The following is a 54,475-nucleotide window of genomic DNA, read 5'->3' on the forward strand; positions in this document are numbered from 1 at the left end:
ATTCCAACTGCGCGGAGATACAGTCTGTTTGCATCGGGGCTCCGTTACGAATCTGGTAAGCCTTTGTCGCAAAAGCAGTTTCTCAGATTCGCGGCCCCGATGCACCCCTTACTTTGAGAGATTCGGGTTAGGCTCATCGATCTCGATCTCAAGCGTGTCCACGCCTGGATGGTCCTGCCACGACATTCGTCGCGGGGGTGGGATTTGGCTTTCTGCCTCTCATGCAGACCCGAACGTTCTGCTACCCTGTGATAGCTGTGGGAAACGCAATGTATCGTTCCAATTGCAGAAGACTCGCCTAAAGTCCGCTTTCGAATCAACTCGAAAAGGAGAGACATCATGCAGTTTGCAATCGGCGATCGTGTGGAACTGAAGTCTGGTGGACCAGAGATGACCGTTCAGAGCATTGAAGGGGCCGCAAAATGTTACTGCGTCTGGTTCAACAAGGAAGGCGCGACTTACAAGCTTGAAGGGTCTCTGTTTATCCAACAGACCCTAAAGAAGATCGGGTAAATAGTCGGCGGCACTGATCAACGCACTATCGGCTTTCACTGGATTTCGCAGTCAGGTGGAACTCGCTACCAATCTCCAGGATTAGTCGGTTTGCCTCGGTCAGCATCTTCACGTTTTTCTTATGTTGCGCTTCCCAGTCACACCTATCGGGACAATGGTTCCAGCTTCGATTCGTGGGCATATCTTGTTCTGTGAAAAACCGATCGAGAAATGCCTGCATTTTTTCAGCAGTTTCTGGCGAAGCCAACGCCTGTGCTCGGCTGGCCTCCACTCGCCATTTTACAATAAGGTCAACGGACCTCTCGGTATAGCGATCGAAAGCTCTGGTTTGCATGTCGGCATTTTTTGCATCCGCTGTTCCGAACCAGCTCACATCGAGGATCAGAGTCTCAAGGGTAAGGATTGTATCAGAAATATCATCGAATAACTTTGCCTGGGCCGTCGCTACCGCCTGCCGAGCCTCACGCGATTGGTCAATCGACTTGATGATGAGGGGTACGAAAAACCCGGAAAGGATGGCAGTCAAAACAAGGAGGAGAAGTTTCTCAATAAACCCATCGCTTTTGATCGCCTGTATCAACGGATTGCCTTTGCGCTGCGGAGTTGGAACTTTGGTCATCGATTAACCCAGCCGTCGGAGTAGATGCGCTAGTGCGTTCCGAAGTTTCCGCCTTGTCAAGATGAAGCGCGAAAAAGGATGGGTAGCGCGTGTAAGCTGTGACAAAAGGGCCCCTTGAACCAGGTCAAGCTGTACCCTCACGCGCGACGGGAATCCGATCCACTACCAACCGATCGGTGTCCGCCTGAAATGATTGCAGACTGTGGGTCATAAAGAGCCCGTACCAGAAACCCGATCCAAATCTATTCGACTGATTGGACTCAAACTTTTTTCACATCGGGCAAAAAGGGGGCGGTTATTCTGCTCTCACTGCGAACGAAGGCCCCGGACGGTGGAAAATATTCTTTGATGGAAAATCACAGGTTGAAATCCGGCCTGCTTTCGGGCGTGTCGTCTGCGGACGCTTTGCGGAGCGCGCGCGGAATATCTGCGGAATAAGTGCGGAAAAGCGGCTTTGCTTTCCTTCCGCTTGCAAGACATTCAAGGGCTGTGGAAACCGGCCTTCGGAAAGATCGCGGAAACAGCGCGGAAAATCGCCGCCGCCTCGCGTGTGCGCGCGGATTTTTGTATTATTTATCTCTATAGGGGCGGCATACAGCCGCCCCTCTATGAGTGAGAAGCGATTCATACGGTCACGTTCGATGACTGGATTGCTGACCTGCTGGCGAACGATTGGGCAACCAACGTCCTGAAGAACGGCAACGTCGTGAAGACGCTGGCTTTCGAAAAGACCTTCGAGCTCGGCGCCACCGACGTCTATGCCCGCTACCGCGGCTGCCGGATGAACACGCTGGATCTGCAGCTGAATGCGAAGCAGAACGTCACGGCCAACTGGGGCGTGATGGGCATCGGCAGCCCGAATCCTGACACTGCGATAGTCACCGGGGCAACCTATACCGATCCGACCACCACACCGGTCCTGAACGCCGCCCTCGCCGTGATCGCCGCCGGCCGCGATCGCAGAGCCGATGCGCCTTTCGCCGCAATCTCCTAACTGAAGATCATGGGTTATCTCTTCGCCTATGCCGTGGATGCGGGTATCGTGAAGAACAATCCCGTCCGCGATGTGAAGATGCCAAAGGCAAAGACCGATGGCTTCAAGCCATGGGACGCGGCCGACGTCGAAAAGTTTTATGCGACCCACCCCGAAGGCTCGCAAGCGAGGTTGGCAATGGACATGCTGCTGTTCACCGGCCTGCGCCGCTCGGACATCTTCCGGATAGGTCCGCAGCACGTCAAAGGTGACGTGATCGAGAATCGCGCGGGCGAGAATGACGAGTGGGTCTATATCCCGATGCACCCTGATCTAAAGTCAGTTCTGGAGGCGACGGCGACGAAGCATCTCCCGTACTTGCTCACGCCGGTTCACGGCCGGCCGTTCAAGAGCGCGGCGGCGTTCGGGAATTGGTTTGGGGAAATGTGCACGGAAGCGGGAGTGGAAGGCCGCGCCCACGGCCTGAGAAAGACGCTTGCCCTGCTCCTGGCCGAAAGCCGAAATAGCAACAGCGAACTGAAGGCGCGCTTTGGCTGGAGAAGCGATTCCATGGCTAACCACTATACGCGGAAAGCCGACAAGAGGAAGCTCGCCATTTCGGGCGCTGCGAAACTGAACGAGAACAGCCTAACCCCTCAAACCAGATCCAATGAGGGTTTCAGGCTCGAAAATAAAATAAAAACAAATACTTGAAAAATTGGTGGCGACCCCTGCAGGAATCGAACCTGCGACAACCTGCTTAGAAGGCAGGTGCTCTATCCAGCTGAGCTAAGGGGCCGTCCGGCGGCCGCGTCTCGCGAGCGCGACCGGATGCGGCATATCTGGACGAGAAATCTCAATGCGTCCAGGGCTGCGTGCGTGTATAGCGGAAATTATCCGGATAGGCGACGACCTGGCGGACCGGATCCTTCGGTGCGATGACGCGGTATTCGATGCCGTTGCGCTGGGCGTAGGCTTCGGCGAGTTCCTGCGTTTCGAAGGTGAGCTTCACCTGCTGGCGCATATCGCCCGAGGAAGTGTAGCCCATGATCGGATCGATCTTGCGCGCCGACTCCTGATCGTATTCAAGCACCCAGAGATGGGTCTTGGCCTTGCCGGACTGCATGGCGGTCTTGGCTGGACGATAGATCTTGGCAGACATGACTGCAGCGTCTCCGACTATGCGGGCAGCGCCCGCCTTTCATGGTCTCAATCCCGTTGCTGGCCCGTTCTCGGGCCTTGGCATCATCGCAGAGAATAATGCCAAGAGATGAATTTTGCTTAGCCGCGAATCCCCGCTTTTTCAAGAAAAAAGGCGGTGTGCGACACGGCTGCCGACTCCGTTCGCATGACGGCCGACACCGCCTCCCCTTCAAATCCGGTGATTGCCGGCGGATTTCGCAATATTTCCGCTTGTCTCACCTTGTGATCATAACCTGATTGCCGCTGCCTTCCCTCGGCACTAGTTTACGGCTCAATCGATTTCAGTGGATTTGCAGCTCATGATGAGACGTTCGGCGGAGTTCAATGCCATTGTGATAGGCGCTAGCATCACGGCGTTCTTCTACGTTGCCATCAGCTACGCCCAATATATCGGCCTGATCGCCCACGGCTAAGGGAGCCTTGTGCTGACGTACAATTGCGCCAGACAGACCGAACTCGTGCGCCCGGCAAGCAGGCTGGGCGACCTATCAAGATTTTTCTGTCTTGCATCCACAGGTCCTGCGAGGAATCTTCGGCCAGAGCTGGATTTATGGGTTGCGACGGCGAAGTGAACCGTGTATCTCCCCTGCCATTCACGGCACGGAGTGTAGCGCAGCCTGGTAGCGCATCTGGTTTGGGACCAGAGGGTCGGGAGTTCGAATCTCTCCACTCCGACCATTCAATATCCCGATATTTTTGAATTCCTTGACAGGCGCACCCCTGCTCGTGGTCGCGCGCCGTTACTTCGCCTTCTTCGTCGTCGTGGCGCTGACGATCCTGTCGCCAGGCTTGATTCCCAATTTTGCAACGATGCCGGCGTTTAGTTCGACGACGTATTTCACCGCAACCATCGAATCGATGATGTCGCGCGAATAGGGCACTGCCTTTTCCTTGATGTGGCGGATCGTGCCGGTGTCGTCTGCAAAAAGCATATCGAGCGGCAGGATGGTGTTTTCCATCCACATGGTGACGCGCCGCGGCTGGTCGAAATCGAAGATCATGCCGGCATCATCGGCCATCGTCTTGCGAAACATCAGGCCGCGGGCGCGCTGATCCGGGGTCGAGGCGATTTCGACGGTGAAATGCAGCACCTTGCCCGCAGCGGTCTGGATGAGCAGCGGCTCCTTGTCGAAGCGCATCTCCTCTTGAGCCAAGGCCGGCAGCGCAACCATGAAAAAAAGCGCCAATAAGGCGCTTCTGATGGCATCAAATAGGATTAGGCCGCGCATGTTCAGTGCGACCGGCTTGCCGGGCTCGGAACGTCAGGATGGATCTCTGCGGCCATCAGGCCCTTTTCGCCGTCGCCGAAGCGGACGAGAACCACCTGGCCGGGGCGGAGCTCCGTCAGGCCGAAGCGGCGCAGCGTCTCCATGTGCACGAAGATATCTTCGGTGCCCTCGCCGCGCGTCAGGAAGCCGAAGCCCTTGGTGCGGTTGAACCATTTGACCAGCGCACGTTCGAGTCCGCTCGTCGCGGTGACCTGCACGTGGGTGCGCACCGGCGGCAGCTGCGAGGGATGAACCGCAGTCGACTGGTCCATCGAGAGGATCTTGAAGGCCTGATAGCCGCGCTCGCGGCGCTGGATGAGGGCGACGATGCGCGTTCCCTCGAGGATCGTCTGGTAACCGTCGCGGCGCAGGCAGGTTACGTGCAGGAGAACATCCTGCATGCCGTTGTCGGGCACGATGAAGCCGAAACCCTTGGCCACGTCGAACCACTTGACGACGCCGGTGATTTCAACAAGATCGACCGCCTCTCCTGATAGCTCGTCGAGGTCGGAGTATTCGTTCGATGAAATCCTGTCAGCCATTGTCGCCAGCCCCTCGAATACGCGTCACACTGTTACGGTTAACTGATTCTTGAAATCAAGATTAACATCTTGGTAACGGATAAGCGCAAGTCCTAGTTTTCGGTTATTCCCAGGTGCACATTTTATAAAGATGACTTGCCCGAAGCTGACCTCGGCTCGCCGAAAAAAGCTAGCCCCAATAAAGGAGTAAATAGAATGCGTTATCTTCATACAATGGTGCGCGTCAAAGACCTCGACGCCTCACTCACCTTTTACACTACGCTGTTCGGGCTGGAGGAGATTCGCCGCCACGAAAACGAGAAGGGCCGTTTTACCCTGGTTTTCCTGGCTGCTCGCGACGATCTCGACCGTGCGCGCAGCGAAAAAGCTCCCTGCCTCGAGCTTACCTACAATTGGGACACGGAAGATTATAGCGGAGGTCGCAATTTCGGCCACCTCGCTTATGAGGTCGACGATATTTACGCCACCTGCCAAAATCTGATGGACAATGGCATCACCATCAACCGGCCGCCGCGCGACGGGAACATGGCCTTCGTGCGCTCGCCCGACGGCATCTCGATCGAAATCCTGCAGAAGGGCAGCCCGCTTCCGGCCGCCGAACCCTGGGCCTCGATGGGCAATACCGGCGACTGGTAAGGGTTTTCGCCGCAAGGCTTTTGCGAGGCTTGCGGCTTTTTCGATTTCGGGTCTCGCCGGCGCCTCGGCGCTTGCCGCGAGCCGACGCCGCAGGCAATCTCCTGACGACTCGAAGCGGAATAGAAGCGTTTTCGTTTATTTTCCGCATTCAACTGGAGACTGTCGCTTGCGTAAGATGCAAATGCGGATGCCCATGACGGGCGCTTTGCTGATCGCCACCTCGGTGCTGGCGCTGTCCGGTTGCGCGTCGGACAAGAAGGCACTCGATTCGGCGGCGGTGGTTCCCGCGGCGCAAGCCGCAGTACCTGAGCTGACCACGGCAGCGCCTGCAAGCCCTGCCCCACGTTCGGTCTATACGGATCCCCGGCTCGTCAACATCTCCGGCGTCCAGGGTGCGCCTCAGGTCGTGGCACAAGACCCGAATGCAGCCGTCCCGCCCGCCGGCTCGGCAACGGCGGCGCCCGCCAATATTGGCGGACTCGTCCTGCAGTCGACCCGGATCAATGCGCAGGCGATGAGCATCTTTTCCGATCACCAGCCCGCGCCGCAGAACAACAGCACGTCCACCGTCATTCAGCCGCAGGCCTATGTGCCGGTGGAAGGTGCAGCACCTGCGCGAAGCAGCGTCTACAGCCAGCCGCCCGTGCCCACACAGCCGGTGGAGCCGGTGCTGCCGCAGCAATCCTCGCAGAATAGCAGCACGCAGCTTGCGCCCGTGCAAACGGCGTCGCTGGCGACGGCCAGCATTCCGGCCTCGACGATGAACGCGCTTTACAGCGCGCCAAAGCAGAACCTGCTCGGCAGCCTCTCCGGCCTGCTGCACAAGGCGGCGCTGCCCGGCATGACGCGCATCGCGCCGAACGGGCTGCATCTTCAGAACGACAAGGTCGAGGTCGGCTGCTTCAAGCCCGACCTGCTGAAAGTGATCAAGATGGTCGAAAGTCATTTCGGCAGGCCGGTCATCGTCACCTCCGGCTACCGTGACGAAGAGCATAACCGCCTCGTCGGCGGCGCCGACGAATCGATGCACAAGAGCTGCGAGGCGGCCGACATCCAGATCGACGGTGTGACGAAATGGGATATCGCCACCTATATCCGCTCGTTGCCGGACCGCGGCGGCGTCGGCACCTACTGCCACACCGATTCGGTTCACCTCGATACCGGCAAAACCCGTGACTGGGACTGGGGCTGCGGCGGCAAGCGCGCACCGATAACGACGGCAAGAGCGATCTGACGGCCGCGCGATTTTCGCATTACGTTACGGAAACACCGCCTCGTCTCGTTAAAGAAACAAGCGGCAGCCTATTGATTCAGCTTCAATAATCAGCTTCTCGAACACACTCGGATTTCCTGTCATTTTTTTGAAAGAAAACCGCAATTCCGCTTGCGGGATTCAAAACGCCTGACTATAAGGGCGCCACCACGAAGGAAGCGCCCTTCGTCTATCGGTTAGGACACCAGATTTTCATTCTGGGAAGAGGGGTTCGACTCCCCTAGGGCGTACCACTTTCTCTCCATATAGAAGCCAACACTTCCGCTTGCAGAAGCAGGTGCACGCTCCTATCTTAACGAGGCTGCCTGCGCCCTTCGTCTATCGGTTAGGACGACAGATTCTCATTCTGTAAAGAGGGGTTCGACTCCCCTAGGGCGTACCATCAGGTTTGCGCAATCGCCCCTAAACCAGCCCGCTGGCTTATCTTCCCGGCTCCGTCACCTCACGATACAATGTTTTTCAACAGCAGCAAATAAATCGGCGAAAACGATGATTTTTTCGCGCCTTGGCGCTTGCGGCCTTCGAAGGCGCTGACTATAAGGGCGCCACCACGAAGGACGCGCCCTTCGTCTATCGGTTAGGACACCAGATTTTCATTCTGGGAAGAGGGGTTCGACTCCCCTAGGGCGTACCACTTTCTCTCCCTCGACACTTCCATCGTCAGCGCTCTTGCGCGACTGCTCTATTTCGCCGGCGCTGCATCGCAGACGCGGAGCTGGATGCGGCGTGCGCCCTGGTAATGATCGGCACCGAGCGAACCGGCGACATGCAGGCTGGCGCCGCGCGAATTGATGAGAAGATTGCCGAGCGGCGTATCGGCGGCGCGGAAGGCGATGCCGTCGAGCCGCGATCCGTCCATCGCCTCCAGCGTCACCTTCACATGTTTCTCGCCGACCAAGCGGGCATCGCGCACCCTATGCGCCGGTATGGCAAAGAGCGGCTGTGCGTGGCCAGAGCCATAGGGGCCGGCAGCCTCCAGGCGGTCGATGAGTTCGAGGGTGGCGCCGCTTGCGCCGATCGCGCCGTCGATCTTCAGTGTTTCGTTGGCGACGAGATTGGCCACCGTCCTCTCGGCCTTCTCGGTGAAGAAGGTCCTCAGCCTGCCGAGATCGGCGCGCTCGACCGTTAGGCCTGCGGCCATGGCGTGGCCGCCGCCTTTGACGAGCAGACCCTCGTCGACCGCAGCCCGGACCATCCTGCCCATGTCGAAGCCGTTGATCGAGCGGCCCGAGCCGGTGCCGCGGCCGGAGGGATCGAAGGCGATCGCAAAGGCAGGCCGTTTGAACTTTTCCTTCAGCCGCGCCGCGATCAGCCCGACGATGCCGGGATGCCATTTCTCATGGGCGGTAACGATAACAGAGGCGCCCTCGCCGTCGCCATATTCGGCAAACGCCTCGGCTTCGGCCTCCTGCAGCATGATCGTCTCCATCGCCTGGCGTTCGCGATTGAGCTCGTCGAGGCGCTGCGCGATCACATCAGCCTCTCCGGCGTCATCAAGCGTCAGCAGCCGGCTTCCGAGTGCCGCGTCGCCGATCCGCCCGCCGGCATTGATGCGCGGGCCGATCAGGAAGCCGAAATGATAGGGTGTCACGGGGCCGGCGAGCCCAGCCTTGCGGAAGAGTGCTGCCAGTCCGGCATTGCTCTGGTGGCGGGCAGCGACCAGCCCCTTCACCACATAGGCGCGGTTGAGGCCCTTCAGCGGCACGACATCGCAGACCGTCGCAAGAGCCACGATATCCAGCCACTGCAAGAGGTCGATCGCCAGGATGTGCTTGTTGCCGGCCGCGCGCAGCAGCCGGAGCGTCGCGACCAGCACCATGAAGACGACGCCGGCGGCGCAAAGATGCCCCTGCCCCGAGAGGTCGTCCTCGCGGTTCGGGTTGACCAGCGCATGGCAGGGCGGCAGCTCATGTGTCACCTGGTGGTGATCGATGACGACGACATCGATATTGCGCGCGGCAGCGGCGGCCAGCGCCTCGTGGCTGGTGGAGCCGCAATCGACGGTGACGATCAGCTGAGCGCCGTTATCAATCAACTGATTGATCGCCGCCGGATTGGGGCCGTAACCTTCGAAGACTCGGTCGGGGATATAGATGGTCGCCCTGACGCCGAAATGGCTGAGAAAGCGGAACATCAGTGCCGAGGAGGCTGCGCCGTCGACGTCGTAGTCGCCGAAGATCGCGACGCTCTCGCCGCGCTCGATCGCGCGCAGGAGGCGGGTCGCGGCCTTTTCGCAATCGGTCAGCCTATGGGGATCGGGCATCAGGCTGCGGATCGTCGGATCGAGGAATTCGATCGCCTCGTCTACCGTCACGCCGCGCCCGGCAAGCACCCGGGCAATCAGATCCGGCAGTCCGTGGATTTGCGACATGGCCAGCGCGCGGTTCTGCCCGGCCTGGTCGAGCCGCGCGACCCAGCGATTGTCGAGCGCGGATTTCTCCACCCCGAGAAACGCGCGCTGTACCGGATCGACGAGATCTGCCATGCCATACTCCGCTGACTGCATCTGCACTTTCTACAGGAGCAGCGGAGATAACATAGCGATGGATTTGCAGACACGGATTTTTACCAAAGCATGTCGCGCAAAGCAAAAGTGTGCAGCGATTTTGCGACAACGACATGCGTAAAAATAAAGACCTAAAGCGCGAGAGCGAATCTGAAAGATCGCGACACGCTTTAGAATACCGCCCAGACGATCAGGGCCATGCCGGCCAGTTGCACCAGGATAACGGAGAAGAGAGTGAGAAGAATGGCCCAGTTACGGCCTTCCGGGCTTTCGTCGTCGTCGTAGGCCTCATTCGAGGCCTCGTCGGAGGGGTGGTAACGAGCCTCATCACGGTTCGTCTCGGGAACGTCCTCAAACACACCAGAATGATCGGGAGGCTCCTCTTCCGGGCGACCATACCCCTTCCCGGCATGGCTGTCCTTGTTCACGAAATTCTCCAAAGCCGGCGACTCCCTCTCCCGGCTTATTTATATCAATGTTTCGGTATCTGTTAATATAAGTTTTCGTGAGAGCGGCTAAACAGGCAATAAAAAAACCCGCCCTGCGTGCACAGAGCGGGTCAGCTATCCCGGATTGTGCCAAAAAAAGAGGTCAGCCTTCCTCTTTCGGCCGCTCGATGCGAATCACCTGCGGTTCGCCGAAGAGGTAACCTTCCGACTTGATCGAGGCGACTGCCTTGCGCACCGACTCTTCCATCGTCGCATGGGTGACGAGAATGATCGTCTGGTGGTGCGATGGCGCCAGGTGCTGTTTGGAGCGCTGGACGATCGATTCCAGCGAGATGTTGTTTTCGGCCATACGGGTTGCGACGCTGGCAAAGACGCCGGTGCGGTCGAGCACGGTCAGGCGGATGAAATAGCCGCCCTCGTGGCTCTGCATCTGCGCCTTGCGGTAGGGTTCCAGCGTCGCTGCGGGATGGCCGAGCACCGGCACGCGCTGGGCGCCCGGCTGGCTCTTGGCGATATCGGCGATATCGCCAAGCACCGACGAGGCCGTGGCATTGCCGCCGGCGCCAGGGCCGACCATCAGCAGTTCGCCGAGCACGTCGGATTCGATCGCCACTGCATTGGTGACGCCGTCGACCTGGGCGATGACCGAATCGACCGGCACCATTGTGGGATGGACGCGCTGCTCGATGCCGGTATCGGTGCGCTGGGCAACGCCCAAGAGCTTGATGCGATAACCGAGTTCGGCAGCAGCGTGGATATCCTCGATCGAGATGTTGGTGATGCCTTCGAGATAGATGTCGTCGGCCGCGATCTGATTGCCGAAGGCGAGCGTCGTCAGGATGGAAAGCTTGTGGGCCGTGTCGTTGCCCTCGATATCGAAGGCCGGATCGGCCTCGGCATAACCCAGCCGCTGCGCCTCCTTCAGGCATTCGGCGAAGGAAAGCCCCTCCTTCTCCATCTTGGTCAGGATGTAATTGCAGGTGCCGTTCATGATGCCATAGATGCGCGAGACGGAATTGCCCGTCAGCGATTCACGCAGCGCCTTGATGACTGGGATGCCGCCGGCGACTGCCGCCTCGAAGTTCAGCAGCGACCCCTTCTCCTCGGCGATCGTCGCAAGCTCGACGCCGTGATAGGCAAGCAGCGCCTTGTTGGCTGTCACCACATGGAGACCACGCTGGAGTGCCGTACGCACCGAGACGTTGGCCGCCCCTTCGGCGCCGCCCATCAGCTCGACGAAGACGTCGATATCGCCCTTTTCGGCAAGCTCCTCCGGCCGGTCGAACCAGGTAACGGCGGAAAGATCGATGCCGCGGTCCCTTGCCTTGTCACGGGCCGAGACGGCCGTGATGGTGATCGGACGCCCGCAGGTGACGGCAAGCTCGTTGCTTTTCTGCTGAATGATGCGGACAAGCGAGGCGCCAACGGTGCCCAAGCCCGCAATGCCGATTTTGAGGGCATCTGCCATGGATCGATCCTGAAATGTCTGTGTGGTGGCAGCCGCATGACGCGGCTGCCCAATGGTTGGATTAGCGGTGTGCGTTCAGCGAGATGACGTTGTGCATCGTCTCGTCTGCCGTCGACATGAACTTTTTGATGTTGCGCGCAGCCTGGCGGATGCGGTGTTCGTTTTCGACAAGGGCCAGACGGACGTAGTCGTCGCCCATCTCGCCGAAGCCGATGCCCGGGGCAACGGCGACGTCGGCCTTCTCGACCAGCAGCTTGGAGAATTCCAGCGAACCGAGATGACGGAACTTTTCCGGGATCTTCGCCCAGGCGAACATCGTCGCAGCCGGCGGCGGCACGTCGAACCCGGCCTTGCCGAAGCTTTCGACCATGACGTCGCGGCGGCGCTTATAGACGTTGCGGACTTCCGCAATGTCGGAGCCATCGCCGTTCAGCGCATGCGTCGCCGCCACCTGGATCGGCGTGAAGGCGCCGTAGTCGAGATAGGACTTGACGCGGGTGAGCGCCGCGATCAGCCGCTCGTTGCCGACGGCAAAGCCCATGCGCCAGCCGGGCATGGAAAAGGTCTTCGACATCGAGGTGAACTCGACGGTCACGTCCATTGCACCCGGCACTTCGAGAACCGACGGCGGCGGGGAGCCGTCGAAGTAGATTTCCGAATAGGCAAGGTCGGAGAGCACGATGATGTCGTGCTTCTTGGCGAAGGCGATGACGTCCTTGTAGAAATCGAGCGTCGCGACAAAAGCCGTCGGGTTCGACGGATAGTTGAGGATCAGCGCCAAGGGCTTCGGGATCGAATGCCGGACGGCACGTTCGAGCGGCTCGAAGAAGCTCGCATCCGGCTCCACCGACATGGAACGGATCACGCCGCCCGCCATCAGGAAGCCGAAGGCGTGGATCGGATAGGTGGGGTTCGGGCAGAGGATCACGTCGCCAGGCGCGGTGATTGCCTGCGCCATGTTGGCGAAGCCTTCCTTGGAGCCCAAGGTGGCGACCACCTGGGTATCCGGGTTGAGCTTGACGCCGAAACGGCGGGCATAATAGGCGGCCTGGGCGCGGCGCAGGCCCGGAATGCCCTTGGAAGAGGAATAGCGGTGCGTGCGCGGATCCTGCACGACCTCGCACAGCTTGTCGACGATCGACTGGGGAGTGGGAAGGTCGGGGTTTCCCATGCCGAGATCGATGATATCGGCGCCGCCCGCTCGCGCGCTTGCCTTCAAACGGTTGACCTGTTCGAAAACATAAGGCGGCAAACGCCGGACTTTGTGAAACTCTTCCATCTCATTCCCCATGGAAAGGCGGCATTTCGGGCCGCAGTCGAAGTTCGTTCCGTCTCCCGGCGGCTGCGACACGAACTTCAGAATCGCAACGCCGTATTCATCAGACCCAAGCGACGCGGCGAATCTTTGACGGAAAGGCCGCGTAACGCGCTTTATCGGGAAAATTGTATCTTCCGATCCTTGCCGAAGGCTTTGCGTCCAAATTGCCTGAAAGGCAAGGTCTATTTGGAGATTTCAGACAGCGTATCCGTGCCGTGCTCGGCGGCGAGACGCCGCATTTCCGCGACCTTGGCCTGATATTCGGCTTCCGAGATCGCGCCTGCCTTGCGCCGGGCGGCCAGAGCCGTCAGCTGATGCTGCAGTTCGGCCGCCTGCTCGTCGCTCATCTGCACATTGGCGGCGGTCAGCGGCGCGCCGAAATTCGGATAGCCGTCCGGGTATTTTGCAAGGCCGCCCTCGGCCGCCTCGCCCTTGGTGGCCGGCATGACGACGGCGGTCGGCGCCGCTCGCTTGGCGGCGGCTGCGGCTTTTTGTTCCGCCGTCAGATTGCATCCGGCAAGGGCCATCGCCGCCGCGGCGCAGATCAGTGCGGTGCGGTTGAAGGTTGCGATGCGCCGAATGCCGTTCTTCGTCATGCCTCAAAAATCCAGTTTTGACTGCTTCGACTGTTAAATTTGTCGCAGCCACAAAGCAATAGCATGAGCCGATGCGGGTGGAACTTGTTTTCTCGTTCGATCACGATGTACAACGAATGGATAAAAAGAGTGGTGCTGCCGCCGGAGGAAATGGTGACCGACAGCAAGCAGGAGAATGGCGGCCAAAAGAATGGCGAAAAGGCCGGCTTCGACGCGACCGATCTCGATCCCTATCTGCTGAAGGATCCTGAGGCCATGGCGATGAATTTCGCTCGGGCGCTCGAAAATCTCGGACAGGCAGCGTCTGCCTGGCTTGCGCCGCGCGAACGCGGCGAGATCACCGAAAGCGCCGCCGATCCGATGACCGACATGGTCAAGACGCTTTCCAAGGTCACCGAATACTGGATTTCAGATCCGCGCCGCACCTTCGAGGCACAGACGCAGCTGATGTCCTCGTTCTTCGGCATCTGGATGCGCTCGATGCAGCGCATGCAAGGCACGCACGGCATGCAGGGCGATCCCACGCCACCCGAGCCGGACACCCGCAAGGACAAGCGCTTTTCGGACGAGGACTGGGAGAAGAATCCGTTCTTCGATTTTCTCCGCCAGGTCTATTTCGTCACGACCGACTGGGTGGAAAAGATGGTGTCGGAGACCGAGGGCCTCGACGAGCACACCAAACACAAGGCCGGCTTCTACGTGAAGCAGATCACGGCAGCACTTTCGCCGACCAACTTCATCGCCACCAATCCGCAGCTCTACCGCGAGACGATCGCGACCAGCGGCGCCAATCTGGTGCGGGGGATGAAGATGCTGGCCGAGGATATCGCTGCCGGACATGGCGACCTTCGCCTTCGCCAGACCGACATGACGAAATTCGCCGTCGGCCGCGACATGGCGCTGACGCCAGGCAAGGTGATCGCCCAAAACGACATCTGCCAGATCATCCAGTACGAGGCTTCGACCGAAACGGTGCTGAAGCGGCCGCTTCTGATCTGCCCGCCCTGGATCAACAAGTTCTATATTCTCGACCTCAACCCGCAAAAATCCTTCATCAAATGGTGCGTCGACCAGGGGCAGACGGTCTTCGTCATTTCCTGGGTCAACCCGGATGCGCGCCACGCCGACAAGGACTGGGCGGCCTATGCCCGCGAGGGCATCGATTTCGCGCTGGCAACGGTCGAGAAGGCGACCGGCGAGAAGGACGTCAACGCCGTCGGCTACTGCGTCGGCGGCACGCTGCTTGCGGCAACACTGGCACTGCATGCCAAAGAGAAGAACAAGCGCATCAAGACCGCCACACTCTTCACCACCCAGGTCGACTTCACCCATGCCGGCGACCTCAAAATCTTCGTCGACGAGGAGCAGCTTGAAGCGCTCGAAGAGCATATGCAGGCGGCCGGCTATCTCGATGGCACGAAGATGTCGATGGCCTTCAACATGCTGCGCGCCTCCGAGCTGATCTGGCCTTATTTCGTCAACAACTACCTCAAGGGTCAGGATCCCCTGCCCTTCGACCTGTTGTTCTGGAACGCAGATTCGACCCGCATGGCGGCGGCAAACCATGCCTTCTACCTGCGCAATTGCTATCTCAAGAATGCGCTGACGCAGAACGAGATGATCCTCGACGGCAAGTCCGTGTCGCTGAAGGACGTCAAGATCCCGATCTATAATCTCGCCACCCGCGAGGATCACATCGCACCTGCCAAGTCCGTCTTCCTCGGCAGCCGGTTCTTCGGCGGCAAGGTGGAATTCGTCGTGACCGGCTCCGGGCACATCGCCGGAGTGGTCAATCCGCCCGACAGGAAGAAGTATCAATTCTGGACGGGCGGCCCCGCCAAGGGAGACTACGAGACCTGGCTCGAACAGGCGACGGAGACCCCAGGATCATGGTGGCCGCATTGGCAGGCCTGGATCGAGACGCATGACGGCAGGCGCGTGCCGGCCCGCAAACCCGGTGGCGATGCGTTGAACGCCATCGAGGAAGCGCCCGGAAGTTATGTGATGGAGCGCGCCTGAGAAGGCCCAAACACATCTCTTTTTGAGGCGTCGTAAGAAACTGCAACGCCGCGTAAACAAATTAGAAACCATAATTCGTCATCCTTGCGAGACAGTCGGAAGTCGCGGTTGGTCTAAATTCGGCCCATTTGCGCCTGTACCGGCCCCCGGCGAAGTGTATCAGTCAGTGCCGCCGGCCTGCGTAGCGAGTTTGAAAGACGAGTGTAGTATGGCGTGTGCGGTCGGGACGTTCGATGACGTCACCCCTCTTGGCGGATCTGCTTTCCGTTGGCGCAGATCTCGCGGTTTCCTTTACGGTGTTGTCGGCGCCGGATTTCTGACCTCCACATGGCTGATCGCGACCTTCGCGACGATGCACTCGATAGCCGCTCCCTATTCTCCGCCGGATCGCCTGGCACAGGTGGCGGCTGCGCCGAAGGTGGCGCCTTCACCGCACCATGAGCGGCTGATCCATGTCGGCAAGGCCGACCGGCTGACAGCCTTCGATGCGAAGCCGAAGGTCCCGCTGACGGCGAACCTCATTCAATCCCATGCCGAAAAGACCGCCGCCGCTGCAACGGCGCTTGCGGTTCTCGCCAAAAACAATCGGCTCGCCATGGCTGCCGAACAGCCGGTCGTGGCGGCGATCTCCGACAGCGCCAAATTCCGCAAGGATGATGTGATCGCGGCGGCGCCGGTCGAGCTCGCCTCGGCAGAGACGGAAGAAGACGACGGCGACCGGATCATCGTTCCCTCGAAAGAAGCCGTCGCCGCAGCCGAACTCCCGACCCTGCTGGCGCTTGCCGATGCCGGATCCCGGCAAATCGCGCCGGCTCCGGTCGAGCCAACCGCATCTCCCCTCAAAACGGCCTCCATTCCCGCATCGGAACCAGCACCTGACGTCGTCGCCGCCGCGGAAGACGCGCCACCCTTCGATCTCGTGCTGGCGCCGGACGAAGGTTCGGTGCCGCTGCCGATGGCACGTCCCGATGGACTCATCGGCAAACCGACACCGGCCTCCAAGGGTTCTGAGCGCTCTGCAGAGCCTGTGCTTGCCTACGCCCAGCCGAACTCGCCGATCGAGGATGACGAGGACGATGCAGTGCCGCGCTACGACAAGCCGGTCTTCTCGCCGAAGCAGCGCGCGGGCGTCGCGATCTACGATATCGAAAACAGCACCGTCTATCTGCCGAACGGCGAGCGGCTCGAGGCCCATTCCGGGCTCGGCAAGATGCGCGACAAGCCGCGTTTCGCCAACAAGAAGATGCACGGACCGACGCCGCCGCACACCTATGTTCTTACCATGCGCGAGAGCCTTTTCCACGGCGTCGAGGCGCTGCGGCTGACGCCGGTCGAGGGGTCGGACGCCATCTATGACCGTGTCGGCCTGCTCGCCCACACCTACATGCTCGGCAAGAACGGCGATTCGAACGGCTGCGTCTCCTTCAAGGACTACCGCCGTTTCCTCGCCGCCTACAAACGTGGCGACATCAAGCAGCTCGTGGTGGTGCCACGGCTGAACAACAAACCGTCTTCGACGCTTGCCTCGCTGTTTTCGCGGCGCAGCTGAGGATTGGAGAGCGCACCGCCGCTTGCCCGGCAGCGGACGCTACTTCAGCCAGGCTGCGATTCGCTCCACTGCCTCGGCGATCTCCGCTTGCGAGCCCGCATAGGACAGACGCAGCGTTCGATTTCCCTCCAGCGGATCGAAATCGAGACCGGGCGTGGCGGCGACGTCGATTTCCGCGAGCATGCGCTTGGCAAAGCCCATGCTGTCATTGGTGAAGCGGGTGACGTCGAGATAGGCGTAGAAGGCGCCGTCCATCGGCGAGGCGATCGAAAACCCGATCTGCGGCAGTCGCCGCATCAGCAAGTCGCGGTTGCCGGCGTAACTGGCCTTGTAACGATCGAGCTCGCCGCCGGCGCTCAGAGCGGCCGTGGCGGCGATCTGGGAAAGCTCGGGTGGGGAAATATAGAGGCTCTGCGCCACCCGCTCGATCGGCCGAACCAGGCGCTCGGGAAGCACCATCCAGCCGATTCGCCAGCCGGTCATGCAATAATATTTGGAGAAAGAGTTGATGACGATCGCCTCGTCGGCCAGCTCCAGCGCGCTCGCCTCCTCGCCTGCGAAGGTCAGCCCGTGGTAGATTTCATCGGAGATGAAGGCGATGGAATGGGCCGCGCAGTAATCCGAAAGCGCCTTCAGCCCCTCGCGGCCGGTCACCGTGCCGGTCGGATTGGCGGGGCTTGCGAGCAGCACGCCTTTCAGCGTGATGCCGCTTTCCTTCTGCGCCGCTTCGAGGCTTTGCGGCGTCAGGGTGAAGTGGGTCTCAGCCGTTACCGGCACTTCGAGAACCGTCAGACCCAGCGCGCCGAGGATATTGCGATAGGCGGGATAACCGGGTCTTGCGATCGCCACCGCATCGCCGGCATCGAAGAGCGACAGGAAGGCGAGATTGAAGCCGGCCGAGGAACCGGTGGTGATGGCGATGCGCTTGGGATCGATCTCCAGGCCGTGGCGATCCTTGTAGTGCCAGGCGAGCGCCGATTTCAGCCGTGCCGTCCCCAGCGCATCGGTATAACCGATCCGGCCTTCGGCAAGTGCTGTGCGCGCCGCTTCGAGGGCCGCTTGAGGTGCCGGATGCGAGGGCTGACCGACTGCCATCGAGATCACCGGATGGCCGGCAGCGCGCCGCTTCGTCGCCTCCGCCAGGACGTCCATGGCGTGAAAAGGCTCGACTTCGCTGCGTTTCGATATGGAAAACAAGATCTTTTCTCGCTTAGCTTCTGCGTCACGGCCCGACAATTGCCGCATTAATCGGCTCATCACAATCCCGCGAGGGCCGCGCTGGACGAAAAATTCTGGTTTGAGCAGAACCGAACGCACCGTACCTTGACGCGACGCATTCAAGTCCATAACCCGGCGACGGGTCTTCTCGATGAAGAGACGACCATATCGCCGATGACGAGGATATCATGGCATTCTTCCCGAAGACCTTTACCGCATTGGCGCTTGCCGCATCGATCGCCCTTCCGCTTCCGGCGGCAGCGCTCGACGACCAGCAGAAGAAGGAGTTCGGCGAATTCATCAAGCAATACCTGATCGAGAACCCCGAGATCATGCTCGAAGTCCAGGATGCGCTGCAGAAGAAGCAGGAAGCCCAGCGGTCGGTGAAGGCCAATATGGCGATCGAAGAGAACAGCACCGACATCTTCGAATCGAAGAACGACGTCACGCTCGGCAATCCCAAGGGCGATGTCACTGTCGTCGAATTCTTCGATTATAATTGCAGCTATTGCCGCCATGCGCTTCCCGACATGCAGGCGATGCTGAAGAAGGACAAGAACGTCCGTTTCGTCCTCAAAGAATTCCCGATCCTCGGACCGGATTCTGTCGCCGCCCACAAGGTGGCCGACGCCTTCCGCAAGCTCGCACCGGAGAAATATGCCGATTTCCACGTCGCCCTTCTCGGCACCGAAGGCCGCGCCTCTGACGAAACAGCGGTCGCGGTCGCAGCTTCGCTCGGCGTCAGCGAGGACAAGATCCGCGCCGAGATGGCAAAGAGCCCGAATGACGGGATCGTCCAGGCGACCTACCAGCTCGCCTCCAGTCTCGGCATCAGCGGCACGCCCTCCTATGTGATCGGCAACGAACTGGTGCCGGGCGCCGTCGGGCTCGACGATCTCGAAGCCAAGGTCAAGAACATGCGCAGCTGCGGCAAGACCGCCTGCTGAGCAATCAACCGCCGAACGATAGCCCATCAAATCGCCAAAATCGAAGTGTTTCAACCATGTGGACAAATGTGGCACGATTGCCGCTGGGCAATCCGTAAGGGCTTTCATTCAGCCTTCGCGGAGTCTATAGGTTGCCGTCATACATTTTACGGAACATTCGATGACGCAAACGATTTTTGTCCTGAACGGCCCCAACCTGAACATGCTGGGCAAACGAGAGCCTGGCATTTATGGCGGCAAGACGCTCAAGGACATCGAGGCGGACTGCAAGGCTGCAGGCCGCGAACTCGGCTTCGATATCGACTTCCGTCAGAGCAACCACGAAGGCACGCTCGTCGACTGGTTCCATGAGGCCGACGAAAAGGCCGTCGGCGTTGCCATCAATGCAGGCGCCTATACGCATACATCGGTCGCGCTGCATGATGCGATCCGCGCGATTTCCATTCCCGTCGTCGAGCTCCACATATCCAACGTGCATGCACGGGAAGAATTCCGCCACAAGTCGATGATCGCGCCGGCATGCAAAGGCGTGATCTGCGGCTTCGGGCCTCATAGCTACATCCTGGCGCTCCACGCGCTGAAGAACATCACGGCATAAGAAGAAGACAGGGCAACACCATGGCTGAAAAGAAATCGGGTATCGACCAGGCACTGATCCGCGATCTCGCCAATATACTGAACGAAACGGATCTGACGGAGATCGAGGTCGAGCAGGACGACTTGCGCATCCGCGTTTCGCGCGCCGGCACGCCGCAATATGTCCAGGCGCCGATCGCAGCACCTGGTTATGCCGCGCCCGCAGCCGCCGCTGCGGCAGCCGTTGCCGCGCCTGCCGCAGCGCCCAGCCGCAACCCGGCCAATGTCGTCAATGCACCGATGGTGGGCACCGTCTACATGGCGCCGGCACCGGGTGCGCGTCCGTTCATCGAAGTCGGCGCGACCGTCAAGGAAGGCCAGACGCTGATCATCATCGAAGCGATGAAGACGATGAACCAGATCCCCTCGCCGAAGTCAGGCAAGGTGACTGAGATCCTGGTCGATGACGGACACCCCGTCGAGTACGGCCAAGCCCTCGTCGTCATCGAATAGGCCGATGCCCATGATTTCGAAAATCCTCATCGCCAATCGCGGGGAAATCGCCCTTCGCGTGCTTCGGGCCTGCAAGGAACTCGGCATCGCCTGCGTGGTGGTTCATTCGACCGCCGACGCTGATGCCATGCATGTGCGCCTTGCCGACGAAAGTGTCTGCATCGGCCCGCCTTCCTCGCGCGAGAGCTATCTCAACATCCATCAGATCGTCGCCGCCTGCGAGATCACCGGCGCCGACGCCGTGCATCCAGGCTACGGCTTTCTGTCGGAGAATGCCAAGTTCGCCGATATCCTCGAGGCCCATGGCATTACCTTCATTGGGCCGACGGCGGATCATATCCGTATCATGGGCGACAAGATCACCGCCAAGACGACGGCGCTCGAGCTCGGCATTCCCGTCGTTCCGGGCTCGGACGGTGAAGTGAAGACCGAAGAGGATGCGCTGAAGACGGCCGCCGAAATCGGCTATCCCGTGCTGATCAAGGCCACGGCCGGCGGCGGCGGACGCGGCATGAAAGTCGCCAAGAGCGAGGCCGACCTGATCGAGGCCTGGTCGACGGCGCGCACGGAAGCGGCAGCCGCCTTCGGCAACGATGCCGTCTACATGGAAAAATATCTCGGCAAGCCGCGCCACATCGAAATCCAAGTGTTCGGCGATGGCGAAGGCAATGCGATCCATCTCGGCGAGCGCGACTGCTCGCTGCAGCGGCGCCATCAGAAGGTTTGGGAAGAGGCGAATTCGCCGGCACTCAACGTCGAGCAGCGCATGAAGATCGGCCAGGTCTGCGCCGACGCCATGAAGAAGCTGAAATATCGCGGCGCCGGCACGATCGAATTCCTCTACGAAAACGGCGAGTTCTATTTCATCGAAATGAACACCCGCCTGCAGGTGGAGCATCCGATCACCGAAGCGATCACCGGCATCGACCTCGTGCATGAGCAGATCCGCGTCGCTTCCGGCGGCGGTCTCTCGGTGACGCAGGATGAAGTGCATTTTTCCGGTCACGCCATCGAGTGCCGTATCAATGCCGAGCACCCGCGCACCTTCGTGCCTTCGCCCGGCACGATCACGCATTTCCACGCGCCGGGCGGCCTCGGCGTGCGCATCGATTCCGGTGCCTATCAGGGCTACAAGATCCCGCCCTATTACGATAGCCTCATCGGCAAGCTGATCGTGCACGGCCGTACCCGCGTCGAATGCATGATGCGCCTGCGCCGGGCGCTCGACGAATTCGTCGTCGACGGCATCAATACGACGCTGCCGCTGTTCCAGGATCTCGTCTCCAACCAGGATATCGCCAACGGCGATTACGACATCCATTGGCTGGAAGACTACCTCGCCAACACACCGGCGGCATAGGACAGGCATGGCAGGATCGCGCAGGAAGTCACCAGGCATAACCCCTGACATTCTCCTGCGCGCCTATTCCATCGGCCTGTTTCCGATGGCCGAATCCGCCGACGACCCGGAGATCTTCTGGGTCGAACCGGAACTGCGCGGCGTGCTGCCGCTCGACCATTTCCATGTGTCGAAAAGCCTGGCCAAGGCGGTGCGCAAGAAGCCCTTCGAGATCCGTTTCGATTACGCGTTCGATCAGGTCATCGCCGCCTGTGCGGAGGAGACGTCCGGGCGCCCGAGCACCTGGATCAATAGGACGATCAGATCGCTCTACGCGACGCTCTTCGACATGGGCCATGCCCATACTGTCGAAGCCTGGGAGGGCGATGAACTGGTCGGCGGCCTCTACGGCGTCTCGCTCGGCTCGGCCTTCTTCGGCGAAAGCATGTTTTCGCGCCGGACGGATGCCTCGAAGATCTGCCTCGTTCATCTGGTCGACCGGCTGCGGGAAAGGGGCTTCACCTTGCTCGACACGCAGTTCACCACCGAGCACCTGAAAACATTCGGAGCGATCGACGTTCCGAAGGCAGATTACGCCGCGATGCTTGCTGCGGCGATGGAATCGCCGCACCTGGCTTTCTGACGATCATTATCCGACGGAGGTTTGATCGAGCGGGACGATCCTCCGAGATGATCCTGCGGATAGCACATGAGGATCAGGCGCATAGGGAGATGCCAGCCTAACGAAGATGCAGTTATTTCGCCTTGGCACCGTCAGGAGCCGGGACATCCGAGTTTGCCTTGCAGTCCTTCAGCCAGACGTCATAGATCGGGTGCTCGACGGCGTTGAGGCCGGGGCTGGCGGCGAACATCCAGCCGGTGAAGATGCGGCGGATCTTGCGGTCGAGGGTGATCTCGTCGACCTCGACGAAACCGTCGATCTTCTGTGCTTCCGACTGGTCGCGCGAATAACAGGCCTTCGGTGTCACCTGCAGCGCACCGAACTGTACCGTCTCGTTGACATAGACGTCGAAGGTCGTGATGCGGCCGGTGATCTTGTCGAGGCCGGAAAAGACGGCAACCGGATTTTCGATGCGTGCGGCATTTGCCGCAACTGGCGGAAGCAGGGCCGAGAGCGCCAGCAGCGATCCGGCGGCACGCAGGACCATGTTCCGCGTGAAGAGCTTCATATGTACCCGTCTCCAGACATTTTCAGTTCACAGCCGCGGTCAAGCGCGGCCAACCTGCGGGTAAAGGTCAATTGTGGCCAAAAGCCGGGTCTTGGGATCGCCCGGTCGAGCCGTCTCAGTTGCCTGGCGTCCAGGCGTCGTAATCGCCGGTGACGCGCGGACGCTCGCCCGGAACGGCGATGGAACCCGGCGGACGATAGGCCTGCGGCGAACCGGTATGGTTGGGCCGGTGCGGCTTCTGCCAATCCTTGGCGACGTAGTTTTCCTTGGACGGGGGAACATCGGTGCGATGATGCATCCAGCCATGCCAGCCCGGCGGAATGGCGGAGGCTTCGGCATAACCCTTGTAGATCACCCAACGCTTCGGCAGACCGTAGGAGGACATGCCGCCTTCGTAGTAGACGTTGCCGAATTCATCCTCGCCGACGCGCTTGCCAAAACGCCAGGTCGCAAAACGCGTGCCCATCGTCTGACCGTTCCACCAGGTAAAGGTCTGAACCAGAAGATTCCACATGTCTTTTCCTTGTGCCCGCCAGATGCGGGCCAAACCAGAATTCGTTTCCTCGCTTATGCCGTCGCCAAGCCGAATTGTCCAGCGATTCCACGACGGCCATGGGTCATTTCAAAGCCATCTTGAAGCCGAGATGGGAGGGCTTGAAGCCCAGCCTTTCGTAGAAACGATGGGCATCCTTGCGTATCGCATTCGAGGTCAACGCTACCCGCCCGATATCGCGGCCTTTTGCCTCGGCAATGGCGAATTCGATCATCAGTCCGCCGATCCCCTGCCCGCGCATATCGGCGCGTGTCTGCACCGCCTCGATAATCATCGCCGAGGAGCCGCGGCCGGTGAGCGTGGTCGTCACCATCGTCTGAAACGTGCCGACGACCTCGCCGCCGCGCTCTGCGACGTAAAGCGTCTGGTCAGGCGAAGCCTCGATGACGGCGAAGGCCCTGAGATAATCCGGGAAGGCTTCAGCTTCCGTGGTATCGCCGTGACCGCCGAGCGCGTCGGCGGCAAACATAGCCATCAGCGCCGGCAGATCTTCCCGGCGCGCCGGACGAATGAGAATATCGGGCAACTCGACCGCCACAGTCTCAATGCCCCTCGAGTGGTTTTTCAAAGATCAGCGCCGGAATGCCGGATTGTCCGGCTCCACTATTTTCGTTGCGGCCGATCTCGGTGAAGCCATGCGTGCGATAGAAGGCGATCGCCGCAGCATTCTGCGGTTCGACTTCGAGGCGCATGATCTCCGCATCGGGAAAGCAGGTTTCGAGCTCGGCGAAGATATCGCGGCCGATACCCTGGCGCTGCAGCGCCGGCCCGACATAGAGGAGATGTAGCATGACAGTCTTCGTCAATTGCTGCGACATGGCCGCATAACCCATGCCGCCGATATTGCGGCCATCATCGGCAACGAGGAATTCGGCATCCTTTCGCACGAGGCGCGTCTTCAGCGCCGCCGGCGAAAAGAGATGGGTGATCAGATCCGCCACCTTGGCTCTGCCATGCAGGCTGTCATAGGTGGCATGAAAGCTCTCCACCAAGAGGGCGCGCACCTTCTCCAGGTCGCGCTCGCCGGCGGTGCGGACGAAATACACCGCTTACTCCTCGATGCCGAGCTTCGCCTTGACGAGGGCCTGGACGGCCTGCGGGTTGGCCTTGCCGCCGGTCGCCTTCATTACCTGACCGACGAACCATGCCGCCATGGTCGGCTTCGCCTTGACCTTTTCGACCTGATCGGGATTGGCGGCGATGATCTCGTCGACGGCCTTTTCGATCGCGCCGGTATCGGTCACCTGCTTCATGCCGCGCGCTTCGACGATCTCGGCGGGATCGCCGCCCTCGTTGAGCACGATCTCGAAGAGATCCTTGGCGATTTTGCCGGAGATGATTTCGGCCTTGATGAGATCGATGATGGCGCCGAGCTGGGCCGGCGAAACCGGCGTCTGCTCGATGTCCTTGCCGGTGCGGTTCAGCGCGCCGAGCAGATCGTTGATCACCCAGTTGGCGGCCGTCTTCCCGTCACGGCCTGCGGCAACCGCTTCGAAATAATCGGCGATCGCCTTTTCGGAAACGAGCACCGAGGCGTCGTAGATCGACAGCCCGAGCTCGCGCACGAAGCGCTCCTTTTTGTCGTCAGGCAGTTCCGGCAGATCGGCTTCGAGCGCCTTGATGAAGGCATCGTCGAATTCGAGCGGCAGCAGATCAGGATCGGGGAAATAACGATAGTCGTGCGCATCCTCCTTGGAGCGCATCGAACGCGTCTCGCCCTTGCTCGGGTCGAAGAGGCGGGTCTCCTGATCGATCTTGCCACCGTCCTCCAGAATGCCGATCTGGCGACGGGCTTCATATTCGATCGCCTGGCCGATGAAACGGATGGAGTTGACGTTCTTGATCTCGCAACGCGTGCCAAAATCCTCGCCCGGACGGCGGACGGAGACGTTGACGTCGGCGCGCATCGAACCTTCGTCCATGTTGCCGTCGCAGGTGCCGAGATAACGCACGATCGAGCGCAACTTGGTCATATAGGCCTTGGCCTCGTCGGACGAGCGCATGTCGGGCTTGGAGACGATCTCCATCAGCGCGACGCCGGAACGGTTGAGATCGACATAGGACATGGTCGCGTGCTGGTCATGCATCGACTTGCCGGCATCCTGTTCCAGATGCAGGCGCTCGATGCCGATCTCGATATCCTCGAACTGGCCCTGGCGGTCCGGCCCGAGTGAAATGACGATCTTGCCCTCGCCGACGATCGGATCCTTGAACTGCGAGATCTGATAGCCCTGCGGTAGGTCGGGATAGAAATAGTTCTTGCGATCAAACAGGGAGCGCTTGTTGATCTGGGCTTTCAGGCCGAGGCCGGTGCGAACGGCCTGCCTGACGCATTCCTCGTTGATGACGGGCAGCATGCCGGGCATGGCGGCGTCGACCATCGAGACATTCGAATTCTGCGGCTTGCCGAACTCCGTCGAAGCGCCGGAGAACAGCTTCGAATTGGACAGCACCTGGGCATGGACTTCCATGCCGACGATGACCTCCCAGTCGCCGGTGGCGCCGGGGATGAAGCGTTTCGGATCAGGCGTGCGGACGTCGACAAGGGTCATCTGATGCTCTTTGCAGGCTGTTCTTTTCCACTGGTGAGGTAAAGGAAATGGCGTGCCGGTGCAAGGCTTTCGCCATGGCGTGCATCGCGGTTTTGCCGTCCATTAACGCAGCCGCGGTAGGGTTCCCCTATGACGATGATCGATATTATCAAATGGGCCTTGCTATTTCTGGCGCTGAACCTTTTGGTATTCTGGATCTATTTCTTCGACAAACAGGCGGCGCGCTACGGCAGGCGGCGCATCAGCGAGCGCACGCTTCTCTTGCTTGCGCTGATCGGCGGCAGCCTTGGCGCGGTGGCGGCACAGCAGCTGCTGCGGCACAAGACGAGAAAGGAGCCGTTCCGGTCAATCCTGGCGGCGATCCTGATCCTGCATGGCGCACTGATTGCTGTGCTGGCCTTCGTGCCGCAATGGAGCCTTCTGCTTCCTCGGGATTTTTGAAGCGTCAGAATTCCTGCCCATACCCACCTTGGCCGTCGGAGACCAGCTGTTTCGTCAGCCCGACGGAGGGGACGTCGCGATCAAGCTTCGGATTGTAGGCAACCGAGAGCCAATGGATACTGTAGCCGTGCTTCCGGAAGAAGCCGATCGCCTCGCTGTTGCCGGAATGGGTCTGCATCGCCGCCTTCTCGAAGCCCTGATCGGCGATCTCCTTTTCGATACGGACGAGAAGGGCCGAACCGAGGCCCTGGCGGGTGAATGCGGGATCGATCCAGAAATCCGAGATGGTTTCGTCCAATCCCTCGCGCGCCGCCCAGCCTGCGACCTGGCCGTTCTGCTCGACGACGGTGATGGTCAGCCAGTCGTTTTCCACGAAGTTCCGGAAGGCGTTGCGCGCCGCGTCGGTCATCGCGTCCGATTCGCCGATCGACGCCATCGCCTTTTGCCAGGCCCTCAGCCCGATCTCGCTCAATAGCTCCGCTTCACCGTCGCGGGCATTGCGAATGTGGATCAACGACACCTCCGCGTAACGCGTCAACTAGACCATTGAGTCGCGGATTTTACCAGTAGCTCCAATGGGACGATCGACCGAAACCGCGGTTTTCGACTGGTTTTGAGCGACAACGCGCTCTTGACCGAATTTTCCGGGCTGAATAATAGGTCTTATCGAGGTGTTTTATGTTGAGCCTGCCTGAGACCCGGTAAAGGCCCTGCCCGCAAGTTCGCTTGCGCGCATGGGCCCGAAAAAAACGAAACCCTGACGTTCGAATGAGCGCCAGATCGTTTTTGTGCGCCCTGCCGGGCGCGATACCGGATCTCAACACATGGACATTTCTCGCACGGAGCAGCGCATCCTGCATCTCATGGCCCAGGGCGGCCGCATTGAAATTACCCGCGACGACGACAGGAAGATCGAGGCGGTCAGTTGCTTCACCCGCGACGGCTGGCTCTATCCCGGCGTCGATCTCGATCTCTTCCGCAGGCTGAAGCGACTGAGGGCAATCAAGTCCTCAGGCGGCCACCCCTACCGGATCACCGAAAGAGGGCTGAGGTTGGTCAGGTCGCAGCTGAACAACAGGTAATAGCGGCACTCCCGATCGCGTCTCAAACGAGCGCGATCGGGGGTATCGCCTCAAGCCTTTGCAGAGAGTTCCGTCCGCATCACCGACCACTCGTCGGCCATCGTGCCTGTGCCGCGCGCCTTGCCGGCGCGGCGATACCAGTAATCGGCGTTCCAGTCATCGCCCTCGATGCGATGGCAAAGAGCGTGGCCCCAGTCGAACGGCTGTTCGCCTTCGTGGCGCTGGCAGATGTCGTGGACCGCCTGCCAGTCCGCGCCCATGGTGAATCCGCCGGCAGCAAGGCGATCAACGGCCTCGATCAATTGCGCAAGATCATTGCTGGCCATAAAACCTTCTCCTGGTTCCGGCTATCAATCAGTCAACCACGCTGCGAAGTCGACGGCGCCGACCGTTTCGTGGTCGGCAGCTGCGATCTTTCGGATCGTTAGATCCGTTACCACCACTTGGCCGGCGTAAACCGGCCGGCTGCCTGCTCGATGACATGGGCGGTCTTGAAGAGGGTTTCCTCGTCGAAGGGCTTGCCGATCAGCTGCAGGCCGAGCGGCAGTCCCTTATGGTCAAGGCCGGCCGGCACGGCGATGCCGGGCAGGCCAGCCATGTTGACCGTCACCGTGAAGATGTCATTCAGATACATCTTCACCGGATCGGCGGCGAGGTTCTCATCGGCAACGCCAAAAGCCGACGACGGCGTTGCCGGCGTCAGGATAGCATCGACACCGGCGTCGAAGGCGAGTTCGAAATCGCGCTTGATCAGCGTGCGCACCTTCTGGGCGCGGATGTAATAGGCATCGTAATAACCGGCCGACAGCACATAGGTGCCGATCATGATGCGGCGCTTGACTTCCTTGCCGAAGCCCGCGGCACGCGTCTTCTCGTACATGTCGACGATATCCTTGCCGTCGACGCGCAGGCCGTAGCGCACGCCGTCGTAGCGCGCGAGGTTCGAAGATGCCTCGGCCGGAGCGACGATATAATAGGCCGGAAGGGCGTATTTGGTGTGCGGCAGCGAGATGTCGACGATTTCGGCACCCGCTTCCTTCAGCCAGGCGATGCCCTGGCGCCAGAGGGTCTCGATCTCATCAGGCATGCCATCGACACGGTATTCGTTCGGAATGCCGATCTTCATGCCTTTCAGCGATTGGCCGAGAGCTGCTTCGTAATCCGGCACCGGCAGATCGACCGATGTCGTGTCCTTTGCGTCGACGCTTGCCATCGACTTCAAAAGGATCGCGGCATCGCGTACGTCGCGGGCGATCGGGCCCGCCTGGTCGAGCGAAGAGGCGAAGGCGACAGTGCCCCAGCGCGAGCAGCGGCCATAGGTCGGCTTGATGCCGACGGTGCCGGTGAAGGCGGCCGGCTGGCGGATCGAGCCGCCGGTATCGGTCGCGGTCGCGCCGGCGCAAAGATGCGCGGCGACGGCTGCGGCCGAACCGCCCGACGAGCCGCCCGGCACGAGCTGCTGGTTGGAACCTGCGGCACGCCAGGGATTGATCACCGGGCCATAATGCGAGGTCTCGTTGGACGAGCCCATGGCGAACTCGTCCATGTTCAGCTTGCCGAGCATGACAGCGCCGTCGTCCCAGAGGTTCTGCGTCACGGTCGATTCGTAACGCGGCTCGAAACCATCGAGAATGTGGCTGCAGGCCTGGGTGTGAACACCGACGGTGGCGAAGAGATCCTTGATACCAAGCGGAATGCCTTCGAGTTCGCCCGCCTTGCCGGCGGCGATGCGCTCGTCGGAGTTCTTCGCCATGACGCGGGCGAGATCCGGCGTGATCTTGATATAGGCGTTAAGCCGACCGTTGGCCGCATCGATCGCCGAGATATAGGCTTCGGTCAGTTCGATCGCGGTGATTTCCTTGGCGCGCAGCTTCTGGCGGGCTTCGGCAATGGTCAGGCTGGTGAGTTCGCTCATCGTGTTTTCGCTTCAGATCTGGAAATGGCAACAGGGTCGGAAAGAGGCTTCGAAGCCTTATTCGACGACTTTCGGCACCAGGAAAAAATTGTGGTCGGTGACGGGCGCATTGGCGACGATATCGGCTGCCTTGCTGCCGTCGGTCACCTCATCGGTCCGCTTCTTCATCGCCATCGGGGTCACCGACGTCATCGCCTCGACGCCGTCGACATTCACTTCGGAGAGTTGCTCGACGAAGCCAAGGATGCCGTTCAGCTCGCCGACCATGCGATTTGCCTCGTCCTCGGAGACGGCAATACGGGCAAGGCGGGCAACGCGCTTCACGGTGGCAAGATCGACGGACATGGCATTCTCCGGATAGGATTTTTCCTACTCGCTATAAAGGCCATGTCCGCCTGACGCAACGGGGTTTCGTCAGATCGACAGGCTCTCGGAAGGCCTGATCGCCTTCACATCCGTCTTCGATCCGTCCATGCCGGCAACGAATTTTTCGGCCGTCTGGTCGATGATCGGAAAGGTGCCGTAGTGGCAGGGGATCGCGGTCTTGAAGTTGAAATAGCGCCGGCAGGCAAGGGCTGCCACCGCGCCGCCCATGGTGAAGCGGTCGCCGACCGGCACGAAGCCGATATCAGGCTGGTGCAATTCGTTGATCAGCGCCATGTCGGAGAAGATGTCTGTATCGCCCATGGCAAGGATCGAGGCTTCGTCGTCGAAATGCAGCATCAGGCCATTGGCGTTGCCGAGCGCATGCGAGACGCCGTCCTCGGTGATCTGGGCGGAGGAGTGCAGCGCATTGGTGAAGGTCGCCGAGAAGCTGCCGAGGGCGATCGTGCCGCCGGTATTGCCCATCTCGATCTTGTCGACGCCCTTGGAGCCGAGCCAGGCGGCGAGATCGGCATTGGCGAGAACGACGGCGCCGGTTTCCTTGGCGAGTGCCACGGTATCGCCGACATGGTCGCCATGGCCATGCGTCAACAAGATATGGGTGATGCCGGCCGACACATCCTTGATATCCTGGCCGGAAAAGGAGGCGTTATAGCTGAGGAATGGATCGAGGAGGATCTTCGCCTTTGATGTTTCGATGCGGAAGGCGGAATGGCCAAGCCAGGTGATCTTCATGAGATGTCTCCTTTATTACGTGATGCAAAGGCGGTTTCGATGGGAGATCCGGATGATTTGAGCCGGATCGGCTCAAAATCTGAATCCGTATCTCAATCAAAGAATTGGAGCATGATGTCGCCCGAAAACCGCTCACACTTTTCGGCATCATGCGCTAAGGACATATCTTACGTGGCCGCAAAGAAAAGCGGCGGCGACTTCAATTTGTTTTGACGGGATGAAGCGGCGATGACGGTGCTGACGATCGAGGAAATGGCCGAGACGCTCGCCCCGCGACAGGCGATTGCCGGCCTCGATCTCGGCACCAAGACGATCGGGCTATCGATGTCCGATCTCGGCCGGCGCTTCGCCACGCCGCGCACCGTGATCCGCCGCGTCAAGTTCACCATCGATGCCCAGGCGCTGCTCGACTTCGCACAATCTGAAAAGGTCGCAGGCTTCATCATCGGCCTGCCGATGAATATGGACGGATCAGCGGGTCCGCGCGTGCAAGCGACGCGCGCCTTCGTGCGCAACATGGAGCAGAAGACGGCGCTGCCCTTCGTCTATTGGGATGAGCGGCTTTCGACGGTTGCCGCCGAACGGACGTTGCTCGAAATGGACGTCTCGCGCGCCAAGCGGGCCGAACGGATCGATTCGGCCGCGGCGAGCTTTATCCTTCAGGGCGCGCTTGACAGGCTTTCCTTGCTGGCAAGGTCCGATGGAGACGAATTCAGCGCCTGACGCGCCTTCCACCAGGCGATGATCGACGTCCGCTTCCGGAAGGCCAGGATGGCGAAGACGACGAGGCTGTCGACTGCGATCGCGCGGGCAACGAGCGGCGGGATGGTCTCCGGCGGAATGCCGAGAGCTTTGCCGTAAAGCTCGAAGGTCAGGTCATGGACCTGCCGGCTCAGCATGAAGATGCCGAAACTCATGTCGTAATAGGAGAGCCAGTACCATCCGCCCAGAAAGACGATGGGGCCGGCCCAGAAGATCAGAAACCACTTCATGCGGCCTCTCCTCCATGCTTGCGCGCCACGGGCAGATCGAGGGAGGCCAACCGAGTCGACAATGCCATGATGCAAAGCACCAGCGCGGGAATTGCGATATCCAGCGCCAGGACTGCGAAAAACATCATCGCCGTCACCAGAAACGCGACTTTAGCGATCTTGGTTCCCATGGGCGTCACTCGGGGCTTCTACTCATACCATCTCTGCTCAGCGCCACACTGTCGGGTTAACCACCCCCACGCAACGTAAACCATTTGTTAAGGTTAACGCAGGCCCCGCCCCCTGTGGATGAGGCAGGTATCAGCCGTAGACGCCGCGCACGATGCGCTTCAGCGCCGTTGCCGCCTTCTCCCAGTCCTTGGGCGTTTTCAGCGACAGGCCGGCGCACTGCCCGCCGGCTGCGGCGGCGAGCACAAGGTGCTGGACCGCGGCGATGACGACGGCGTTGACGGCTGCCGCATCCACCCCCTTCGGCGGCGCCAACGAGCCGCGCATGCGCTCGAGCCAAAGAGCCAGCGCCTTCGAACGTGCCTCGGACAACCGCCTCACCTGCTCGGTGTTTTCCGATATCTCCCAGGCGAGGATGCGGCGCATCAGCGGATCGTTTCTCAAGGCGTCAAGGAGCAGAAGGGACAGCCGCTCCATCAGGTCGCCAAAGGTGAGCAGGAACATGCCGCCGGCGTCTTCCGGAATGCGATCCTTCACCCACGTGCCGAGATCGGCGCCGATCGCCTCCACCAAACCGTCGAGGCCGCCATAGTAACGATAGATCAGCTGCTTGTCGCAACCGGCGCGGCGGGCGACCGCATTGATGCCGAAATTCTGGAAGCCTTCCTCGGCGAGCAGCCCCTTGGCGGCGGCAAGGATGGCGCGCTCGGTGGCACCGCGATCACGCACGCGCCGTTCCGGCCCCTCGCCGGTCCCGGGTGAATTTTCAAGATTTACGGCTTCATTCAGCATGATCGACCCTTCCCCGCTGTCACCAATCGGTGAGTAGCGGGGAGGCTTCATGCAATCAATCCTATCCCTTTGGGAAGATTGTGGATATTCGAGCCGGACCGTTGATTGTCCGCCGAACGGATGTGGCAGGCTGCACGTTGGACGGATCGGATCCGCTCAGAAATCTCGTCCTGGCGGTTGATCGTGATGGACGAACCCGGCATAGCTGCATTATGAACAAATCTAACAATCTCCGCTAAGGCCCTGCAATGGTGAACTATATCGAAGCCTCTACTGCGCCCCCGAAGAATACGGGCGCCATCCGGCTTTATGACGCGCAAGCATTCGAGGGCATGCGCAAGGCATGCCAGCTGACCGCGCGCTGCCTCGATGCGCTTGCCGACATCGTCAAGCCCGGCCTGCTGACCGATGAGATCGACAGGTTCGTCTTCGATTTCGGCATGGATCACGGCGCCTACCCGGCGACGCTGAACTATCGCGGCTATACCAAATCGACCTGCACCTCGATCAACCATGTCGTCTGCCATGGCATTCCAAACGACAAGCCGCTGCGTGACGGCGATATCGTCAATATCGACGTCACCTTCGTGCTCGACGGCTGGCACGGCGATTCCAGCCGGATGTATCCGGTCGGCGTCGTCAAGCGTGCTGCCGAGCGGCTGCTCGAGGTGACCTATGAATCGCTGATGCGCGGCATTGCCGCCGTCAGGCCCGGCGTTCGCACCGGCGCGATCGGCGAGGCGATCCAGACCTATGCCGAAGCCGAGCGCTGTTCGGTGGTGCGCGATTTCTGCGGCCATGGTGTCGGCCGGCTGTTCCACGATTCGCCGAATATCCTGCATTACGGCCGCGCCAATGAGGGGCCGGAGCTGCGCGAAGGCATGATCTTCACCATCGAGCCGATGATCAACCTCGGCCGCCCGCATGTGAAGGTGCTGGCCGACGGCTGGACGGCAGTCACCCGCGACCGCTCACTGTCGGCGCAGTACGAACATACCGTCGGCGTCACCTCCGATGGCTGCGAGATCTTCACGTTGTCGCCGGGTGGGCTCGACCGCCCCGGCCTGCCGTCACACAACGGGTGACGGTCCGATGGCGAAAGGCCCCGTTTCGACATCTTCCGACGACGAGCTGCCTTTCCCAACGCAAGAGTCCCTTGCCGCCGACGAACGCTCGTTCTTTGGCGGACGGCCGCAAAAGCCGTCCGCGCCGAATGCCAGGACCGCCCTGCCCGCCTCGCTCGCCGGCCAAGAGCATTATCACGGCCATCGCGAGCGGTTGCGTGACCGCTTTCGGGAGCTCGGCGACACCGCGCTGGCCGACTACGAAATCCTCGAACTGCTGCTTTTCCGGCTGATCCCGCGGCGCGACACCAAACCGATCGCCAAGGCGCTGATCGAACGGTTCGGCTCACTCTCCGGCGTCTTCGGTGCGCCTCAGGCGCTGCTAATGGAGGTCAAGGGCGTCGGCGAGACCGTGGCGCTCGACCTGAAGCTGATCTCGACTGTCGCTCACCGGACGTTGAAGAGCGAACTCAGGAGCAAACAGGTCCTGTCCTCGTGGTCCTCGGTCATCCAGTATTGCCATGCCGCCATGGCGCACGAGACCCGCGAGCAGTTCCGCATCCTTTTCCTCGACAAGCGCAATGTGCTGATCGCCGACGAGGTGCAGGGCCGCGGTACGGTCGACCATACGCCGGTCTATCCGCGCGAGGTGGTCAAACGCGCGCTCGAGCTTTCGGCAACGGCGATGATCCTCGTCCACAACCACCCCTCTGGCGATCCGACGCCATCGCACGCCGACATCGACATGACGAAGGTGATCATCGATGCGGCCAAGGCGCTCGATATCACCGTCCACGACCATATCATCATCGGCAAGGATGGGCATGTCAGCCTGAAGGGGCTGAAGTTGATCTGAACAAACACGGCGGCTGATCGCCGACGAGATGCAAAGCCCCGGCGGGGCGACCATGCCCTGGTCCATCCCGCGAGAAGACTGAGGCGAGAAGACTGGGGAATGCTGGAGTTGACAGCAGTCGGTGGTGCGCGATTGTATGCAGTTCTGCACCACCACAGCCTGGACAATGCCCGCCCGAAATACCGAGAAGATGAAGCTCCATGACGATCCGCAGCGGCAACACCGATCGATCGACCCGGCTCTGCCGCGACGTGCTCTGCCTCGATGACTTTGAAATAAAGGCGCGGCGACATCTGCCAAAGCCCCTGTTCGGTTATATCGCAGGCGCAACCGAGACCAATGCGTCGCTACGGCATAACACAGAGGCTTTCCAGGCCTATGCCTTCCGGCCTCGTGTCCTTCGGGACGTCTCGAAACGCAGCACCGAGACGAGCCTGTTCGGCAAGACCCATGCCGCGCCATTCGGCATCGCACCGATGGGTATCAGCGCGTTGATGGCCTATCGAGGTGACATCGTGCTTGCGCAAGGAGCGGATCAATCGGGAATCCCGATGATCATAAGCGGTTCATCGCTTATCCCTTTGGAAGAGATCGCTGCGGTTTCGCCGCAAGCATGGTTTCAGGCCTATCTCCCCGGCGAACCCGACCGGATCGACGCTCTCATCGATCGCGTCGGCGCGGCCGGCTTGCGCACGCTTCTGCTGACCGTGGACACAGCCACGCTGCCAAACCGTGAAAACAATGTAAGGGCCGGATTCTCGACGCCTCTGCGTCCCGGTCTCCGCCTGGCATGGCAGGGCATCTCGCACCCGCGCTGGACCACCGGCACATTCCTGCGCACGATCGTCCGGCACGGCATTCCGCATTTTGAAAATTCATATGCCACAAGAGGCGCGCCGATCATCTCCTCGAACGTCACGCGCGATTTCGGCAGGCGCGACCATCTCAACTGGAACCATCTGGAGCGGATACGCAACAGGTGGTCCGGCAAACTCGTGGTCAAGGGAATCATGCATCCTGACGACGCGGCCCGAGCTGTCGACACCGGGGCGGATGGAGTGATCGTCTCCAACCATGGCGGCCGCCAGCTCGACGACACCGCATCTCCCCTTCAGGTCCTTCCGGAAATTGCATCCCGTGTTGGAGACAGCGTTGCCGTCATGGTCGATGGCGGTTTCAGGCGTGGAACGGACATCATGAAGGCCCTCGCACTCGGGGCCTGTTTCGTGTTCGTGGGCAGGCCGTTCCTTTATGCCGCAGCCGTCGCGGGCCTGCCGGGCGTGCTCAAGGCGGCCGATATCCTGCAGACGGAACTGCATAGCAATATGGCATTGCTCGGCGTCACCAAGGTGGGCGATATTTCCGCGGACTACATCACCCGCGCATGAAATGCCGCCGCGCCGACATCGACATGACGAAGGTGATCATCGATGCGGCCAAGGCGCTCGAAATCATCGTCCACGACCACGTCATCATCGGCAGGGATGGCCATGTCAGCCTGAAGGGGCTGAAGCTGATCTGAAAGGCACAGTTCCGGCGGAATCGGCGGTCGTAAAACAATCTGTAACATTGACCGGCTAACGATGGACGGGCGACATTTTGCGTCGCAATATGATTCTTTTCCAATCCGGGGCTTGATGATGCTTCAGTACGATCTCGTTGTTGTGGGCAGCGGTCCCGCAGGGCGCCGCGGCGCGATCCAGGCGGCAAAACTCGGCAAGAAAGTGCTTGTCATCGAGCAAGGCAAACGCGTTGGCGGCGTGTCCGTGCATACCGGCACCATCCCTTCCAAAACGCTGCGCGAGACTGCGCTTAATCTTTCCGGCTGGCGCGAACGCGGCTTCTACGGCCGGTCTTACCGCGTCAAGGAAGAGATCAGTGCAGATGACCTGCGCCGCCGCCTGCTGATTACGCTCAACCACGAGGTCGAGGTGCTGGAACACCAGTTCGCCCGCAACCGCGTGCAGCATATTCGCGGCAAGGCGAGCTTCATCGATGCGTCGACGCTGCAGGTGATCAAGGATGACGGCGAGACCACGCAGGTCACCGCCGCCAGCGTGCTGCTTGCCGTCGGCACAAAGCCGTTCCGCCCCGATTACATACCCTTCGACGGCAAGACCGTTCTCGACAGCGACGAACTGCTGGACATCCAGGACCTGCCGCGATCGATGGTCGTCATCGGCGCCGGCGTCATCGGCATCGAATATGCGACGATCTTCAGCGCGCTCGACACCGCCGTCACCGTCATCGACCCGAAGGCGACAATGCTCGACTTCATCGACAAGGAAATCATCGAGGATTTCACCTACCAGCTGCGCGACCGCAACATGAAGCTGCTGCTCGGCCAAAAGGCCGACAAGGTGGAGACGCTGGAAGACGGCAAGGTCGGGCTGACGCTCGATAGTGGCCGGCGCCTGACGACCGACATGGTGCTTTTCGCGGCCGGCCGCATGGGGGCGACTGACGCGCTGAACCTTCCGGCCATCGGCCTCGAAGCCGACAGCCGCGGCCGTCTCAAGGTCAATCCGGAAACGTTCCAGACATCGGTTGCCAACGTCTACGCCGCCGGCGACGTCGTCGGCTTTCCGAGCCTTGCCTCGACCTCGATGGAACAGGGCCGCATCGCTGCCCGCGTCGCGGTCGGCGCAGTCGCCAAGGAGCCGCCGAAATATTTCCCCTACGGCATCTATGCCGTGCCGGAGATCTCGACCTGCGGCCTGACCGAAGAAGAGATGAAGGAGCGCGGCATTCCCTATGAATGCGGCATCGCCCGCTTCCGCGAGACGTCGCGCGGTCACATCATGGGCCTCGACACCGGGCTTTTGAAGCTGATCTTCTCGCTGAAGACCCGCCGCCTGCTCGGCGTGCATATCGTCGGCGAAGGCGCCACCGAGCTGGTGCATATCGGCCAGGCGGTGCTCAATCTCAAAGGGACCGTCGAATATTTCGTCGAGAACACCTTCAACTATCCGACGCTCGCCGAAGCCTACAAGATCGCCGGCCTCGATGCCTGGAACAGGATGGGCGACATCAAGTCGGAGCTCTAAAGTCCGTCGCGTCGCCGTGGGAACTGCCGTCTCAGTCCGGCCACCAAAACGGAGCCGAATGACATTGCGCATCATCTCGCTGAACGCATGGGGCGGCAGGCTTCATGAGGCGCTGATAGAATATGTGACGGCGGCCGATCCCGACGTGCTGTGCCTGCAGGAGGTTTTGCGCGCACCCGGCACCCACTCAGGCTGGTCGGTCTATCGGGACGGCGATGTCGAGCTGCCGCAGCGCTTCAATCTCTTTACCGAGATCAGCACCGCCCTGCCCGGCCACGACGGCTTCTTCTGCCCGACATCGAGAGGCGAACTCTTCGATGGCGATCGCGCCATTGTCGCCGAATTCGGGCTGGCGACCTTCGTGCGCAAAACGCATTCCGTCATCGCCCAAGGGCTGGGCTTCGTGCATGGCCGTTTTTCCGCTGATGGCTGGGGCGAGCATCCTCGGCCGCGAAACGCCCATTGCATCCGTCTCTTCTGCCATGAGCGCGCTTCTACCGTGACCATCGCCCACATGCATGGCCTGCGCGATCCCGCAGGCAAGGGCGACACGGCGGCGCGCGACGAACAGGCTGCAGCGCTGGTCAGGCTCATCGAGGGCGTCTGGCCCGGCGACGAAGGGCTCGTCGTCTGCGGTGATTTCAACGTGCTGCCCGATAGCGCGACCTTTGCGATTCTCGCCAGGCTCGGACTTTCCGACCTCGTCACCGGAAGCGGCCTTGTAGACACGCGAACCTCCTACTATCTGAAGCAGGGCCGCTTTGCCGACTACATGCTGGTGACGCCGGGGATGAAGGTTGCCAAATTCGAGGTGGTCGAGGCGCCCGAAGTCTCCGACCATCGCGCATTGCTGCTCGATATCGGGTAGTATATTGAGGAATGATACACTTCGCGAAGCGTTTGCGCGCCGTGCCGTTTTTTTACGCCTTAGTTTGACCTCCTAAATCGCATTGATACGTCGTGCTTGCCTTCAACGCCATTTTGCCTTCGGGCAAAAGCTTCTAGAGAAAGATAGATACTCTTGTCCCATGTCTTGGAAGCCGCGCGCAGACGTTTTCAGCTGATCCTGATCAAGCCGTCGCATTATGACGACGACGGCTACGTCATCCGCTGGTGGCGGGCGATGATCCCCTCCAATTCGCTCGCGGCGCTCTACGGCATTGCCGCCGAATGCGCCGAGCGCAAGGTGCTCGGAGACGATACGGCGATCGACATCACCGTGATCGACGAGACCAATACGCGGATCGATATCGCCGGACTGCTGGCGCAGTTCAAGCGTCACGACAATTTCGGCATGATCGCGCTCGTCGGCGTCCAGACCAACCAATATCCGCGCGCCCTCGATATCGCCCGTCCCTTCCGCGATGCCGGCCTGCCGGTTTCGATCGGCGGCTTCCATGTTTCCGGCTGCCTGTCGATGCTGGATGGCAAGGCGGTCGGGCTCGACGCCTGCCGCGACATGGGCATCTCGATGTTTGCCGGCGAAGCCGAGGGCCGGCTCGACATGGTGCTGCGCGATGCCGCCGCCGGTGAGCTGAAGCCGCTCTATAATTTCATGAACGACCTTCCCGGCATCGGCGGCACGCCGGTTCCCTTCCTGCCGAAGGACAATATCCAGCGCACGCTCGGGCTCAGCACCAGCTTCGATGCCGGACGTGGCTGTCCCTATCAGTGCTCGTTCTGCACCATCATCAACGTACAGGGACGCAAGTCGCGCTTCCGCTCGGCCGACGACGTCGAAAAGCTGGTGCGGATGAACTGGGCGCAGGGCATCCACAAATTCTTCATCACCGACGACAATTTCGCCCGCAACAAGGATTGGGAAGCGATCTTCGACCGGTTGATCGAACTCAAGGAACGTGACGGCATTCCACTCGGCCTGATGATCCAGGTCGACACGCTCTGCCACAAGATCCCCAATTTCATCGAGAAATCCAGGCGCGCCGGCGTCACCCGCGTCTTCATCGGCCTTGAAAACGTCAATCCGGATAATCTGACCGCCGCCAAGAAAAACCAGAACAAGATCACCGAATACCGCAAAATGCTGCTCGCCTGGAAGGCGCAGGGCATCATGACGCTCGCCGGTTATATCCTGGGCTTCCCCGCCGACACGCCGGAATCGATCCGCCGCGACATCGCGATCATCCAGGAAGAGCTGCCGCTCGACGTCATCGAATTCTTCATCCTGACGCCGCTGCCCGGCTCCGAGGACCATCAGGTCCTGTGGAAGAAGGGCGTCGAGATGGATGCCGATCTCAACATCTACGATGTCGAGCACGTCTGCACCGCCCATCCGAAGATGAGCAAGCAGGAATGGGAAGACATCTACCACGAGGCCTGGGCGCTCTATTATTCGCCCGATCATATGAAGACGCTGCTGCGCCGCGCTGTGGCAACCGGCGTGCCGCTCGCTAGGCTCGTCAAGGTTCTCGTCTCCTTCGCGACCACCGTGCCGCTGGAAAACGTGCACCCGCTGCAAAGCGGCCTGCTGCGCCTGAAGACGCCGTCGGAGCGGCGCCCGGACCTGCCGCGCGAGAATCCGCTCGTCTTCTGGCCGCGCTTTGCCTGGGAAACCTTCCGCAAACATGCTTCGCTCGCCGGCACGATCATTGGCCTGACGATTTCGGCGTTCTTGATTTCAAAGGAGGCGAAGTCGAAGACCTACATGGATCAGGCCCTGACGCCTGTCGCCGACGACGAAGAGGAAACGCTCCACCTCTTCACACAGACCGCCGGCGGCGCCGCAGCCGTCAACCACGTCAGGAAGGTCGCGCAACTGACCGCGCATTGAGCGGTGATTCTTGCAACGGCGGCTGAGGCCCGGACACATAGGCGGCAAGCCGATACATGTCGCTAAAGCGCGTCGCATGAATCAAGTTTGACAACGCGCTTTGAAAGCTCCGACTTTGGTGGTCGTTTAAGCGACTTGGATCATCTGGGTCGTCTCGGCCACTTGCAGCGTGTCGACGAATTCTACGATCTTGACAGGTTTCCCATCTCGGAAATGGATCTTGTCGACGAATTCCGTATGGAAGCTCACGCCCGATGGGATGTGCCTGACCTCGCCTTCGCGGTGGGCAAAGACCATATGCTCATCCTCGTCCACATAGATGCCGGCTGTCCTGATATTCGATAGATCCCATACAGTGATAAGCTGGGTTATCGCCTGGCGAAAATCATGCCCGCTTGATTCAGTCGAAAAAGGCGCCAGCCGTGTATTGCCGACCATGCGAAAGGTGCAATTCTCGCCGATCAGCGCCAGCGTAGCTTCGATATCGCCACGGTCACGCACAGCATAGATTTCCTCCACGAGCTTCTTCATGTCTTGCTTTTCGGTCATTTTCAGGTCCCTCCACCATTAGCGAAATTTGCATCTAACTATACTTCAATGCAACTCTTTGTTGTTCCAAATGAATAAACACAATGGAGTAGGCGGCGAGAATGAAACTGACCTGGACAATAGAAAAAGGCCCCGCACGATGGCGAGGCCCTTCCAAACTTCTGAACTGAAAAGCGATTATTCGGCGCTTTCGTCAGCCGCCTTCTTCTTCGGAGCAGCCTTCTTCTTCGGTGCGGCTTCTTCGCCTTCACCGGCGTCAGCTGCTTCGGCCTTGGCGGCAGCCTTCTTCTTCGGTGCGGCCTTCTTGGTTTCGGCCTTCGCTTCGCCTTCTTCCTCGGCGAGCAGCTCTTCCTTCGTCACCTTCTTATCGGTGACGTCGATTTCGGTCAGCAGGTGATCGATGACCTTCTCTTCGAAGATCGGTGCGCGGATCGAAGCGGCGGCACCCGGCTGGCTGCGGAAGAATTCGAGGATCTGCTTTTCCTGGCCCGGATACTGGCGCAGCTGATCGTAGATGGCGCGCTGCATCTCGTCTTCGCTGACTTCGACGCCGGCCTTTTCGCCGATTTCGGAGAGAACGAGACCGAGGCGAACGCGGCGCTCGGCGAGCGTCTTGTATTCCTCGCGAGCCTTCTCCTCGGTCGTGTCTTCGTCCTCGAAGGTCTTGCCGGACTGGGCGAGGTCGTTGTTCACCTGGCTCCAGATGCCGTTATATTCGGCGTCGACGAGCGAGTTCGGGGTCTCGAACTTGTACATCTCGTCGAGCTGGTCGAGGATCTGGCGCTTCAGCTTCTGGCGGGTCAGCGAGCCGTACTGCGATTCGATCTGGCCACGGACGATTTCCTTCAGGCGGTCGGCGGATTCGATGCCGAGCTTGGAGGCGAGTTCATCGTTGATCTCGACATCGGCAGGTGCGGCGACTTCCTTGACTGACACGTCGAAGGTCGCTTCCTTGCCGGCGAGGTTCTTGGCCGGATAGTCGGCCGGGAAGGTCACAGTGATGGTCTTCTCGTCGCCGGCCTTGACGCCGATGAGCTGGTCTTCGAAGCCCGGAATGAAGCGGCCGGAGCCGAGCACCAGCTCAGCGCCCTGGTCGGTGCCACCTTCGAAGGCTTCGCCATCGACCTTGCCGACATAGTCCATGGTGATGCGGTCGCCGTTCGCGGCCTTGCCGGTCTTGGTTTCGTAGGCGCGGGCGCTTTCGGCGACCTTCAAGACCTGCTCGTTGACTTCGTCGTCCGAGATGTCGATGACTTCGCGCGTGACCTTGATGCCCTTGACCGACTTCAGTTCGATCGGCGGCAGAACTTCATAGGAGAGCGTGAATTCGAAATCCTGCTCGGCAGCGAGGATCTTGTCAGCTTCGTCCTTGTCTTCCGTCATGGCGATTTCCGGCTGCGTGGCCGACTTCTCGCCGCGGCTGGACAGAATGGCGGCAGGCTGCTCGCGGACGATCTCGTTGACGAGGTCAGCCATGATCGACTTGCCGTAGACCTTCTTCAGGTGAGCGGCGGGGACCTTGCCCGGACGGAAGCCGTTGATGCGAACCTTGTCCTTCACATCGGCAAGACGCTCATTCATCTTGTCTTGCATGTCCTTGGCCGGGATAACGACCTTGATTTCGCGCTTCAGCCCTTCAGCGAGCGTTTCGATAACCTGCATGTCTTCCTACCTTCATTTCGTGGCGGCCGTGCCCAGACGCCGTTCGTTTCGATGAGCACGACGCCGGCGATCCTGCCGCGCGTGGCTTTTCCCAATTCCATATCATTCCGCCCAAAGCGGAATGGCACTCGCGGGCTATTCGGGACAACTCTCAATTGTTCTGGAACAACCGATTCCTAGTCTCCCGCCTGCAAACAGCTTGGTGCGGGTAGAGAGACTTGAACTCCCACGCCTTGCGGCACCAGAACCTAAATCTGGCGTGTCTACCAATTTCACCATACCCGCGTTCACAAAACCGCATGCCTATGCCTGCGCATGAGGCCTTCCGGAGCGCGGCGTCTCTATATCACCCGATTTGGCCGAGGCAAAGGAAAAATGAACGGGAAATGACAGGGGATTTGCGGCCCTGGAGCTGCCCTGCCCCGAAGTGCGACGCGATCAGTAAAGCGGCTCGTCGTAAACCGGCTTGCCATCGACGAGCAGGCTGCGGATCTGTGCGCTTCCATCAGGCGAGACACGCACTGCGATGGCGACGTTGCCGTCATTGCGGGCCGCCTCGATCGGCTTGCCCTGGCCTTCGGGAACGTAGTAGCGCTCGATGCCGTATTCGACACGCATGCTGTCGCCGGCGGCAAGTCCGCCACTATAAAATGGCTGGCTGCGCAGGATCACGGTCTCCGGCTGCGCAGGCAGTTCGTGAAAGGACGATTCGGTCACCGTCCAGAAACCGTCCTCCTGCTTCTTCAACCGGACCCATAACACCCGTTCGCCGGCCTCGCCCGGAATGCCGCCGGAAACCGTCTGCACCGGCACCGAGGAAATGTCGTAGTTCAAGACGACATAGTCGCCGCGCAGGAAATCGCGCGGATCGACGGGCGCCGTCTTCAGCAGCACCTCGGCGCCACCGCTGAGAATCGACGCCCGGCTCTGGATGATGGTGCCGAGGATAAGGGTCTGCAGACCGGCGACGATGATGGCTGAAAGCAAATAGCCCTTGCCGGATTGCAGCCTTGCCATGAACGAGTTCATGCCCGCTCCCCCTGTGCATTCGCCGAAAAACGCCGTTCGAGACGGATGACCATCCAGGCGACCAGCGCGACCACGAGACCGGAGAAGAGGAAGAGGCTCGACGTGCCGAGGATCGAGCCGACGGTGACGGAGGCGAGATAGAGCATCTCCGCGGCAAAGGTCGTATAGGCGAGATATCGCACCGCGCCATTATCCCTGCCGCGCAAGACGATCGCCAGCACGGAAGCGGCAAGCGTCGCCACTCCGAGCACCACCAGCCCCCAGCCGTCCTCGATTTCGAAATGCAGCAGCAGGAAGCCGATTACGGCGACGAGGAAGCTGTAGAAGGCTGGAGCCGCACCAGCGCTTCTGACCAAGGAGGCAATAGGCCGGAGCGGCAACGCCGTCAGGACGAAGGCCGCCATGCCGCCGATCGCGAAGGCAAGCGCCACGGCGATCTCTTCATAAAGAGTATAGAGCCAGGCGAGCCAGCCGATCAGCAGCAGATAAGCCAGGTGGCGGGCTCGCTCGGCGCCGGTATACCGCACCAGTCCGATGACGATCAGCGCCATGACGGGCGCCATCCAGGGATCGAGACCGATCCAATGCGTCTCGTTATTCTCAAGATAGACGGCGAAGGACGCCCAGGAGAGGAAGCCGGCGACGACGGTCACGGCGCCCGAACGGAACAGGATCGCCGAGATCGTCGCAATCGCGAACCACAGATACATCACCGTCTGCTCGTCGCCGGAGAGGTGATACATCTGCCCGACCAGCGAGATGGCTCCGCCGAAACTCATTGCGCCGATGACCAGCAAGCCGCCTGCGGCGGCTGTCGCACCGCGGGCAAGCATTCGGGCGGCGGCGATATGCACCACCCAGATCAGGGCAAGGATGCCTCCCACGCGCACCAGCCGCGGGATGGCCTCCCAGTTGGAGGCGACGACCAGCAGGATGGCAGCTGCAAGCAGCACCGCTGCCAGCGCCATCAGCACCCTGCCGAGGCTGAAGCTTGCCGGGCGGCTGTCATATTCGGCGAGAAGCGCATCTGCCGTTTCCTGCCCGAGCAGGCCCTTGCCCACCCAGAGCGAGAGATCCCGCTCCAATCTGCCGCGATACATGCTCAACCCCTTGATTTCCGCAACGTCGACTGCGGCGCTGCAGCTCACGCCGTTATAGACGCAGCACGGGTGTTCGCAAACGCCCTTGCGACAAATATACAAGTTCCTCATTGGTCTAAATAGTATCGAGTGTTAACCGGCCGCTAACGTCAGAAGCGCTAATATAAGTCTACGAACGGAGAGGTATGCGATCTCTGCATATCCCCCATGAATTTATTGCACTGCACAATATTCATTAGTCATACTATTTACCAGGACATCGAAGCACGGGGATGGCGCCCCGGCCCGGCATCAGCCGGACGCCCGCGGACGCTTTGTCCGTGACGAGATTCGTAGCCGCGCACTCCTCCTCCCAGCGCGCTGCGATAGACTGGCAACACTCCTCCTCCCAGTTGTCAGTCACCCTAACGCGCCCGCCGGATCCTCCCCCGGCGGGCGTTTTTGTTTAGCCAGAGCTTCATTAAAGCCTTGGCAGTGAGAGGATTTTCGTCGCATTGCGCCGTCATGCCACATTGTCGTCACGCCGCCCCACCAACCCCGCGAAGGGGTGGGCGACTTCCAATCCGAAGCGGAACGCCACTTTGCAGCGGGATCACCGGAGGAAGCAGCGTTTTCTGTTATGGCACCCCATTCGCCTCTCCAAATCGACTGCTTTCCCAAAAGTCATTCTGCCTATTCGGTGACCAAAAAACGGTAAGTCTGCGTCAAATACCCCTTGAGCATTGCATTGCTCGCATAGGTGATCTGAAAACTTGTCTGTTTTAGTCTTTCGCGTCGCAACATATATTCCAGTCATCAAATAGAGGTCAGCGCCGATCGGTGGCTGCTGGCGGATGAAACCCTCGGAAAGGGGCTTAACATGAACTTCTCTCGCTCTTTCAATAACTGGCGCAAGTATCGTCAGACCGTCACGGAACTCGGCCGCATGACCAACCGCGAATTGCACGATCTCGGCATCGACCGTTCGGACATCCATCGCGTTGCCCGTGAGGCTTCTCACCGCTAATTCCAGGCGATCCGCTCCTCCCAAGCAGGATTGTTCTCGATTGAAACGCCCGCTGTACCCACAGCGGGCGTTTTCTTTTGTCTGCACATGGTGGCCGCGGCGGTTGCAGGTTTTTCCCACTCGTTAGCCCGCTCAAAAAATATCCTCTGCTTAATTGAAGAGCATCGTAGTGCACAATTGCATGGCAGACGCCTTTTATTTGCACTGCACAATCGGACGGTCCTCGCCTATATAAACATCAACCGCAGAGAGACAGGCGATCCCGCCGTCCCGCGGACATAGGAAGAAGACAATGAACCCGATCCGCATTGCAAGAAGCTGGCTCAGCTACCGTCGTACGCTCAATGAACTCGGCGGCCTTTCGAACCAGACCCTGTCCGATATCGGCGTTAGCCGCTACGACATCCGGAATATCGCATCCCGCTCGTTCCGCTAATAGCGAGTACGATGCTTCCAAGACGGCGCCCCTGGGCGCCGTTTTTGATTCCAGGGTGTTGGATCGCACCTGCCGACATGATATCAGCCGGGAATGAACACGATCTCCTCCTATTCCCCTATCCACGTCGTCGGCGGCGGGCTTGCCGGTTCGGAAGCCGCCTGGCAGATCGCCAGTTCCGGCGTTCCCGTTATCCTGCATGAAATGCGCGGGGTGCGCGGCACGGATGCGCACAAGACCGACGGCCTTGCCGAACTCGTCTGCTCCAATTCCTTCCGTTCCGACGATGCGACCAGCAATGCCGTCGGCGTCATTCATGCCGAGATGCGCATGGCGGGCTCGCTGATCATGGCCGCTGCCGATCGGTGCCAGGTACCGGCGGGCGGTGCGCTCGCCGTCGATCGCGATGGCTTCTCCGAGGCGGTGACCAAAGCGGTCCATGACAACCCGCTCATCACCGTCGTGCGTGAAGAGGTCACCGGCCTGCCGCCGAAGGATTGGGATCTTGCCATCGTCGCCACCGGACCGCTGACGGCGCCGTCGCTCGCGAACGCCATCCAGGCGGAAACCGGCGAGGATTCGCTTGCCTTCTTCGACGCTATAGCGCCGATCGTCTACCGCGAGAGCATCGACATGGATATCTGCTGGTATCAGTCGCGCTACGACAAGGTCGGGCCCGGCGGCACCGGCAAGGATTACATCAACTGCCCGATGGACGAGGCGCAGTACAATGCCTTCGTCGACGCGCTGATATCCGGCGACACGGTCGGCTTCAAGGAATGGGAGGGCACACCTTATTTCGACGGCTGCCTGCCGATCGAGGTGATGGCTGAACGCGGCCGCGAGACTTTGCGCCACGGACCGATGAAGCCGATGGGGCTGACGAACGCGCATAATCCGACGGTCAAGGCCTATGCCGTCGTGCAGCTGCGACAGGACAATGCGCTCGGCACGCTCTACAATATGGTCGGCTTCCAGACGAAGCTGAAATATGGCGCGCAGGCGGATATCTTCCGGATGATCCCGGGTCTGGAAAATGCGGAATTTGCCCGTCTCGGCGGTCTGCACCGCAATACCTATATTAACTCCCCCACCCTGCTCGATCCGTCGCTGACGCTGAAATCGCGGCCCGGTCTGCGCTTTGCCGGCCAGATCACCGGCTGTGAGGGTTATGTGGAAAGCGCCAGCGTCGGGCTGATGGCCGGGCGTTTCGCCGCCGCCGAACGCAAGGGCGAGGCGATTTCGCTACCGCCGGCGACGACGGCGCTCGGCTCGCTGCTCGGTCATATCACCGGTGGCCACCTCGTCACCGACGAGGAGCCGGGCAAACGATCGTTCCAGCCGATGAACATCAATTTCGGGCTGTTTCCGGAGCTCCAGCTGGGTTCGATCGTCAAACCCGAAGGCGTCAAGCGCTTTCGTGGCAAGGACAAGACGATCATGAAGCGGCAGCTGATCGCACGCCGCGCGCTTGCCGACTGCGCCGCCTGGCTCGGCCAAAATTCGACGTTTGCCGAAAGCGCCTGAGCAGCCACTTCTACTGCTTGTTCGCCGCCGAAATATTGCCGGGCGGCAGGTCCTTATCCGGCTCGGCGATATAATTGCCGAGCAGCCAGAGCGAAACCTCCGAGGCTTCCTTGGCGGAAGCGAATTCGAAATCGCCGTTGTGATGGGGTGCATCGAGGAAGTCGATCACCAGTCCCCTGCCCGTTTCCGAGCCGACGACGCGCACCCGACCCGGCTCGATCAGGTGGCAGGAGAAATGGCGCGACATGTTGCGCATGAAGCCGGCCTTGTTGTCGTGCAGGCGCACAAAGACGGCCTGGCCGTTTTCCGTCGCCTGCAGCTGACGGATCGCCTCGTTCGGAAAGGCGCGGCCGAACTCGATGATGGCAAGGCCCGTGTCATGCAGGCCATCTTCCTTGTTCTGCGCGGCCATGCGCGTTGCCACGAAAGCAAAGAAAATGACGATGGCGAAAAGGACGCACCAGACGATAATGCCCACGCCGAGTCTCCGTTCAAAGGGTAGCGGTGGAAGCCTTGTAACGCGCGAGACTTGCGCGAATTTGACCGATATCAGATTTTTCGGCGTGCGGCAGCCAGCCCCATCCGCAGCTGGCGGCGCCATTGCGGCGGCTGCAGCGGCCGGTCGAGCAGCAAGGCGCCGCGTTTCTGCGCCTTGATGAGCACCGGTTCGGCAAGCGTAGCCGGCAGGAAGGCTGGAAAGACGGCCGGCGCAATCGGCCCCGCCGCCCTCGCCTTTGCCAGATGTTCGCGACCGAGGCCGGCAAAGGCCTCGATGGCGGCAGAGATGCGCGGCCTGTCTTCGCCGGCAAGGAAGGCATCGCGGTCGAGACCGGTGGCGGAAAGGATCTGCAGCGGAATATAGATCTGGCCGCGGCGGCGATGCAGCGGCATCAGCAGCAACAGCCCGGCGACCGCCTGGGCGACGCCGGCATGGCCGGCGGCGTCGGCCGATCGTGCGGCTTCCTCCGGCGAAAGCACCAGGCTTGCGAGCTGAATCAGCGCCGATGCCGTTTCGCCGGCATAGCCTTCAAGCGAAAGACGTGTCTCCATCGGATCGTCATAGAGATCGAAGGTCCGGGCCTCGATCATGTCGATCAGCGTCTTGCGCGGCAGGCGGTGCGTTTCGATGGCGATCAGAAGGGCTGCGGCGACGGGATTGGCCGCCGTCGAGCCGTGTGCGCTGCCTTCCAGAAGATCATGCCAATATTGCAGCCGCACCTCACCGGGCAAGGGCTCGTGGACGAGATCGCGGATGCGGGCAAGCTCTGCGTTGAAGGCGTAAAGAGCTGCGAGCGCACCGCGCTTTTCCTCCGGCGACAGCAGACAGGCGAGATAGCGGTCGCGATCGGTGTCACGCAGCATCGCCAGGCAGATGTCCTGGTTGGTCGCAATATGCGCTTCAGTCATCGTCAGACCGCAATCAACGCCGCGGCGACGGCGCGTTGCTCGGCGAGCATGATATTGAAGGTGCGCACTGCAGCCCCCGTGCTCATCGGATCGGAGGAGATGCCGCGCGACTTCAGCGCCAGCCTCAATTCCTCGGGCAGACGGCGAAGCTCGGTTCCAGTACCGACGAGCAGAACCTCGATATCGGCGGCCTCATCCAGCACCCGGCGAAAATTTTCAGGCGACAGCGGTTTCGACATGTCCATGTCCCAGCCATGAATGCCGGAGGGCAGGCAAAGGATCGAGCCGCGATGCGACATGTCGGCAAAGCGAAAGCCGCCATTGCCGTAAGCATCGATCGGAGCGCGCCCGGGGAAATGCGCGGCGCGGATTTCTATGCCTTTTGCCATGTTTTCAAACCACCGTGCCGGATTTTACGCCAGCATCCGTCTTGTTGCTTTCTTCCCCGTCGGGAGCCTTCGGCCGCAGCCGGAAGACGATCAAGACGGGAGCAGCGATATAGATCGAAGAGAAGGTGCCGAGAGCGACGCCGAAGAGCATCGCAAAGGTGAAGGAGCGGATGACTTCGCCGCCGAAGAGAAAGAGCGCCAGCAAGGCGATCAGCGTCGTCGCCGCGGTCAGAACGGTGCGCGACAGCGTCTGATTGATCGAGGCATCGATCAGGATCGGCAGCGGCATCTTTTTGTATCGCTTCAGATTCTCGCGCATTCGGTCGTAGACCACGACCGTATCGTTCAGGGAATAACCGACGATGGTCAGCACGGCGGCGACGCTCGTCAGGTTGAACTCGATGCCGGTGAGGACGAAGAGACCGAGCATGATGATGACGTCGTGCAGAGTTGCAACGATGGCGCCGACCGCGAATTGCCATTCGAAGCGGATCCAGATGTAGATGAGGATCGCCGCAAGTGCAGCCAGCACGCCGAGCGTCGCCATCATCGTCAATTCGCCCGAGATGGCGGGGCCGACGACCTCGACGCGGCGAAAATCATAATCTTCCTGGAGCTCGCCGCGCACTAGCGTCGCTGCCGACTGCTCGGCATTCTCACCGCCGCCCTGGGAAGCGATGCGGATCCGCGCGTTCGATGGTCCGCCCGTGCGCTCGACACTGATCTCACCGAGATTGAGATCATTGAGGCGCGCGTGGAGATCGGCGATGTCGGCATTGCCCTGCTTTGCCGTCACCTCGATGAGCGAGCCGCCGGTGAAATCAATGCCGAGATGCGGACCGACGGTGGCAAAGGCGGCCATGGCGATCAGCGAGATGACCGCCGACGCCGTAAACACATAACGGCGGATCCCCATGAAGCGGATATTGGCGTGTTCGAAAAGATGGGTCAGCACGCTCTTCGGCAGATGCCGAGGGTGGCGCCTTCTCACCCAGACGGCAACGATCGAGCGTGTCAGCGTGAAAGCCGTGAAAACGGTCGTCAGGATGCCGACCGCAAGCGTCACTGCAAAACCGCGGATGGATTCGCTGCCGAGGAAGAAGAGGATGATGGCGGCTATGAAGATCGTCACATTGGCGTCGACGATCGTCGCGAAGGCGCGCGAGAAACCGCGGCCGACCGCCTCCGCAAAGGAATGGGTGGTTTTTTCCTCCTCGCGGATTCGCTCATAGATCAGAACGTTCGAGTCGACCGCCATGCCGACGATCAGCACGATGCCAGCAATCCCCGGCAAGGTCAGCGTCGCGCCGGCAAGGCTCAGCACCGCGACGATGAGGATCAGGTTGAGGAAGAGCGATGCGACGGCGATGAGGCCGAGGATGCGATAGAGCGCGATCATCAATGCCGCGACCAATACGACGGCGACGAGGCCGGCAACAAGACCGTTGAAGATGGAATCGGCGCCGAATCTCGGGCTGACGCTGCGTTCCTCAACGCTGGTCAGCGTCGCCGGCAAGGCGCCGGCGCGCAGCATGATCGCAAGGTCGCGGACGCCATCCTCGGAGAAGTTTGCCGAAATCCGGCCCTCGCCGCCGGTGATCGCCGCATCGATGACCGGTGACGACATCACCTGGTCGTCGAAGACGATGGCAAGGTGTTTGCCGATATTCTGCCCCGTCGCCTGCGCCAGCCGCTGCGTGCCTTCCGCATCGAGACGATAGGCGATCGAGGTATCCTGCGTCTGTTGATCGACGACAGGCTCGATATCGACCATGTTGCTGCCGGTGATGAAAGCCGTGCGGTCGACGAGGTACGGCACCGGCGGATCGTCAAGCGAATAGAGCACCTGCGATGTCGCCGGCCAGCGGCCGTTCAGCGCCTCCTGCCCCGACATGCTTTCGTCGATCAGATGAAAGGAAAGCTTGGCCGGCTGGTTGAGGATGTTCTTCAGCCGCTCCGCATCGATCGATCCCAGCACCTGCACGACGATGCGGTCGGCGCCATAGGGGCGAACGAGGAAATTATCATTGCCCAATCCGGCGATGCGGCGGCCAACGATATCGAGCGAGCGGGTCCGGGCGGAAGCGACGTCAGCAGTAATGCCAGCGTCGGAAATCTGCAGCGAGAGCTGCCCCTGATCACCCTGCTGCAGGGCGACCTCAGGTCCCGAATGTCCACCAGCCGTCGTCAACGGCTTCAGGAGATCGACCGCCGCCTGTGTCTGGGCCGCATCGGTGATCCGCACGGTGACGGTCTGGCCATTGCCGGTGAGCCCGGTATAGCGGATGCCGGCGCCGCGCAGCGCGTTGCGCACATTCGCGACCAGCTCTTCCAGGCGGTCCCTGACGATATCGGAACGCTCGACCTTCAGAACGATATGCGAGCCGCCCTGCAGGTCGAGACCAAGCACGACGCGGTCGTGCCGCAACCAGTCCGGCAGGGAGGATCGCTGCGCCTCGGTCAACAGATTGGGCGCAGCGATGACGATGGCCGCAAACGCGGCCAGCCAAATCAGAAGTGTTTTCCAGCGGGAAAAATGCAACATTCTCTCGACGATCTTCCGATCCGGCGGTCCTGCCGTTATCGCTTGTTACGCCGCGTCGGCCTTGACCGGTTCACCCTTGACGCGAATTTCGGAGATGCCGCTGCGGACGATGCGCACGCGCACGCCGTCGGCGATCTCGACTTCGACTTCCTTTTCGTCAATCACCTTGGTGACCTTGCCGACGAGGCCGCCACCGGTGACGACCTGGTCGCCGCGACGGATCGCCTTCAGGGTTTCCTCACGCTTTTTTGCCTGTGCGCGCTGCGGACGGATCAGCAGGAAGTACCAGACGACCATCAGCGGCACGAACAGGATGATCATTTCGAAACCGGAGCCGCCGAATCCCGTTGCGGTATCGGTCGCGCTCTGGGCGAATGCCGGGGTGATGAACATGCTAAACTCCTCAGGCTTGGGCGGCGGAACTCCGCCTCTCTTTTCAGGTTGCCGGACTATAGTTACGGCTTCGATGAATGCAACAGAAACAGCCGGAAACAGTACCGATTCCGCTGCCTCATAACCTTTCCGCCGTCAAAACGCCATGCTAAAGCGCGTCGCATCGAACTTGATCGATGCGACGCGCTTTAGCTCTTTTGTTTTCAAGCATGTCGTTATCCCGGAACCGCTCCACACTTCCGGGCGACATGCATTAGCGGCATCGAAAGATCAAAGCGGATTGCCGCAGTGAGACATCAGGAGGCCACCGATGACCGAGGAAATCAATACAGCCCTGCTTGCCGAGCTGAAACGGCTCGCAGACGCCGTCGAGCGTCTTGCCGGACCGCCACCCGCCCTCAACGACTGGGATGCTGCCGACTGTTTCGTCTGGGCGCCACTGCGCCAGCATCTGCAGCCGGTCAAGAGGCCGAACCGGGTGGCGTTGACGCTCATCCGCGGCGTCGATCACGTGCGCGACATCCTGCACGAGAATACGGTGCGTTTCGCCGAGGGCTATGCCGCCAACAATGTGCTGCTCTGGGGCGCGCGCGGCATGGGCAAATCCTCACTGGTCAAGGCCGTGCACGAGGATGTCCGGCGCGAGAGCAGCGCCTCGCTGAAACTGGTCGAAGTCCATCGTGAGGATATCGCCAGCCTTCCCAATCTGCTCGACCTCCTGAAGGACACGCCGTACCGCGTGATCGTCTTCTGCGACGATCTCTCCTTCGATCACGACGACACCGCCTACAAGTCGCTGAAGGCGGCACTCGACGGCGGCGTCGAAGGACGACCGGACAATGTGCTCTTCTACGCCACCTCCAACCGGCGCCATCTCCTGCCGCGCCACATGATGGAAAACGAGCAGTCGACGGCGATCAATCCGTCGGAAGCGGTCGAGGAGAAGGTTTCGCTTTCCGACCGCTTCGGCCTCTGGCTCGGCTTCCACAAATGCAGCCAGGAGGATTATCTCGGCATGATCGACGGCTATGCCGATCACTTCAAGCTCGGGCTCGAACGCGACAAGATGCATGCCGAAGCGCTGGAATGGGCAACGACGCGCGGCGCACGCTCCGGCCGCGTCGCGTGGCAGTATATCCAGGACCTGGCCGGGCGCATGCGCGTTCACATCGACAGAGCCTGAAATAACAAAAGCCCGGCTGGTGGCCGGGCTTTTGCGCTTCCTGGCACGCTGTACCTATTCCAGGAAAGTCATCGGATTGACCGGAGACGCGTCCTTGCGCACCTCGAAATGGACCTGCGGCTGCTTGACGTCGCCGCTCATGCCGGAGACGGCGACGGTCTGGCCGCGCTGGATCTTCTGGCCGCGGGTGACGCTCAGCGTATCGGCATTGCCGTAGACGGTGACGGTGCCGTCGTCGTGACGGACGAGAACCGTGTTGCCGAGTTCCTTCAGGCCGTTGCCGGCATAGATGACGACGCCGTTTTCGGCAGCCTTGATCGGGGTGCCCTGCGGCACCGAAATGTCGATGCCGTCATTGCGGTTGCCGTTGACGTTGGCGCCGTATGAAGCAATGACCTGGCCGCGCACCGGCCAGCGATATTTGCCGATGCCGGTCGATTCCGGCGCGGCTGAGCTGACGTCCGACTTCTTCTCGACATCGTCGACGGTCTGAGTGGCGGCCGGCGCCTTATAGGGCGCGGGCTGCGCGGAAGCCGTCTGCTGGGCAGCTGCTGGCTGGGTCGGCTTCGGATCGACCTTCTCAGCCGGGATCGAGGCGGTCTTGATATTATCGGCGGCGCCATTCGGGATCTTCAGAGCCTGACCGATGCGGAGCGAGCTGGCCGAAAGATTGTTGGCGGCCTTGAGGTCGTCGACATTGCTACCGGTCGCCTTGGCAATCTTTGCCAGGGAATCGCCTTGCTTGACGACATAGGTGCCGGCAGGCGCCTTCGGATCCTTGCCGGCGCCGGCGGGAAGTTTGCCGGTGACATCGCCACTCGCCAGCGTCTTGTCGCGGGCGGAATTGGCGCCCGGAACGACGGCAACGTTCTGCTCAGGCGCCTTCGGCGCCGGCACCTTGCCGGGCTTGGAAAGGTCAGCCGCCTGCGATGCCGCCTTGGCGGCATTGCCGCCGTTGAAGGTCGGGATCAGGATCGCCTGGCCAGGCTGAGCGGCAGATGCCGTCTTCAGAACATTGACGCGCAGGATTTCCTTTTCTGGTACGCCGAAACGCCTGGAGAGCGTGGCGATGCTTTCACCCGGACGGAGCGTCACCGAAGGAGCGTTGGTCGCGGACCAGCCTGAAACCTTCGGCGTCGTGCCTGTCGTCAGTGTATCAGGC

The 54,475-nt window shown here is 60.7% G+C and carries 60 protein-coding genes, 6 tRNA genes and 1 pseudogene (1 of these 67 cut by a window edge); 31 read left to right on the forward strand and 36 right to left on the reverse strand.

The features are described from left to right. Window positions 1-339 precede the first annotated feature (339 nt). Window positions 340-513, forward strand: a complete 174-nt coding sequence (locus tag GFM02_RS20430) for a YodC family protein (protein ID WP_168322593.1) — start codon at window positions 340-342, stop codon at window positions 511-513. 25 nt (window positions 514-538) lie between these two features. On the opposite strand, the gene GFM02_RS20435 is transcribed toward GFM02_RS20430, so the two are convergent. Both GFM02_RS20435 and GFM02_RS20440 read right to left on the reverse strand, forming a co-directional pair. Further along, entirely contained in the window at window positions 539-1,132 is a 594-nt protein-coding gene (locus tag GFM02_RS20435) for a hypothetical protein (protein ID WP_168322594.1), read from the reverse strand. Between the two features lie 295 nt (window positions 1,133-1,427). Then, a complete protein-coding gene (locus GFM02_RS20440) occupies window positions 1,428-1,760 on the reverse strand; it encodes a hypothetical protein (protein WP_168322595.1) in 333 nt (110 codons plus the stop codon). A 21-nt stretch (window positions 1,761-1,781) separates the two neighbouring features. Between GFM02_RS20440 and GFM02_RS20445 the strand changes: the two genes are divergently transcribed. Both GFM02_RS20445 and GFM02_RS20450 read left to right on the forward strand, forming a co-directional pair. Beyond that, window positions 1,782-2,126, forward strand: a complete 345-nt coding sequence (locus GFM02_RS20445) for a phage tail tube protein (protein ID WP_348643985.1) — start codon at window positions 1,782-1,784, stop codon at window positions 2,124-2,126. A 9-nt stretch (window positions 2,127-2,135) separates the two neighbouring features. Continuing rightward, the gene (locus GFM02_RS20450; protein WP_168322596.1) at window positions 2,136-2,819 is read left to right on the forward strand and encodes a tyrosine-type recombinase/integrase; all 684 of its coding nucleotides are present in this window, start codon (window positions 2,136-2,138) and stop codon (window positions 2,817-2,819) included. 8 nt (window positions 2,820-2,827) lie between these two features. On the opposite strand, the gene GFM02_RS20455 is transcribed toward GFM02_RS20450, so the two are convergent. Continuing rightward, window positions 2,828-2,904 (reverse strand) — tRNA-Arg (locus tag GFM02_RS20455). 57 nt (window positions 2,905-2,961) lie between these two features. Beyond that, complete coding sequence (locus GFM02_RS20460; protein WP_003539138.1) at window positions 2,962-3,267, reverse strand: ETC complex I subunit; 306 nt, start codon at window positions 3,265-3,267, stop codon at window positions 2,962-2,964. A gap of 642 nt (window positions 3,268-3,909) precedes the next feature. Between GFM02_RS20460 and GFM02_RS20465 the strand changes: the two genes are divergently transcribed. Next, window positions 3,910-3,986 (forward strand) — tRNA-Pro (locus tag GFM02_RS20465). A gap of 62 nt (window positions 3,987-4,048) precedes the next feature. Here GFM02_RS20465 and GFM02_RS20470 read toward each other — a convergent pair. Further along, window positions 4,049-4,537: a DUF192 domain-containing protein gene (locus tag GFM02_RS20470; protein ID WP_025394382.1), complete on the reverse strand. Its 489-nt coding sequence runs from the start codon at window positions 4,535-4,537 to the stop codon at window positions 4,049-4,051. A 2-nt stretch (window positions 4,538-4,539) separates the two neighbouring features. After that, window positions 4,540-5,118, reverse strand: a complete 579-nt coding sequence (locus tag GFM02_RS20475) for a cold-shock protein (RefSeq protein ID WP_012757289.1) — start codon at window positions 5,116-5,118, stop codon at window positions 4,540-4,542. A gap of 195 nt (window positions 5,119-5,313) precedes the next feature. Here GFM02_RS20475 and gloA point away from each other — a divergent pair, with 195 nt between their 5' ends. The 5 genes from gloA (at window position 5,314) to GFM02_RS20500 (ending at window position 7,661) form a co-directional block, all read left to right on the forward strand. Then, window positions 5,314-5,754, forward strand: coding sequence for a lactoylglutathione lyase (gloA, locus tag GFM02_RS20480; protein WP_168322597.1), 441 nt, complete (start codon window positions 5,314-5,316; stop codon window positions 5,752-5,754). 175 nt (window positions 5,755-5,929) lie between these two features. After that, entirely contained in the window at window positions 5,930-6,988 is a 1,059-nt protein-coding gene (locus GFM02_RS20485) for a D-Ala-D-Ala carboxypeptidase family metallohydrolase (RefSeq protein ID WP_432444451.1), read from the forward strand. A gap of 197 nt (window positions 6,989-7,185) precedes the next feature. After that, window positions 7,186-7,260: transfer RNA gene (locus GFM02_RS20490), tRNA-Glu, on the forward strand. Between the two features lie 74 nt (window positions 7,261-7,334). Next, a tRNA-Glu gene (locus GFM02_RS20495) sits at window positions 7,335-7,409 on the forward strand. 177 nt (window positions 7,410-7,586) lie between these two features. After that, window positions 7,587-7,661 (forward strand) — tRNA-Glu (locus GFM02_RS20500). Window positions 7,662-7,709: 48 nt separating this feature from the next. On the opposite strand, the gene recJ is transcribed toward GFM02_RS20500, so the two are convergent. The 5 genes from recJ to GFM02_RS20525 form a co-directional block, all read right to left on the reverse strand. Further along, window positions 7,710-9,512 carry a single-stranded-DNA-specific exonuclease RecJ gene (gene recJ / locus GFM02_RS20505; protein ID WP_168322599.1) on the reverse strand — a complete coding sequence of 601 codons (1,803 nt, stop codon included), beginning with the start codon at window positions 9,510-9,512 and terminating at the stop codon, window positions 7,710-7,712. A gap of 191 nt (window positions 9,513-9,703) precedes the next feature. Next, window positions 9,704-9,892: a hypothetical protein gene (locus GFM02_RS20510; protein WP_432444452.1), complete on the reverse strand. Its 189-nt coding sequence runs from the start codon at window positions 9,890-9,892 to the stop codon at window positions 9,704-9,706. A 232-nt stretch (window positions 9,893-10,124) separates the two neighbouring features. Beyond that, window positions 10,125-11,450: a homoserine dehydrogenase gene (locus GFM02_RS20515; protein ID WP_168263333.1), complete on the reverse strand. Its 1,326-nt coding sequence runs from the start codon at window positions 11,448-11,450 to the stop codon at window positions 10,125-10,127. Between the two features lie 61 nt (window positions 11,451-11,511). After that, complete coding sequence (locus tag GFM02_RS20520) at window positions 11,512-12,729, reverse strand: LL-diaminopimelate aminotransferase (protein ID WP_027684874.1); 1,218 nt, start codon at window positions 12,727-12,729, stop codon at window positions 11,512-11,514. 221 nt (window positions 12,730-12,950) lie between these two features. Further along, window positions 12,951-13,364 carry an SHOCT domain-containing protein gene (locus GFM02_RS20525; protein WP_163876567.1) on the reverse strand — a complete coding sequence of 138 codons (414 nt, stop codon included), beginning with the start codon at window positions 13,362-13,364 and terminating at the stop codon, window positions 12,951-12,953. A 150-nt stretch (window positions 13,365-13,514) separates the two neighbouring features. Here GFM02_RS20525 and GFM02_RS20530 point away from each other — a divergent pair, with 150 nt between their 5' ends. Further along, window positions 13,515-15,383 carry a PHA/PHB synthase family protein gene (locus GFM02_RS20530; protein ID WP_246792330.1) on the forward strand — a complete coding sequence of 623 codons (1,869 nt, stop codon included), beginning with the start codon at window positions 13,515-13,517 and terminating at the stop codon, window positions 15,381-15,383. Between the two features lie 208 nt (window positions 15,384-15,591). Beyond that, a complete protein-coding gene (locus GFM02_RS20535; RefSeq protein ID WP_168322601.1) occupies window positions 15,592-16,932 on the forward strand; it encodes a DUF2778 domain-containing protein in 1,341 nt (446 codons plus the stop codon). 39 nt (window positions 16,933-16,971) lie between these two features. Here GFM02_RS20535 and GFM02_RS20540 read toward each other — a convergent pair whose 3' ends face one another. Further along, window positions 16,972-18,129 carry a pyridoxal phosphate-dependent aminotransferase gene (locus tag GFM02_RS20540; RefSeq protein ID WP_168322602.1) on the reverse strand — a complete coding sequence of 386 codons (1,158 nt, stop codon included), beginning with the start codon at window positions 18,127-18,129 and terminating at the stop codon, window positions 16,972-16,974. A gap of 209 nt (window positions 18,130-18,338) precedes the next feature. Here GFM02_RS20540 and GFM02_RS20545 point away from each other — a divergent pair, with 209 nt between their 5' ends. The 5 genes from GFM02_RS20545 to aat all read left to right on the forward strand — a co-directional run bounded on the left by GFM02_RS20545 (window position 18,339) and on the right by aat (window position 22,168). Next, entirely contained in the window at window positions 18,339-19,097 is a 759-nt protein-coding gene (locus GFM02_RS20545; protein WP_011651696.1) for a DsbA family protein, read from the forward strand. A gap of 160 nt (window positions 19,098-19,257) precedes the next feature. Beyond that, the gene (gene aroQ, locus GFM02_RS20550; protein ID WP_085742420.1) at window positions 19,258-19,695 is read left to right on the forward strand and encodes a type II 3-dehydroquinate dehydratase; all 438 of its coding nucleotides are present in this window, start codon (window positions 19,258-19,260) and stop codon (window positions 19,693-19,695) included. A gap of 20 nt (window positions 19,696-19,715) precedes the next feature. Next, a complete protein-coding gene (accB, locus tag GFM02_RS20555; protein ID WP_017960236.1) occupies window positions 19,716-20,186 on the forward strand; it encodes an acetyl-CoA carboxylase biotin carboxyl carrier protein in 471 nt (156 codons plus the stop codon). Between the two features lie 4 nt (window positions 20,187-20,190). After that, entirely contained in the window at window positions 20,191-21,546 is a 1,356-nt protein-coding gene (accC, locus tag GFM02_RS20560) for an acetyl-CoA carboxylase biotin carboxylase subunit (RefSeq protein ID WP_017960235.1), read from the forward strand. A gap of 7 nt (window positions 21,547-21,553) precedes the next feature. Next, window positions 21,554-22,168: a leucyl/phenylalanyl-tRNA--protein transferase gene (gene aat / locus GFM02_RS20565; protein WP_065279774.1), complete on the forward strand. Its 615-nt coding sequence runs from the start codon at window positions 21,554-21,556 to the stop codon at window positions 22,166-22,168. A 112-nt stretch (window positions 22,169-22,280) separates the two neighbouring features. Here the strand turns inward: aat and GFM02_RS20570 are convergent, their stop codons facing one another. The 5 genes from GFM02_RS20570 to gatB all read right to left on the reverse strand — a co-directional run bounded on the left by GFM02_RS20570 (window position 22,281) and on the right by gatB (window position 25,820). Next, on the reverse strand, window positions 22,281-22,715 hold the full coding sequence (locus GFM02_RS20570; RefSeq protein WP_003539072.1) for a DUF2155 domain-containing protein: 435 nt from the start codon (window positions 22,713-22,715) through the stop codon (window positions 22,281-22,283). A 115-nt stretch (window positions 22,716-22,830) separates the two neighbouring features. Further along, on the reverse strand, window positions 22,831-23,229 hold the full coding sequence (locus GFM02_RS20575; RefSeq protein WP_003539071.1) for an NADH:ubiquinone oxidoreductase subunit NDUFA12: 399 nt from the start codon (window positions 23,227-23,229) through the stop codon (window positions 22,831-22,833). A gap of 103 nt (window positions 23,230-23,332) precedes the next feature. After that, window positions 23,333-23,806, reverse strand: a complete 474-nt coding sequence (locus tag GFM02_RS20580) for a GNAT family N-acetyltransferase (RefSeq protein WP_168322603.1) — start codon at window positions 23,804-23,806, stop codon at window positions 23,333-23,335. Window positions 23,807-23,810: 4 nt separating this feature from the next. Continuing rightward, entirely contained in the window at window positions 23,811-24,314 is a 504-nt protein-coding gene (locus tag GFM02_RS20585) for a GNAT family N-acetyltransferase (protein WP_168322604.1), read from the reverse strand. 3 nt (window positions 24,315-24,317) lie between these two features. Then, complete coding sequence (gene gatB / locus GFM02_RS20590) at window positions 24,318-25,820, reverse strand: Asp-tRNA(Asn)/Glu-tRNA(Gln) amidotransferase subunit GatB (RefSeq protein ID WP_168322605.1); 1,503 nt, start codon at window positions 25,818-25,820, stop codon at window positions 24,318-24,320. A 129-nt stretch (window positions 25,821-25,949) separates the two neighbouring features. Between gatB and GFM02_RS20595 the strand changes: the two genes are divergently transcribed. Then, the gene (locus GFM02_RS20595; RefSeq protein WP_168322606.1) at window positions 25,950-26,261 is read left to right on the forward strand and encodes a DUF1294 domain-containing protein; all 312 of its coding nucleotides are present in this window, start codon (window positions 25,950-25,952) and stop codon (window positions 26,259-26,261) included. Window positions 26,262-26,265: 4 nt separating this feature from the next. On the opposite strand, the gene GFM02_RS20600 is transcribed toward GFM02_RS20595, so the two are convergent. Next, window positions 26,266-26,775, reverse strand: a complete 510-nt coding sequence (locus GFM02_RS20600; RefSeq protein WP_168322607.1) for a GNAT family N-acetyltransferase — start codon at window positions 26,773-26,775, stop codon at window positions 26,266-26,268. Window positions 26,776-27,085: 310 nt separating this feature from the next. Here GFM02_RS20600 and GFM02_RS20605 point away from each other — a divergent pair, with 310 nt between their 5' ends. After that, window positions 27,086-27,343 carry a YjhX family toxin gene (locus GFM02_RS20605; protein WP_003558947.1) on the forward strand — a complete coding sequence of 86 codons (258 nt, stop codon included), beginning with the start codon at window positions 27,086-27,088 and terminating at the stop codon, window positions 27,341-27,343. A gap of 50 nt (window positions 27,344-27,393) precedes the next feature. On the opposite strand, the gene GFM02_RS20610 is transcribed toward GFM02_RS20605, so the two are convergent. From GFM02_RS20610 to GFM02_RS20625, 4 genes are all read right to left on the reverse strand, one after another. Beyond that, on the reverse strand, window positions 27,394-27,669 hold the full coding sequence (locus GFM02_RS20610; RefSeq protein ID WP_168322608.1) for a hypothetical protein: 276 nt from the start codon (window positions 27,667-27,669) through the stop codon (window positions 27,394-27,396). A gap of 107 nt (window positions 27,670-27,776) precedes the next feature. After that, window positions 27,777-29,258 carry an Asp-tRNA(Asn)/Glu-tRNA(Gln) amidotransferase subunit GatA gene (gatA, locus tag GFM02_RS20615; protein WP_029873113.1) on the reverse strand — a complete coding sequence of 494 codons (1,482 nt, stop codon included), beginning with the start codon at window positions 29,256-29,258 and terminating at the stop codon, window positions 27,777-27,779. A gap of 57 nt (window positions 29,259-29,315) precedes the next feature. Further along, complete coding sequence (gatC, locus tag GFM02_RS20620; protein ID WP_003558942.1) at window positions 29,316-29,603, reverse strand: Asp-tRNA(Asn)/Glu-tRNA(Gln) amidotransferase subunit GatC; 288 nt, start codon at window positions 29,601-29,603, stop codon at window positions 29,316-29,318. Window positions 29,604-29,672: 69 nt separating this feature from the next. Further along, window positions 29,673-30,377, reverse strand: coding sequence for a metal-dependent hydrolase (locus GFM02_RS20625; RefSeq protein WP_011651680.1), 705 nt, complete (start codon window positions 30,375-30,377; stop codon window positions 29,673-29,675). Between GFM02_RS20625 and GFM02_RS20630 the strand changes: the two genes are divergently transcribed. Together GFM02_RS20630 and ruvX are read left to right on the forward strand one after the other, a co-directional pair. After that, entirely contained in the window at window positions 30,354-30,590 is a 237-nt protein-coding gene (locus tag GFM02_RS20630) for a hypothetical protein (RefSeq protein ID WP_168322609.1), read from the forward strand. The genes GFM02_RS20625 and GFM02_RS20630 overlap by 24 nt on opposite strands. A gap of 15 nt (window positions 30,591-30,605) precedes the next feature. After that, window positions 30,606-31,100, forward strand: coding sequence for a Holliday junction resolvase RuvX (ruvX, locus tag GFM02_RS20635; RefSeq protein ID WP_164576811.1), 495 nt, complete (start codon window positions 30,606-30,608; stop codon window positions 31,098-31,100). On the opposite strand, the gene GFM02_RS20640 is transcribed toward ruvX, so the two are convergent. From GFM02_RS20640 to GFM02_RS20650, 3 genes are all read right to left on the reverse strand, one after another. Beyond that, complete coding sequence (locus tag GFM02_RS20640) at window positions 31,037-31,369, reverse strand: DUF6105 family protein (protein WP_168322610.1); 333 nt, start codon at window positions 31,367-31,369, stop codon at window positions 31,037-31,039. The genes ruvX and GFM02_RS20640 overlap by 64 nt on opposite strands. Continuing rightward, a complete protein-coding gene (locus tag GFM02_RS20645) occupies window positions 31,366-31,539 on the reverse strand; it encodes a hypothetical protein (protein WP_168322611.1) in 174 nt (57 codons plus the stop codon). Before GFM02_RS20645 ends, GFM02_RS20640 begins: the two co-directional genes overlap by 4 nt. 130 nt (window positions 31,540-31,669) lie before the next feature. After that, complete coding sequence (locus tag GFM02_RS20650) at window positions 31,670-32,329, reverse strand: TetR/AcrR family transcriptional regulator (protein WP_168322612.1); 660 nt, start codon at window positions 32,327-32,329, stop codon at window positions 31,670-31,672. A 248-nt stretch (window positions 32,330-32,577) separates the two neighbouring features. Between GFM02_RS20650 and map the strand changes: the two genes are divergently transcribed. The 7 genes and pseudogenes from map (at window position 32,578) to GFM02_RS20685 (ending at window position 40,087) form a co-directional block, all read left to right on the forward strand. Next, window positions 32,578-33,414: a type I methionyl aminopeptidase gene (gene map / locus GFM02_RS20655; protein ID WP_168302880.1), complete on the forward strand. Its 837-nt coding sequence runs from the start codon at window positions 32,578-32,580 to the stop codon at window positions 33,412-33,414. A gap of 7 nt (window positions 33,415-33,421) precedes the next feature. Then, entirely contained in the window at window positions 33,422-34,249 is an 828-nt protein-coding gene (gene radC / locus GFM02_RS20660; RefSeq protein WP_168322613.1) for a RadC family protein, read from the forward strand. Window positions 34,250-34,449: 200 nt separating this feature from the next. Further along, window positions 34,450-35,637 carry an alpha-hydroxy acid oxidase gene (locus GFM02_RS20665; RefSeq protein WP_168322614.1) on the forward strand — a complete coding sequence of 396 codons (1,188 nt, stop codon included), beginning with the start codon at window positions 34,450-34,452 and terminating at the stop codon, window positions 35,635-35,637. An 8-nt stretch (window positions 35,638-35,645) separates the two neighbouring features. Then, window positions 35,646-35,771: pseudogene (locus tag GFM02_RS20670) on the forward strand (JAB domain-containing protein); the annotation flags it as partial. Between the two features lie 118 nt (window positions 35,772-35,889). Then, window positions 35,890-37,296 carry a Si-specific NAD(P)(+) transhydrogenase gene (gene sthA / locus GFM02_RS20675; protein ID WP_168270827.1) on the forward strand — a complete coding sequence of 469 codons (1,407 nt, stop codon included), beginning with the start codon at window positions 35,890-35,892 and terminating at the stop codon, window positions 37,294-37,296. 58 nt (window positions 37,297-37,354) lie between these two features. Next, complete coding sequence (locus tag GFM02_RS20680) at window positions 37,355-38,164, forward strand: endonuclease/exonuclease/phosphatase family protein (RefSeq protein WP_205930403.1); 810 nt, start codon at window positions 37,355-37,357, stop codon at window positions 38,162-38,164. Between the two features lie 153 nt (window positions 38,165-38,317). Next, the gene (locus tag GFM02_RS20685) at window positions 38,318-40,087 is read left to right on the forward strand and encodes a B12-binding domain-containing radical SAM protein (RefSeq protein ID WP_168322615.1); all 1,770 of its coding nucleotides are present in this window, start codon (window positions 38,318-38,320) and stop codon (window positions 40,085-40,087) included. A 126-nt stretch (window positions 40,088-40,213) separates the two neighbouring features. Here the strand turns inward: GFM02_RS20685 and GFM02_RS20690 are convergent, their stop codons facing one another. From GFM02_RS20690 to GFM02_RS20710, 5 genes are all read right to left on the reverse strand, one after another. Further along, complete coding sequence (locus tag GFM02_RS20690) at window positions 40,214-40,636, reverse strand: nuclear transport factor 2 family protein (RefSeq protein WP_168322616.1); 423 nt, start codon at window positions 40,634-40,636, stop codon at window positions 40,214-40,216. Between the two features lie 177 nt (window positions 40,637-40,813). Continuing rightward, complete coding sequence (tig, locus tag GFM02_RS20695; RefSeq protein WP_168270824.1) at window positions 40,814-42,298, reverse strand: trigger factor; 1,485 nt, start codon at window positions 42,296-42,298, stop codon at window positions 40,814-40,816. A 200-nt stretch (window positions 42,299-42,498) separates the two neighbouring features. Then, window positions 42,499-42,583 (reverse strand) — tRNA-Leu (locus GFM02_RS20700). Between the two features lie 153 nt (window positions 42,584-42,736). Beyond that, window positions 42,737-43,327 carry a GDYXXLXY domain-containing protein gene (locus tag GFM02_RS20705; RefSeq protein ID WP_168322617.1) on the reverse strand — a complete coding sequence of 197 codons (591 nt, stop codon included), beginning with the start codon at window positions 43,325-43,327 and terminating at the stop codon, window positions 42,737-42,739. Next, window positions 43,324-44,427, reverse strand: coding sequence for a DUF2157 domain-containing protein (locus tag GFM02_RS20710; protein WP_168322618.1), 1,104 nt, complete (start codon window positions 44,425-44,427; stop codon window positions 43,324-43,326). Before GFM02_RS20710 ends, GFM02_RS20705 begins: the two co-directional genes overlap by 4 nt. Window positions 44,428-45,286: 859 nt before the next feature. Here GFM02_RS20710 and GFM02_RS20715 point away from each other — a divergent pair. The 3 genes from GFM02_RS20715 (at window position 45,287) to trmFO (ending at window position 47,396) form a co-directional block, all read left to right on the forward strand. Beyond that, window positions 45,287-45,433, forward strand: a complete 147-nt coding sequence (locus GFM02_RS20715) for a DUF1127 domain-containing protein (RefSeq protein ID WP_003539019.1) — start codon at window positions 45,287-45,289, stop codon at window positions 45,431-45,433. 292 nt (window positions 45,434-45,725) lie between these two features. Then, complete coding sequence (locus tag GFM02_RS20720) at window positions 45,726-45,869, forward strand: DUF1127 domain-containing protein (RefSeq protein WP_003539017.1); 144 nt, start codon at window positions 45,726-45,728, stop codon at window positions 45,867-45,869. A 93-nt stretch (window positions 45,870-45,962) separates the two neighbouring features. After that, a complete protein-coding gene (trmFO, locus tag GFM02_RS20725; RefSeq protein ID WP_168322619.1) occupies window positions 45,963-47,396 on the forward strand; it encodes a methylenetetrahydrofolate--tRNA-(uracil(54)-C(5))-methyltransferase (FADH(2)-oxidizing) TrmFO in 1,434 nt (477 codons plus the stop codon). Window positions 47,397-47,406: 10 nt separating this feature from the next. On the opposite strand, the gene GFM02_RS20730 is transcribed toward trmFO, so the two are convergent. The 5 genes from GFM02_RS20730 to yajC form a co-directional block, all read right to left on the reverse strand. Further along, entirely contained in the window at window positions 47,407-47,874 is a 468-nt protein-coding gene (locus tag GFM02_RS20730; RefSeq protein ID WP_131719953.1) for a hypothetical protein, read from the reverse strand. 71 nt (window positions 47,875-47,945) lie between these two features. Then, window positions 47,946-48,803 carry a phytoene/squalene synthase family protein gene (locus GFM02_RS20735; RefSeq protein WP_168322620.1) on the reverse strand — a complete coding sequence of 286 codons (858 nt, stop codon included), beginning with the start codon at window positions 48,801-48,803 and terminating at the stop codon, window positions 47,946-47,948. A gap of 2 nt (window positions 48,804-48,805) precedes the next feature. Then, window positions 48,806-49,192 carry an Mth938-like domain-containing protein gene (locus tag GFM02_RS20740; RefSeq protein ID WP_003539009.1) on the reverse strand — a complete coding sequence of 129 codons (387 nt, stop codon included), beginning with the start codon at window positions 49,190-49,192 and terminating at the stop codon, window positions 48,806-48,808. Window positions 49,193-49,196: 4 nt separating this feature from the next. Next, window positions 49,197-51,737, reverse strand: coding sequence for a protein translocase subunit SecDF (gene secDF / locus GFM02_RS20745; protein ID WP_168322621.1), 2,541 nt, complete (start codon window positions 51,735-51,737; stop codon window positions 49,197-49,199). A gap of 45 nt (window positions 51,738-51,782) precedes the next feature. Continuing rightward, window positions 51,783-52,130: a preprotein translocase subunit YajC gene (gene yajC / locus GFM02_RS20750; RefSeq protein WP_003539006.1), complete on the reverse strand. Its 348-nt coding sequence runs from the start codon at window positions 52,128-52,130 to the stop codon at window positions 51,783-51,785. Between the two features lie 310 nt (window positions 52,131-52,440). Here yajC and GFM02_RS20755 point away from each other — a divergent pair, with 310 nt between their 5' ends. Next, entirely contained in the window at window positions 52,441-53,313 is an 873-nt protein-coding gene (locus GFM02_RS20755) for an ATP-binding protein (RefSeq protein ID WP_168322622.1), read from the forward strand. Between the two features lie 54 nt (window positions 53,314-53,367). On the opposite strand, the gene GFM02_RS20760 is transcribed toward GFM02_RS20755, so the two are convergent. Continuing rightward, on the reverse strand, window positions 53,368-54,475 hold the 3' portion of the coding sequence (locus GFM02_RS20760) for a M23 family metallopeptidase (RefSeq protein WP_168322623.1). 494 nt of this gene lie beyond the right edge of the window; 1,108 of the gene's 1,602 nt are visible here — the last part of the coding sequence; its start codon lies off the right edge, out of view; its stop codon occupies window positions 53,368-53,370.

The sequence above is a fragment of the Rhizobium leguminosarum bv. viciae genome, assembly GCF_012276115.1.
GTDB classification, from domain to species: Bacteria; Pseudomonadota; Alphaproteobacteria; order Rhizobiales; family Rhizobiaceae; genus Rhizobium; species Rhizobium leguminosarum_T.

Excerpts from the sequence above, each read along its gene's own strand:
- GFM02_RS20430 (WP_168322593.1), top strand. The coding sequence starts at position 340 with ATGCAGTTTGCAATCGGCGATCGTGTGGAACTGAAGTCTGGTGGACCA.
- GFM02_RS20435 (WP_168322594.1), bottom strand. The coding sequence starts at position 1,132 with ATGACCAAAGTTCCAACTCCGCAGCGCAAAGGCAATCCGTTGATACAG.
- GFM02_RS20440 (WP_168322595.1), bottom strand. The coding sequence starts at position 1,760 with ATGAATCGCTTCTCACTCATAGAGGGGCGGCTGTATGCCGCCCCTATA.
- GFM02_RS20450 (WP_168322596.1), top strand. The coding sequence starts at position 2,136 with ATGGGTTATCTCTTCGCCTATGCCGTGGATGCGGGTATCGTGAAGAAC.
- GFM02_RS20460 (WP_003539138.1), bottom strand. The coding sequence starts at position 3,267 with ATGTCTGCCAAGATCTATCGTCCAGCCAAGACCGCCATGCAGTCCGGC.
- GFM02_RS20470 (WP_025394382.1), bottom strand. The coding sequence starts at position 4,537 with ATGCGCGGCCTAATCCTATTTGATGCCATCAGAAGCGCCTTATTGGCG.
- GFM02_RS20475 (WP_012757289.1), bottom strand. The coding sequence starts at position 5,118 with ATGGCTGACAGGATTTCATCGAACGAATACTCCGACCTCGACGAGCTA.
- gloA (WP_168322597.1), top strand. The coding sequence starts at position 5,314 with ATGCGTTATCTTCATACAATGGTGCGCGTCAAAGACCTCGACGCCTCA.
- GFM02_RS20485 (WP_432444451.1), top strand. The coding sequence starts at position 5,930 with ATGCAAATGCGGATGCCCATGACGGGCGCTTTGCTGATCGCCACCTCG.
- recJ (WP_168322599.1), bottom strand. The coding sequence starts at position 9,512 with ATGGCAGATCTCGTCGATCCGGTACAGCGCGCGTTTCTCGGGGTGGAG.
- GFM02_RS20515 (WP_168263333.1), bottom strand. The coding sequence starts at position 11,450 with ATGGCAGATGCCCTCAAAATCGGCATTGCGGGCTTGGGCACCGTTGGC.
- GFM02_RS20520 (WP_027684874.1), bottom strand. The coding sequence starts at position 12,729 with ATGGAAGAGTTTCACAAAGTCCGGCGTTTGCCGCCTTATGTTTTCGAA.
- GFM02_RS20525 (WP_163876567.1), bottom strand. The coding sequence starts at position 13,364 with ATGACGAAGAACGGCATTCGGCGCATCGCAACCTTCAACCGCACCGCA.
- GFM02_RS20530 (WP_246792330.1), top strand. The coding sequence starts at position 13,515 with ATGGTGACCGACAGCAAGCAGGAGAATGGCGGCCAAAAGAATGGCGAA.
- GFM02_RS20535 (WP_168322601.1), top strand. The coding sequence starts at position 15,592 with ATGGCGTGTGCGGTCGGGACGTTCGATGACGTCACCCCTCTTGGCGGA.
- GFM02_RS20545 (WP_011651696.1), top strand. The coding sequence starts at position 18,339 with ATGGCATTCTTCCCGAAGACCTTTACCGCATTGGCGCTTGCCGCATCG.
- aroQ (WP_085742420.1), top strand. The coding sequence starts at position 19,258 with ATGACGCAAACGATTTTTGTCCTGAACGGCCCCAACCTGAACATGCTG.
- accB (WP_017960236.1), top strand. The coding sequence starts at position 19,716 with ATGGCTGAAAAGAAATCGGGTATCGACCAGGCACTGATCCGCGATCTC.
- accC (WP_017960235.1), top strand. The coding sequence starts at position 20,191 with ATGCCCATGATTTCGAAAATCCTCATCGCCAATCGCGGGGAAATCGCC.
- aat (WP_065279774.1), top strand. The coding sequence starts at position 21,554 with ATGGCAGGATCGCGCAGGAAGTCACCAGGCATAACCCCTGACATTCTC.
- GFM02_RS20570 (WP_003539072.1), bottom strand. The coding sequence starts at position 22,715 with ATGAAGCTCTTCACGCGGAACATGGTCCTGCGTGCCGCCGGATCGCTG.
- GFM02_RS20575 (WP_003539071.1), bottom strand. The coding sequence starts at position 23,229 with ATGTGGAATCTTCTGGTTCAGACCTTTACCTGGTGGAACGGTCAGACG.
- gatB (WP_168322605.1), bottom strand. The coding sequence starts at position 25,820 with ATGACCCTTGTCGACGTCCGCACGCCTGATCCGAAACGCTTCATCCCC.
- GFM02_RS20595 (WP_168322606.1), top strand. The coding sequence starts at position 25,950 with ATGACGATGATCGATATTATCAAATGGGCCTTGCTATTTCTGGCGCTG.
- GFM02_RS20605 (WP_003558947.1), top strand. The coding sequence starts at position 27,086 with ATGGACATTTCTCGCACGGAGCAGCGCATCCTGCATCTCATGGCCCAG.
- GFM02_RS20610 (WP_168322608.1), bottom strand. The coding sequence starts at position 27,669 with ATGGCCAGCAATGATCTTGCGCAATTGATCGAGGCCGTTGATCGCCTT.
- gatA (WP_029873113.1), bottom strand. The coding sequence starts at position 29,258 with ATGAGCGAACTCACCAGCCTGACCATTGCCGAAGCCCGCCAGAAGCTG.
- gatC (WP_003558942.1), bottom strand. The coding sequence starts at position 29,603 with ATGTCCGTCGATCTTGCCACCGTGAAGCGCGTTGCCCGCCTTGCCCGT.
- GFM02_RS20630 (WP_168322609.1), top strand. The coding sequence starts at position 30,354 with ATGGCCAAGCCAGGTGATCTTCATGAGATGTCTCCTTTATTACGTGAT.
- GFM02_RS20625 (WP_011651680.1), bottom strand. The coding sequence starts at position 30,377 with ATGAAGATCACCTGGCTTGGCCATTCCGCCTTCCGCATCGAAACATCA.
- ruvX (WP_164576811.1), top strand. The coding sequence starts at position 30,606 with ATGACGGTGCTGACGATCGAGGAAATGGCCGAGACGCTCGCCCCGCGA.
- GFM02_RS20640 (WP_168322610.1), bottom strand. The coding sequence starts at position 31,369 with ATGAAGTGGTTTCTGATCTTCTGGGCCGGCCCCATCGTCTTTCTGGGC.
- GFM02_RS20645 (WP_168322611.1), bottom strand. The coding sequence starts at position 31,539 with ATGGGAACCAAGATCGCTAAAGTCGCGTTTCTGGTGACGGCGATGATG.
- GFM02_RS20650 (WP_168322612.1), bottom strand. The coding sequence starts at position 32,329 with ATGCTGAATGAAGCCGTAAATCTTGAAAATTCACCCGGGACCGGCGAG.
- map (WP_168302880.1), top strand. The coding sequence starts at position 32,578 with ATGGTGAACTATATCGAAGCCTCTACTGCGCCCCCGAAGAATACGGGC.
- radC (WP_168322613.1), top strand. The coding sequence starts at position 33,422 with ATGGCGAAAGGCCCCGTTTCGACATCTTCCGACGACGAGCTGCCTTTC.
- GFM02_RS20665 (WP_168322614.1), top strand. The coding sequence starts at position 34,450 with ATGACGATCCGCAGCGGCAACACCGATCGATCGACCCGGCTCTGCCGC.
- sthA (WP_168270827.1), top strand. The coding sequence starts at position 35,890 with ATGCTTCAGTACGATCTCGTTGTTGTGGGCAGCGGTCCCGCAGGGCGC.
- GFM02_RS20680 (WP_205930403.1), top strand. The coding sequence starts at position 37,355 with ATGACATTGCGCATCATCTCGCTGAACGCATGGGGCGGCAGGCTTCAT.
- GFM02_RS20690 (WP_168322616.1), bottom strand. The coding sequence starts at position 40,636 with ATGACCGAAAAGCAAGACATGAAGAAGCTCGTGGAGGAAATCTATGCT.
- tig (WP_168270824.1), bottom strand. The coding sequence starts at position 42,298 with ATGCAGGTTATCGAAACGCTCGCTGAAGGGCTGAAGCGCGAAATCAAG.
- GFM02_RS20705 (WP_168322617.1), bottom strand. The coding sequence starts at position 43,327 with ATGAACTCGTTCATGGCAAGGCTGCAATCCGGCAAGGGCTATTTGCTT.
- GFM02_RS20710 (WP_168322618.1), bottom strand. The coding sequence starts at position 44,427 with ATGTATCGCGGCAGATTGGAGCGGGATCTCTCGCTCTGGGTGGGCAAG.
- GFM02_RS20715 (WP_003539019.1), top strand. The coding sequence starts at position 45,287 with ATGAACTTCTCTCGCTCTTTCAATAACTGGCGCAAGTATCGTCAGACC.
- GFM02_RS20720 (WP_003539017.1), top strand. The coding sequence starts at position 45,726 with ATGAACCCGATCCGCATTGCAAGAAGCTGGCTCAGCTACCGTCGTACG.
- trmFO (WP_168322619.1), top strand. The coding sequence starts at position 45,963 with ATGAACACGATCTCCTCCTATTCCCCTATCCACGTCGTCGGCGGCGGG.
- GFM02_RS20735 (WP_168322620.1), bottom strand. The coding sequence starts at position 48,803 with ATGACTGAAGCGCATATTGCGACCAACCAGGACATCTGCCTGGCGATG.
- GFM02_RS20740 (WP_003539009.1), bottom strand. The coding sequence starts at position 49,192 with ATGGCAAAAGGCATAGAAATCCGCGCCGCGCATTTCCCCGGGCGCGCT.
- secDF (WP_168322621.1), bottom strand. The coding sequence starts at position 51,737 with ATGTTGCATTTTTCCCGCTGGAAAACACTTCTGATTTGGCTGGCCGCG.
- yajC (WP_003539006.1), bottom strand. The coding sequence starts at position 52,130 with ATGTTCATCACCCCGGCATTCGCCCAGAGCGCGACCGATACCGCAACG.
- GFM02_RS20755 (WP_168322622.1), top strand. The coding sequence starts at position 52,441 with ATGACCGAGGAAATCAATACAGCCCTGCTTGCCGAGCTGAAACGGCTC.